Annotated in this window: 50 protein-coding genes (1 of these 50 cut by a window edge); 24 read left to right on the top strand and 26 right to left on the bottom strand. The window is 71.6% G+C overall.

All coding sequences use genetic code 11. The features are described 5' to 3' along the window. Positions 1-165: 165 nt before the first annotated feature. From ACIGWZ_RS32485 to ACIGWZ_RS32460, 6 genes are all read left to right on the top strand, one after another. A complete protein-coding gene (locus tag ACIGWZ_RS32485; protein ID WP_400070319.1) occupies positions 166-528 on the top strand; it encodes a hypothetical protein in 363 nt (120 codons plus the stop codon). Positions 529-700: 172 nt separating this feature from the next. After that, complete coding sequence (locus ACIGWZ_RS32480) at positions 701-1471, top strand: SDR family oxidoreductase (protein WP_400070317.1); 771 nt, start codon at positions 701-703, stop codon at positions 1469-1471. Positions 1472-1525: 54 nt separating this feature from the next. Continuing rightward, positions 1526-4423, top strand: coding sequence for a BTAD domain-containing putative transcriptional regulator (locus tag ACIGWZ_RS32475; protein WP_400070315.1), 2898 nt, complete (start codon positions 1526-1528; stop codon positions 4421-4423). A 34-nt stretch (positions 4424-4457) separates the two neighbouring features. Further along, positions 4458-5681, top strand: a complete 1224-nt coding sequence (locus ACIGWZ_RS32470) for an FAD-dependent monooxygenase (protein ID WP_400070313.1) — start codon at positions 4458-4460, stop codon at positions 5679-5681. Between the two features lie 31 nt (positions 5682-5712). After that, entirely contained in the window at positions 5713-6492 is a 780-nt protein-coding gene (locus tag ACIGWZ_RS32465) for an SDR family NAD(P)-dependent oxidoreductase (protein WP_400070311.1), read from the top strand. 236 nt (positions 6493-6728) lie between these two features. Next, entirely contained in the window at positions 6729-7862 is a 1134-nt protein-coding gene (locus tag ACIGWZ_RS32460; protein ID WP_400070476.1) for a DUF418 domain-containing protein, read from the top strand. Positions 7863-7926: 64 nt separating this feature from the next. Here ACIGWZ_RS32460 and helR read toward each other — a convergent pair whose 3' ends face one another. Then, complete coding sequence (gene helR, locus ACIGWZ_RS32455; RefSeq protein ID WP_400070474.1) at positions 7927-10116, bottom strand: RNA polymerase recycling motor ATPase HelR; 2190 nt, start codon at positions 10114-10116, stop codon at positions 7927-7929. A gap of 195 nt (positions 10117-10311) precedes the next feature. After that, positions 10312-11547: a glycosyltransferase gene (locus ACIGWZ_RS32450; protein ID WP_400070309.1), complete on the bottom strand. Its 1236-nt coding sequence runs from the start codon at positions 11545-11547 to the stop codon at positions 10312-10314. Between the two features lie 353 nt (positions 11548-11900). On the opposite strand from ACIGWZ_RS32450, the gene ACIGWZ_RS32445 reads away from it, so the two are divergent. After that, complete coding sequence (locus ACIGWZ_RS32445) at positions 11901-12683, top strand: alpha/beta fold hydrolase (protein WP_400070307.1); 783 nt, start codon at positions 11901-11903, stop codon at positions 12681-12683. An 81-nt stretch (positions 12684-12764) separates the two neighbouring features. Here ACIGWZ_RS32445 and ACIGWZ_RS32440 read toward each other — a convergent pair whose 3' ends face one another. Further along, positions 12765-14462, bottom strand: coding sequence for an alpha/beta fold hydrolase (locus ACIGWZ_RS32440; protein WP_400070305.1), 1698 nt, complete (start codon positions 14460-14462; stop codon positions 12765-12767). A gap of 97 nt (positions 14463-14559) precedes the next feature. Further along, a complete protein-coding gene (locus ACIGWZ_RS32435; protein ID WP_400070303.1) occupies positions 14560-15117 on the bottom strand; it encodes a TetR/AcrR family transcriptional regulator in 558 nt (185 codons plus the stop codon). A gap of 392 nt (positions 15118-15509) precedes the next feature. On the opposite strand from ACIGWZ_RS32435, the gene ACIGWZ_RS32430 reads away from it, so the two are divergent. The 3 genes from ACIGWZ_RS32430 (at position 15510) to ACIGWZ_RS32420 (ending at position 18290) form a co-directional block, all read left to right on the top strand. After that, positions 15510-16799 (top strand): molybdopterin-dependent oxidoreductase, encoded by a 1290-nt coding sequence (locus ACIGWZ_RS32430; RefSeq protein WP_400070472.1) that lies wholly within the window; start codon positions 15510-15512, stop codon positions 16797-16799. Beyond that, entirely contained in the window at positions 16796-17329 is a 534-nt protein-coding gene (locus ACIGWZ_RS32425) for a hypothetical protein (RefSeq protein ID WP_400070301.1), read from the top strand. Before ACIGWZ_RS32430 ends, ACIGWZ_RS32425 begins: the two co-directional genes overlap by 4 nt. 232 nt (positions 17330-17561) lie before the next feature. Continuing rightward, positions 17562-18290, top strand: coding sequence for a methyltransferase domain-containing protein (locus tag ACIGWZ_RS32420; protein WP_400070300.1), 729 nt, complete (start codon positions 17562-17564; stop codon positions 18288-18290). A gap of 74 nt (positions 18291-18364) precedes the next feature. Here the strand turns inward: ACIGWZ_RS32420 and ACIGWZ_RS32415 are convergent, their stop codons facing one another. Further along, complete coding sequence (locus ACIGWZ_RS32415; protein ID WP_400070298.1) at positions 18365-19738, bottom strand: hypothetical protein; 1374 nt, start codon at positions 19736-19738, stop codon at positions 18365-18367. Positions 19739-20033: 295 nt separating this feature from the next. Here ACIGWZ_RS32415 and ACIGWZ_RS32410 point away from each other — a divergent pair, with 295 nt between their 5' ends. From ACIGWZ_RS32410 to ACIGWZ_RS32395, 4 genes are all read left to right on the top strand, one after another. Then, entirely contained in the window at positions 20034-20930 is an 897-nt protein-coding gene (locus ACIGWZ_RS32410; RefSeq protein ID WP_400070297.1) for a DUF1963 domain-containing protein, read from the top strand. 79 nt (positions 20931-21009) lie between these two features. After that, positions 21010-22695 carry an amino acid adenylation domain-containing protein gene (locus ACIGWZ_RS32405; RefSeq protein ID WP_400070295.1) on the top strand — a complete coding sequence of 562 codons (1686 nt, stop codon included), beginning with the start codon at positions 21010-21012 and terminating at the stop codon, positions 22693-22695. A gap of 327 nt (positions 22696-23022) precedes the next feature. Beyond that, positions 23023-23259 carry a DUF397 domain-containing protein gene (locus tag ACIGWZ_RS32400; RefSeq protein ID WP_400070293.1) on the top strand — a complete coding sequence of 79 codons (237 nt, stop codon included), beginning with the start codon at positions 23023-23025 and terminating at the stop codon, positions 23257-23259. Between the two features lie 90 nt (positions 23260-23349). Continuing rightward, on the top strand, positions 23350-24291 hold the full coding sequence (locus tag ACIGWZ_RS32395; RefSeq protein ID WP_400070291.1) for a helix-turn-helix domain-containing protein: 942 nt from the start codon (positions 23350-23352) through the stop codon (positions 24289-24291). 71 nt (positions 24292-24362) lie between these two features. On the opposite strand, the gene ACIGWZ_RS32390 is transcribed toward ACIGWZ_RS32395, so the two are convergent. From ACIGWZ_RS32390 to ACIGWZ_RS32355, 8 genes are all read right to left on the bottom strand, one after another. Then, positions 24363-25151, bottom strand: coding sequence for an SAM-dependent methyltransferase (locus ACIGWZ_RS32390; RefSeq protein WP_400070470.1), 789 nt, complete (start codon positions 25149-25151; stop codon positions 24363-24365). Positions 25152-25364: 213 nt separating this feature from the next. Then, a complete protein-coding gene (locus ACIGWZ_RS32385) occupies positions 25365-25931 on the bottom strand; it encodes a hypothetical protein (RefSeq protein ID WP_400070289.1) in 567 nt (188 codons plus the stop codon). A gap of 274 nt (positions 25932-26205) precedes the next feature. Then, positions 26206-26469, bottom strand: coding sequence for a hypothetical protein (locus tag ACIGWZ_RS32380; RefSeq protein WP_400070287.1), 264 nt, complete (start codon positions 26467-26469; stop codon positions 26206-26208). Positions 26470-27102: 633 nt separating this feature from the next. Beyond that, complete coding sequence (locus ACIGWZ_RS32375) at positions 27103-27957, bottom strand: arylamine N-acetyltransferase (protein WP_400070286.1); 855 nt, start codon at positions 27955-27957, stop codon at positions 27103-27105. A 303-nt stretch (positions 27958-28260) separates the two neighbouring features. Beyond that, complete coding sequence (locus ACIGWZ_RS32370) at positions 28261-28959, bottom strand: response regulator (RefSeq protein WP_400070285.1); 699 nt, start codon at positions 28957-28959, stop codon at positions 28261-28263. Continuing rightward, a complete protein-coding gene (locus tag ACIGWZ_RS32365; RefSeq protein ID WP_400070284.1) occupies positions 28956-30293 on the bottom strand; it encodes a sensor histidine kinase in 1338 nt (445 codons plus the stop codon). The genes ACIGWZ_RS32370 and ACIGWZ_RS32365 overlap by 4 nt, the downstream gene beginning before the upstream one ends. Before the next feature lie 10 nt (positions 30294-30303). After that, entirely contained in the window at positions 30304-31467 is a 1164-nt protein-coding gene (locus tag ACIGWZ_RS32360; RefSeq protein WP_400070283.1) for an acyltransferase, read from the bottom strand. Then, entirely contained in the window at positions 31460-32431 is a 972-nt protein-coding gene (locus tag ACIGWZ_RS32355) for an alpha/beta hydrolase (protein ID WP_400070282.1), read from the bottom strand. The genes ACIGWZ_RS32360 and ACIGWZ_RS32355 overlap by 8 nt, the downstream gene beginning before the upstream one ends. Positions 32432-32735: 304 nt before the next feature. Here ACIGWZ_RS32355 and ACIGWZ_RS32350 point away from each other — a divergent pair, with 304 nt between their 5' ends. Continuing rightward, entirely contained in the window at positions 32736-33353 is a 618-nt protein-coding gene (locus ACIGWZ_RS32350) for a hypothetical protein (protein ID WP_400070281.1), read from the top strand. A gap of 71 nt (positions 33354-33424) precedes the next feature. Here the strand turns inward: ACIGWZ_RS32350 and ACIGWZ_RS32345 are convergent, their stop codons facing one another. Genes ACIGWZ_RS32345 through ACIGWZ_RS32335 form a run of 3 tightly spaced genes read right to left on the bottom strand, consistent with a single transcriptional unit; the run spans position 33425 to position 38079 of the window. After that, positions 33425-34987 carry a GMC family oxidoreductase gene (locus ACIGWZ_RS32345; protein WP_400070280.1) on the bottom strand — a complete coding sequence of 521 codons (1563 nt, stop codon included), beginning with the start codon at positions 34985-34987 and terminating at the stop codon, positions 33425-33427. A 39-nt stretch (positions 34988-35026) separates the two neighbouring features. Then, positions 35027-36613 carry an APC family permease gene (locus tag ACIGWZ_RS32340; RefSeq protein ID WP_400070279.1) on the bottom strand — a complete coding sequence of 529 codons (1587 nt, stop codon included), beginning with the start codon at positions 36611-36613 and terminating at the stop codon, positions 35027-35029. Then, the gene (locus ACIGWZ_RS32335) at positions 36610-38079 is read right to left on the bottom strand and encodes an aldehyde dehydrogenase family protein (RefSeq protein ID WP_400070278.1); all 1470 of its coding nucleotides are present in this window, start codon (positions 38077-38079) and stop codon (positions 36610-36612) included. The genes ACIGWZ_RS32340 and ACIGWZ_RS32335 overlap by 4 nt, the downstream gene beginning before the upstream one ends. 176 nt (positions 38080-38255) lie before the next feature. Between ACIGWZ_RS32335 and ACIGWZ_RS32330 the strand changes: the two genes are divergently transcribed. After that, a complete protein-coding gene (locus tag ACIGWZ_RS32330) occupies positions 38256-38735 on the top strand; it encodes a DUF6314 family protein (protein ID WP_400070277.1) in 480 nt (159 codons plus the stop codon). A 6-nt stretch (positions 38736-38741) separates the two neighbouring features. Here ACIGWZ_RS32330 and ACIGWZ_RS32325 read toward each other — a convergent pair whose 3' ends face one another. Next, positions 38742-39638, bottom strand: a complete 897-nt coding sequence (locus ACIGWZ_RS32325; RefSeq protein WP_400070276.1) for a class I SAM-dependent methyltransferase — start codon at positions 39636-39638, stop codon at positions 38742-38744. A 92-nt stretch (positions 39639-39730) separates the two neighbouring features. Between ACIGWZ_RS32325 and ACIGWZ_RS32320 the strand changes: the two genes are divergently transcribed. The 4 genes from ACIGWZ_RS32320 to ACIGWZ_RS32305 all read left to right on the top strand — a co-directional run bounded on the left by ACIGWZ_RS32320 (position 39731) and on the right by ACIGWZ_RS32305 (position 43240). Beyond that, positions 39731-41248 (top strand): DNA-3-methyladenine glycosylase 2 family protein, encoded by a 1518-nt coding sequence (locus tag ACIGWZ_RS32320; protein ID WP_400070275.1) that lies wholly within the window; start codon positions 39731-39733, stop codon positions 41246-41248. 129 nt (positions 41249-41377) lie between these two features. Then, positions 41378-41884 (top strand): methylated-DNA--[protein]-cysteine S-methyltransferase, encoded by a 507-nt coding sequence (locus ACIGWZ_RS32315; RefSeq protein WP_400070274.1) that lies wholly within the window; start codon positions 41378-41380, stop codon positions 41882-41884. A 25-nt stretch (positions 41885-41909) separates the two neighbouring features. After that, entirely contained in the window at positions 41910-42638 is a 729-nt protein-coding gene (locus ACIGWZ_RS32310; RefSeq protein ID WP_400070273.1) for a 2OG-Fe(II) oxygenase, read from the top strand. Beyond that, the gene (locus tag ACIGWZ_RS32305) at positions 42638-43240 is read left to right on the top strand and encodes an ABC transporter substrate-binding protein (RefSeq protein WP_400070272.1); all 603 of its coding nucleotides are present in this window, start codon (positions 42638-42640) and stop codon (positions 43238-43240) included. The genes ACIGWZ_RS32310 and ACIGWZ_RS32305 overlap by 1 nt, the downstream gene beginning before the upstream one ends. On the opposite strand, the gene ACIGWZ_RS32300 is transcribed toward ACIGWZ_RS32305, so the two are convergent. Next, positions 43213-43911, bottom strand: a complete 699-nt coding sequence (locus tag ACIGWZ_RS32300; protein ID WP_400070271.1) for an ABC transporter ATP-binding protein — start codon at positions 43909-43911, stop codon at positions 43213-43215. The two genes, ACIGWZ_RS32305 and ACIGWZ_RS32300, sit on opposite strands and share 28 nt — an antisense overlap. A gap of 325 nt (positions 43912-44236) precedes the next feature. On the opposite strand from ACIGWZ_RS32300, the gene ACIGWZ_RS32295 reads away from it, so the two are divergent. Then, on the top strand, positions 44237-45052 hold the full coding sequence (locus ACIGWZ_RS32295; RefSeq protein WP_400070270.1) for an SAM-dependent methyltransferase: 816 nt from the start codon (positions 44237-44239) through the stop codon (positions 45050-45052). An 83-nt stretch (positions 45053-45135) separates the two neighbouring features. Here ACIGWZ_RS32295 and ACIGWZ_RS32290 read toward each other — a convergent pair whose 3' ends face one another. Continuing rightward, the gene (locus tag ACIGWZ_RS32290) at positions 45136-46044 is read right to left on the bottom strand and encodes a helix-turn-helix domain-containing protein (RefSeq protein ID WP_400070269.1); all 909 of its coding nucleotides are present in this window, start codon (positions 46042-46044) and stop codon (positions 45136-45138) included. 100 nt (positions 46045-46144) lie between these two features. Next, positions 46145-46387 carry a DUF397 domain-containing protein gene (locus ACIGWZ_RS32285; RefSeq protein WP_400070268.1) on the bottom strand — a complete coding sequence of 81 codons (243 nt, stop codon included), beginning with the start codon at positions 46385-46387 and terminating at the stop codon, positions 46145-46147. A 196-nt stretch (positions 46388-46583) separates the two neighbouring features. Here ACIGWZ_RS32285 and ACIGWZ_RS32280 point away from each other — a divergent pair, with 196 nt between their 5' ends. Then, on the top strand, positions 46584-47069 hold the full coding sequence (locus ACIGWZ_RS32280; protein ID WP_400070267.1) for an ATP-binding protein: 486 nt from the start codon (positions 46584-46586) through the stop codon (positions 47067-47069). A 212-nt stretch (positions 47070-47281) separates the two neighbouring features. Here ACIGWZ_RS32280 and ACIGWZ_RS32275 read toward each other — a convergent pair whose 3' ends face one another. Beyond that, positions 47282-47902 carry a hypothetical protein gene (locus tag ACIGWZ_RS32275; protein WP_400070266.1) on the bottom strand — a complete coding sequence of 207 codons (621 nt, stop codon included), beginning with the start codon at positions 47900-47902 and terminating at the stop codon, positions 47282-47284. Positions 47903-48334: 432 nt separating this feature from the next. Here ACIGWZ_RS32275 and ACIGWZ_RS32270 point away from each other — a divergent pair, with 432 nt between their 5' ends. After that, positions 48335-49039, top strand: a complete 705-nt coding sequence (locus ACIGWZ_RS32270; RefSeq protein WP_400070265.1) for a hypothetical protein — start codon at positions 48335-48337, stop codon at positions 49037-49039. Positions 49040-49224: 185 nt separating this feature from the next. On the opposite strand, the gene ACIGWZ_RS32265 is transcribed toward ACIGWZ_RS32270, so the two are convergent. From ACIGWZ_RS32265 to ACIGWZ_RS32245, 5 genes are all read right to left on the bottom strand, one after another. After that, the gene (locus ACIGWZ_RS32265; RefSeq protein WP_400070264.1) at positions 49225-49506 is read right to left on the bottom strand and encodes a DUF6355 family natural product biosynthesis protein; all 282 of its coding nucleotides are present in this window, start codon (positions 49504-49506) and stop codon (positions 49225-49227) included. 427 nt (positions 49507-49933) lie between these two features. Continuing rightward, a complete protein-coding gene (locus ACIGWZ_RS32260) occupies positions 49934-50404 on the bottom strand; it encodes a hypothetical protein (RefSeq protein ID WP_400070263.1) in 471 nt (156 codons plus the stop codon). Positions 50405-50566: 162 nt separating this feature from the next. Then, positions 50567-51592, bottom strand: coding sequence for a methylmalonyl Co-A mutase-associated GTPase MeaB (meaB, locus tag ACIGWZ_RS32255; protein WP_400070262.1), 1026 nt, complete (start codon positions 51590-51592; stop codon positions 50567-50569). 10 nt (positions 51593-51602) lie between these two features. Beyond that, complete coding sequence (gene scpA / locus ACIGWZ_RS32250; protein ID WP_400070261.1) at positions 51603-53825, bottom strand: methylmalonyl-CoA mutase; 2223 nt, start codon at positions 53823-53825, stop codon at positions 51603-51605. Next, entirely contained in the window at positions 53825-55705 is a 1881-nt protein-coding gene (locus ACIGWZ_RS32245) for a methylmalonyl-CoA mutase family protein (protein WP_400070260.1), read from the bottom strand. The genes scpA and ACIGWZ_RS32245 overlap by 1 nt, the downstream gene beginning before the upstream one ends. 236 nt (positions 55706-55941) lie before the next feature. On the opposite strand from ACIGWZ_RS32245, the gene ACIGWZ_RS32240 reads away from it, so the two are divergent. Beyond that, positions 55942-56085, top strand: the beginning of a protein-coding gene (locus tag ACIGWZ_RS32240; protein WP_400070259.1) for a DUF4185 domain-containing protein. It continues 1128 nt past the right edge of the window; the window shows 144 of its 1272 coding nt (coding positions 1-144); it begins with the start codon at positions 55942-55944; the stop codon falls past the right edge of the window.

The following is a 56085-nucleotide window of genomic DNA, read 5'->3' as shown; positions in this document are numbered from 1 at the left end:
CCCGCGCCGCCGGACGGCACCGGGACTTCGGGGCTTGCGCAGGCGGACCGGCATCCCCGTGGCGGCCAACTGAGCCGCGGTAGGTGGCGGGCGCGGTGCGCACCATGGCGTGGAAGCGACGGCGGAGGTCGGCAGCCGAGGACGGGCCGACCCTGGCGGCGCCCGATGTGGTGGACGCGCCTGTGCTCCGTCTCGCTCTTCGCCGGGCTCGCGTCCTGGATCCGGGGACTCTTCAGCGGCGGTCTCGACGTCCGCAAAGCATGCCTGTTCGTCCATCACGAGAGCTACGACCACGCCTACCGGACCTCCCATGTCGAGGAGATCGGAAGGCTCTTCCCCCTGCACAACAAGTGCAATGCGGGCTACGACATGGTTCCGGCATGGGTCAACACGACCGTCGTGGCCTGCGCCGTCATCTCCTTGGCCGCGCTCGCCGTCCTCCTGTGGTTCGGCGCCACACAGCTGGTTCGGCGCCACACAGCTCACCGGCCTGCCCAGAAAGGGGAATCCGTCCTGAGCCCGTCCTGAAAACCCGCCCTGAACCGTCCGGACCGCGCCCCAGGAAGCGCCGGTACGGCCCCGGTCAGGACCGCCCCGGCAGCCGGTGAGCGGACGGTGAGCGCGGGGTGAGCCGTCGCCGCCACTGTTGCTCCATCGCCGGATCCGCCGAGGACCGGCCACCGAGAACGAGGAGCAGGAAATGGACACGCTGACCGGCAAGACGGCACTGGTGACGGGCGGATCGCGTGGCATCGGCCGGGCGGTCGCCCTGCGGCTCGCGGCCGAGGGCGCGCTGGTCGCCGTCCACTACGGCGGCAACGACGCCGCGGCCAAGGAGACCGTGGCGATGATCGAGGAGGCGGGCGGCCGGGCGTTCGCCGTCCAGGCCCGGTTCGGCGAGGACGGGGCCGTGGACCGACTGTTCGAGGGCCTGACCGCAGGGCTGGCGGGGCGCGGGCTGGACATCCTGGTCAACAACGCGGGCATCTACTCGGGCAATTCGATCGGGCAGGTGACACCGGAGGAGTTCGACAGGCTGTTCACCATCAACGTCAGCACGCCGTTCTTCGTGGTCCAGCGCGCGCTGGCGCTGCTCAACGACGGCGGCCGCATCATCAACATGGGCTCGACGGCCAGCCGGTTCGCCGTCTCCACGCAGATCGGCTACGTCATCAGCAAGGCGGCGCTGGAGTCGATGTCCCCGTCGCTGGCCAATGAGCTCGGCAGCCGGGGCATCACGGTGAACACGGTCGCACCCGGTGCGGTGCGGACCGACATGACCGCCGGCTACACCTCCATCCCCGAGGTGGTCGCCGGTCTCGAAGCGATCACCGCGCTCGGGCGGATCGGCGAGCCCGAGGACGTCGCCGACGTCGTGGGCTTCCTGGCGGGCCCGCAGGGCCGGTGGGTGACCGGCCAGACCGTGGACGTCTCGGGCGGGCTCTACCTGGGCCCGCTGGCTCACGCGTGATCTACCGGGGCCCGATGGCCCACGCGTGATCGGCTCCGGTGGATAATCACCGGCATGCTGTTCGGAATCCTCGGTGAGACCCGGGCGTGGCACCACGACGGGACCGAGGTTCCGTTGGGCGGACCGGCCCGCCGCGCGCTGCTGGCCCTGTTGCTGATACGCCCCGGAGAGGTCGTATCGGCGGACCGGCTCGCCGACGCCGTCGACCCGGACGGGGCGGTATCGGCGCACGCCCTGCAGTCCCAGGTGTCCAGGCTGCGCAAGGCCCTCGGCTCCGGGGCCGTGCTCGAAGCGGCCGGGGCGGGCTACCGGGTCGTGGTTCCGCAGGACGACGTGGACGCCTGCCGGTTCGAGCGCCTGGCCCAGGAAGGGCGGGCCGCTTTGCACGCCGGCGACGCGGCGGGCGCGGTCACCCTGCTGCGCGAGGCGCTGGAACTGTGGCGCGGGCCGGCGCTGGCCGGCGTCGCCGAGAGCGAGACGGCCCGACCCGCCGCCGTACGGCTGGAGGAGTATCGGCTCGGGGCCCTCGAGGACCGGATCGAGGCGGAGTGCCGGATCGGCGAACCGCACGCCGTCGTACCGGAGTTGCGCGAGCTGGTCGGCCGCCATCCGCTCCGGGAACGGCTGGCGGGCCTGCTGATGCGGGCGCTGTTCGCCGAGGGCGGCCAGGCCGCGGCGCTTGTGGTGTTCGAGGAGACCAGGCGGCACCTGGCCGACGAGCTGGGCGCGGATCCCTCCGCCGAACTCATGGCGCTGCACCGGGAGTTGCTGAACGCCGATCCGTCGCCCGCGCCCGCCGCGCCGCCCGCCCAGCTGACCGCGTTCGTCGGCCGCGCCGACGAGGTGACCGAGGTCGCCGGTCTGCTGCGGGTGGCCCGGCTGGTCACACTGATCGGCCCCGGCGGCGTCGGCAAGACCCGGCTGTCCGTCGAGGTCGCGGGTGTCGCGGCCGACGACGTCTGCTTCGTGGAGCTGGCTCCGCTGCGCGACGGCGCCGGACTGCCGCAGACGCTGCTGCGTGCGTTCGGCCTGCGCGAGAACGGGCTCGGCATGGGGGAGCGCCGCCAGCCGCCGGTCGATCGCCTGATCGCGGCGCTGTCGGACCGGATGCTCCTGCTGGTCCTGGACAACTGCGAGCACCTCGTCGACGAGGTCGCGGCGCTGGCAGCGCGGCTCCTGGCGGTCTGCCCACGGCTGCGGGTCCTGGCGACGAGCCGCGAGCCCCTCGGTATCACCGGAGAACACCTCTGGCAGGTCAAGCCGCTCGACGGCGACGCGGCCGAACGGCTCTTCACCGACCGGGCCGGCGCCGTGCGACGCGGTTTCGCCGCCGACTCCCAGGTCGTGCACCGGATCTGCGCGGCCCTCGACAACCTGCCGCTGGCCATCGAACTCGCGGCGGCGCGCATCCGCACGCTCGACATCGACGACCTCGCGGGACGGCTGGACGACCGGCTCGGGGTCGCGGCCCGCGGCAGCCGCACGGCCGACGAGCGGCACCGGACCCTGCGCGCGGTGGTCGCGTGGAGCTGGGACCTGCTCTCCGATTCCGAGCAGCAGGCCGGGCGCCGGTTCACGGTCTTCGCCGGCGGCGCGACGGCCGAGTCCGCGCGGCGGGTGTGCGGAACCGACGGCGAGACGCTGGAGTCGCTGGTCGACAAGTCGCTCCTGGAGGTGGCGGACGGCCGCTACCGGATGCTGGAGACGATCGGCGCGTACGGCGGCGAACGGCTCGACGCGGCCGGCGAACGCGAGTCGGTGCAGCGCGCCCATGCCCAGCGGTTCCTGGATCTGGTGCGGACCGCCGACCCTCATCTGCGGCGGGCCGAGCAGCTGGAGTGGCTGCCCGTCCTGACGGCCGAGCACGGCAACTTCCTGGCGGCCCTGCGCTGGGCGGTCGAGGCGCCGGACGTGGAGACGGGCCTGAAGCTGCTGGCCTCGGCCTCGAACTACCTGTGGATCCGGGGCGTGTCCGCCTCGGTCGCGCCCCAGGCGATCGCGCTCCTCGACGCGGTGGGCGACGCACCGCCGGCCGGCCTCGGCGAGGAGTACGTGGCGTGCGTGCTGCTGGCGGCGTCCGGCGTCGCCGGCCGGCCGGTGTGGCAGCGCCACCGTGCGACCGCCGAGAAGGTCCTGGCCGCCGCATGGTCGGGCGGACGGCCCGGCCGCTACCCCGTCGGCCTCTTCCTGTGGATGATGCGCAGCGCGACCGAGACCGACCCGCAGAGCGCCTTCGCCCTCGTCTCGTCCCAGCGCGACTGCGCCGAGCCGTGGGCGCGGGCAGCCGCCCGGTACGTCTCGGGCTTCGGCCCCCTCGGCGAGGGGGACACCGCACGGGCCGAACGTGACTTCGCCGCGGCCGTCGAGGGCTTCCGCGCGCTCGGCGACCGCTGGGGCACCGCGCTGGCCCTGGACGCGCTCGCCGGCCTGGCGGGCGGACGCGGCGACCGCGCGCAGGCCATCGCGCTGACCGACGAGGCCCTCACGCTCACCGAGCAGCTCGGCGCCCTGGAGGACAGCGTCGATCTGCTGGTCAACCGGGGCGATCACCGCATCGGCGAGGAAGCGGCGGCGGCCCGCGACGACTACGACAAGGCCGCCGGCCTCGCCCGCCGCGCCGGCAGCCCCACCTGCCTGGCGGCCGCCCTGCGCGGGCTCGGTGACATGGCCCTGCTCGACGGGGACCTGGCCGAGGCGGAGCGGTTGTACGGGGAGGCCCTGGAACGCGTCGACCCGCACTGGGTCAAGAGCGTCGGCACCCGGGTACGTACCCTTGCCGGACTCGGCCGCATCGCCGACGCGCGCGGCGACCGTGCCGCGGCCCGGACGCGTTACCGGGAGGCCGCCCGGTCGGTGGCCGACATGGGGGCCGACATCCTGGACGTACTCCGCCTGCTGGGCCTGCCCGAGGGCGTCATCGAGAGCGTGGCGGGGGCGGTGAGCACGCCGTGAGCACGCGGTGAGCGCCCCCGTAGAAGCTCACCACATGAAGAACACCAACGTACTGATCTCCGGTTCCTCCGTCGCCGGCCCCGCGCTCGCCCACTGGCTCCACCAGTACGGCTTCCACCCGACGATCGTGGAGCGCGCCCCGGCGCTCCGCGACGGCGGCTACGCCGTCGACTTCCGGGGCGAGGCCCACCTGTCGGTCCTGCGACGCATGGGCCTCCTGGGCGACATCGAAAGCGCCCGGACGGGCATGGGCTCCCTGTCGTACGTCAACAGCGCGGGCAAGCCGCAGGCCGAGCTGCCCGCCGATCTGTTCGCCGGAGACCTCGAGATCCTCCGGGGCGACCTGGCCCGGATCCTCTACGACGCGACCGAGAAGCACACGGAGTACCTCTTCGGAGACTCCATCACCTCGCTCACCGAGGACGCCGAGGGCGTGACCGTCACCTTCGAACGCAGCGCGCCACGCAGATTCGACCTGGTGATCGGCGCCGACGGGCTGCACTCCGCCACCCGCCGCCTGACGTTCGGGCCGGAGGAGCAGTTCGTGAAGCACCTCGGCGTCCACTGCGCGATCTTCACCACGGCCAACCACCTCGGACTCGACCACACCGGGCACGCCTACCGCACCGCGGGCAAGCTCGCCGCGATGTACAGCGCCCGCCACAACTCCGAGGCCAAGGCCGTCTTCTACTTCGCCTCCCCGCTCCTGGACCTCGACCGGCGGGATGTGGCACGACAGCAGGCGATCCTGGCCGAGCAGTTCGCCGGAACCGGCTGGGAGTGCGACCGGCTGCTCCAGGACATGCGATACGCGCCCGACTTCTACTTCGATTCCGTCGGCCAGGTCCGCATGGACTCCTGGTCCCGCGGCCGGGTGGCCCTGGTCGGCGACGCCGCCTACTGCCCGTCCTCCCTGTCGGGCATGGGCACGGGACTCGCCCTGGTCGGCGCGTACATCCTGGCCGGAGAGCTGGCCGCCGCGCACGGCGACCACCGGGTCGCGTTCGCCCGCTACGAGGACGAGCTGCGGGAGTACGCCGAGGGCTGCCAGAAGATGGGCGACGGCGTCGCGAAGCTGATGGTCCCCGGAAGCCGCCTGATGGCCACGCTCCTCAACCGCTACTACAAGGTCATGCCCTACCTGCCGGGCAAGAACATGGCCGCCAAGATCGCCCGCAAGACCGCCGAGAACATCACGCTGCGGGACTACCAGGACCTGGTCCGGCACCAGCCGGAAAGCGCCAACCCCTCCCGGTAGGACGCGTGAACGCCCCGTCTAGGGTGCGGACATGAACCCACACCCCTACCTCTCCGAACTGTTCTCGCTGGACGGCCGGGTCGCCGTCGTGACGGGCGGCAGTTCCGGCATCGGCCGGGCCATCGCCGGAGCTCTTGCGCGAGCGGGGGCGAGCGTGGTGATCGTGGCGCGCAAGGAGTCGGAACTGGCCGCCACGGTCGACGAGCTGGCGGCGGACGGCTGCCGGGCGGCCTGGGTGAGCGCCGACCTGAGCACCCGCGACGGGGTGCGCGCGGCGGCGGAGCAGGCAGCCGAGGTGTTCGGCGAGCCCGACATTCTCGTCAACAGCGCCGGGATCAACCTGCGGCCGCCGATGGGTGAGCTGGGCGAGGAGGTGTGGGACGCCACGATGGCGGTGAACCTGGAGGCGCCCTACCTGTTGGGCCAGCGGTTCGGGCCCGGCATGGCCGAGCGCGGCTTCGGGCGGATCATCCACATCACCTCCCAGCAGGCGCACCGGGCGTTCGTCCAGAGCGGCGCCTACGGGGTCTCCAAGGGGGCGCTGGAGTCGCTGGCCCGCTCTCAGGCCGAGGCCTGGTCGCCGCACGGCGTCACCTGCAACACCCTGGTGCCCGGCTTCGTCATGACCCCGCTCAATACGCGGTTGTCGTCGGACCCGGAGAAGGTGGCGGAGCTGGCCGCGCGCACGATGGTCAAGCGCAACGGCCTGGCCGAGGACTTCGCCGGAGCGGCGGTGTTCCTGGCCGGCCGCGCATCCGGCTACGTCACCGGGCAAGCGCTCTTCGTCGACGGTGGGTTGTCCGTTCACTGAGCCCCAGCGCGTCTCGCCCGTCTCCGTCTCACGGTCTCCTGATGCACGTCCCACTGCGTCCAACGATGTAGTGGGCGTTCGTCGCTGCGGAGGAGGAACCCGGCACAAAGGGCCTCGACCATGGTGGAAAGCGAACATCGTGGACGGGAGTTGGGGTGGCCGAGGCAGTGGGGACACAGACAGCCGTGGTGGCGGAGGGGGCCATCGGGGGCGCGGGCGGTGGGGCACGGGCGCGCATGCCGTTGCTGGACGTGCTGCGCGGGGTGGCGATTCTCGGGACGTTGATGAGCAACGTCTGGATCTTCGCCGGGCCGGGCGCCGAATGGGGACTCCTCGGCGGGAACGCCGGATCCTCGGCGGGAGCCGACCCGTCATCCCTGGCCGGGGTGGCGGAGACGGTCTTCCGGTCCCTGGCGAACGGCAAGTTCCTGTCGATGCTGACGATTCTCTTCGGCGTCGGGCTGGCCATCCAGTTCCGGTCGGCGGCCCAGCGCGGGAATCCGTGGCCGGGACGGTACAAGTGGCGGGCGCTCTTCCTCTTCGCGGAGGGGACTGTGCACTTCGTACTCGTCTTCGCCTGGGACGTGCTGATGGGGTACGCGGTGGTCGCGATGCTGGTGGCCTGGCTGCTCACGCGTTCCGCGCGGGCCCAGCGCGTCACATGGATCGCCATGGGCGCACTCCACCTGATGGTGATGAGCCTGATCACGGCTGCCCTGCTGCTCGCCCCGGGCGGCGGGACGAACGGCGGCGCCGACGCCGATGCCGTGGCCCTGTACGCCGAGGGGGGTTACGTGGAGCAGATCGCCTTCCGGCTGTCGCATGCCGCGGTGCTGCGCATGGAACCGGTGCTGTCCTTCGCGCTGCTGGTGTTCCTGTTCCTGCTCGGCGTACGGCTCTTCAGGGCCGGGGCCTTCCAGGGCGACGCGGCGGGGCGGCGCATCCGGCGCCGGCTCGCCGGGTGGGGATTGGGGATCGGCCTGCCCCTCAACGCCCTTGCCGTGCTGGGCGGCTCGGACTTCTTCTTCCTGGACCGGTACGCGGCGGCGCCGGTCCTGGCGATCGGCTACCTCGGCCTGATCGGCACGGCGATGGACCGCGTCCGTCACCCGGGTCCACTGACCTCCGCCCTGACCTCCGTGGGCCGTACCGCCCTGTCCTGCTATGTCCTGCAGAACGTCCTCGCCATGCTGGCCTGCTACGGCATCGGCCTGGGCCTGGCGTCCCGTTGGGCGGACAGCGGCCCGTGGTGGGTGATGGGCCTGTGGGCGGCGATCTGCCTGGCGCTGGTGGTGGGGGCGAGCCTGTGGCTGCGGCGCTTTGAACACGGGCCACTGGAATCGGTGCAGAAGCGACTGCTACGGCGCTGATGCGGGCGGCCCACGCCCGGCCCAGGCAAGGGCCGGGCGTGGGCGAGAACGCCCTTGGCCGACGTCAGGAGCTCGTGAGGACGACGAGTTGCCGGGTCGCCCGGGTCATCGCGACATAGCGGTCGACCGCTCCTTCGATGCCGTTGCCGAACGCCTCCGGGTCGACGAGGACGACCAGGTCGAACTCGAGCCCCTTTGACAGTTCCGGGGTCAGCGAGCGGACGCGGGGCGTCGCCCGGAACGTGGGGTCGCCGATGACGCAGGCGATCCCGTCGTCGTGGGCGGCGAGCCAGGTGTCGAGGGTCGAGTTCAGGTCCGCAACCGATCCGTGGACGACAGGGATGCCGCTGCTGCGGATGGACGTCGGTACGTTGGCGTCGGGCAGCTCGGTCCGGATGACCGGCTCGGCTTCCGCCATGACCTCTTCCGGAGTGCGGTAGTTGATGCTCAGGGAGGCCATCGTGATCCGGTCGAGCCCGGCCCGTTCCAGGCGTTCCTCCCATGATTCGGTGAAGCCGTGCCTCGCCTGGGCGCGGTCACCGACGATCGTGAAGCTGCGGGACGGGCAGCGCAGCAGCAGCATCTGCCACTCCGCGTCGGTCAGTTCCTGGGCCTCGTCGACGACGACATGCGCGAACGGTCCCGCGAGCCGGTCCGGGTCGGCGGTGGGCAGGGCGCTCTCGTCGATCAGGCTGTCCTGGAGGTCCTTGCCGCGCAGCATCCTCACCGCGCCTTCGCTGTCGTCGCCGGCCGAGGAGAAGTCGGCGGCCGAGAGGATGTCGTCGATGACGTGGGACATGCGCTCGCGCTCGGCGGCGACAGCGGCCTTGTGCTGCCGCTTGCGCCGGTCCGCCTCCGGGTCGCCGAGGCGCTGCCGTGCCGCGTCCAGGAGCGGCAGGTCGGACACCGTCCAGGCCTGGGGGGCGTCCTTGCGCTGCAGCTTCATCACGTCGTCGCGGTCGAGCCAGGGGGCGCACATCCGCAGGTAGGCGGGGACCGTCCACAGGTCGGAGACGAGGTCGTCGGCTTCGAGCAGCGGCCATGCACGGTGGAGGGTCGTGACGAGCTCCCGGTCCTGCCGCAGCGACCGCAGGAACAGGTCGGGCGAGATGCCGTCCTCCTCCTCGTCCATGCCCTGCTTGTCCATCAGGATCGTGGCCAGTTCCTCCCAGATCTGCTCGCGCGCCTCGTTGTGCGGAGTACCGGGGTCCGGTGCTCGGAACGCCTCGGCCCAGTCGGCGGCGCTCAGCCGGATGTCGGACCAGGGGGTCGAGACCGTCATGCTCTCGGTGGGTGGCTCCTCGTAGAACCGGACGGCCTTCTCGATCGCCTTCACCATGTCCGCAGACGACTTCAGGCGGGCCACGTCCGGGTCGGTCTCGAGCGCCGCCGTGGCGCCCTCGGCGACGAGGTCCCGCAGGGTGCAGGTCTGCACGCCCTCCTCTCCGAGGCTGGGCAGGACGTCGGCGACGTAGCCCAGGTAGGGCTCGTGCGGGCCGACGAACAGGACACCGCCGCCGCGACGGTGGTGGCCGAGGCGGGGGTCGGAGTAGAGCAGGTAGGCGGAGCGGTGCAGGGCGACGACGGTCTTCCCCGTACCCGGGCCGCCGTCGACGACGAGGGCGCCGCGGGAACCCGCGCGGATGATGGCGTCCTGGTCGGCCTGGATGGTGCCGAGGACGTCGCGCATCCGGGCGGACCGGTTGCTGCCCAGGCTGGCGATGAACGCGGACTGGTCGTCGAGCGCGGCGTGCCGTTCGAGGCCGTCGGCGGTGAACACCTCGTCCCAGTAGTCGCTGATCCGGCCGCCGGTCCAGCGGTACCTGCGGCGGCTTGCCAGACCCATCGGGTTGGCGTGGGTCGCGGCGAAGAACGGCTCGGCGGCGGGGGAGCGCCAGTCGATCAGCAGCCGACGACCGGTGCTGTCGGTGAGGCCGAGCCGTCCTATGTACATGGGCTCGGGGTCGTCCGCGCCGACGACATGCCCGAGGCACAGGTCCAGACCGAAGCGGCGCAGGGCGCGCAGGCGAGCGGTCAGCCGGTGGATCTCCGCGTCCCGGTCCATCGCCTGCCGGCCGATGCCGCCGGGCGCCCTGCGCTCGGCATCGAGGCGGTCGGACAGTTCGGCGATCGCCTGCTCGAGGCTCTCCGCGAGGGCCGCGAAGTGCTGCTCGTCACCGGCGATCAGCGTCGGGTCGGCCTTGGGGGAGAGGCGGTCGGGAAGGTCGAACACACTGGTGGTCAGGGGGTTCATATGCATCGGTTCCGATCTGAGGTCGCCCGTCACAGCGGGCGCAGCACGGCGCCTGGACGGCGTGACGAACCTGGTGGCCATGACGGGCAATGCTCCGTCCGACGTCGATTTCGTCTTCGTGGCCGGTGTCGGTTCAGGTCACCAGGGTTTGCGGGTTCTTGTGTTCCGGGTCCTTGCTCGACGATCCCGCGTGGTTCACGCGGGCATCGGCGGCCTCTCGCGGCGGACCTCGTCGAGCAGCAGCTTCGCCGCCATCTCCGCCCCGTCGGTACGGATCCGGCCGGCCACGGCCTCGGCCCGGCCGCCGGTCTCGGGGGTCAGGGCCGTCTCGAGCGCGGCCGACAGGGACTCGACGGTCGGTGTCGGACCGTCGTGTGCCGCGCCGATGCCCAGGTCGGCCACCCGGCGTGCCCAGTACGGCTGGTCGGTCGCCTGGGGCACGACGACCTGCGGTGTGCCGGCCCGGGTGGCCGTTGTCGTGGTGCCCGCGCCGCCGTGGTGGACGACGGCGGCCATCCGGGGAAACAGCGCCTGCTGGTTGACCTCGCCGATGACGAAGCAGTCGTCGCCGCCGTCGACACGGTCCAGGTCCGCCCAGCCGCGGGCCAGGACCACGCGGTGGCCCTGCGCGCGGACCGCGTCGATGGCCACCTGGGCGATGTCGGCCGAGGCGCGCAGGGGCATGCTGCCGAAGCCCACGTGGACCGGTGGTGTACCGGCGTCCAGGAACGCCAGCAGATCGGCGGGGAGCGGGTTGTGGTCGGGCACGATCCACGCGCCGGTCTGCACGACGTCGAAGTCCGGCGTCGGCTGCCAGGGGTCCAGGACCGGATCGGTGGCCAGCCACGGCCGGTCGCCGATGACGTAGTCGCGGACGTCGTCCACCGGCGGCAGGCCGATCGAGGCCCGGTTGGTGTTGAGCGCCGCACCGAACAGCGCGTTGATGCTCTGGGCGTCCAGCTCCCACAGCACCCGGTTGTCGGTCACCTCCGGCGGGAACGGCCGGCCCGGATACGCCAACGGCAGGTGGTGCGGCGACGGAAGGGTCAGCTGCTGAAAGGTCACGGACACCGAGCGCATGCCCAGTTTCTCGGCCACCGACAGCGCGCCGGCCGCGGCCGGCAGCATCCCGGTCGCCACCAACACATCGCATCCCTCGGCCGCCGAGATGAGCGCGTCGAACTGGCCGGCGATCAACTCGGCCGCGCGGCTGGGCAGATCCGACGCCGGCGGAGCCGCCTTCGTCAGCGCGCGCGCCGACCGGCCGACCGGCACCAGCGGCACGCCGACACCCGCCAGCCGCTGCGCGAAGTCCTCGTCCGGCGGCGCGCACACCCGCACCTCCGCGCCGAGTGCCCGCAATTGCACCGCGAGACCCACCATCGGTTCGATGTCCCCACGCGACCCGTAGGTCGACAACAACACACGCATGTGGCAATTCCCGCTTTTCTTTGATTCTGGCCTCGGCCGGCGATTCTGCACCACGACCGGGGCCTTGCCACAAGCCCCCCGGTGCGCTATAAGTTGAGAGTGGCAAGGAGTGGGTAACCTCCTTGCCTTTGTTTTTGTCGTCCGCCGTGGACGGACAACCTCCTCCCGAAACCGCGCCGCGTGCGCCGTCCCATGGACCGCAGCTGTGGAGCTGGTCCCGACATCCTCCCCGCTGCGGTGACTTCCCCGTCCGGTGGGGACCGTTCGCGGCGGCCTGCGATACTCCGCAGGCGGCCGCGGTCTCCGTTGTCTCGTCTGCCGCCGCGCCGGGCACCACAGGAGGGGGCGAAGCCGTGAGGAGGACGGGTTCCGCAGGGCCGACGGGTCCCGGCGGCGAGGTCGGCCGGCGCGACGCGCACCGTCCGCTGGAGGTCTTCGCCGCCCCGGACGCCCCGCGGGCGGCGGTGCTGCTCCTGCACGGCGGGCGCGCCGACGGGCTCGGACCGCCGTCCGTCCTCAATCTGCCCGGCCTCCGCATGCATCCCTTCGGCTTCGCCGTCACGCGCGCGCTGCGCGGCCGGCCTCCGCTGCTGGCCACCGTGCGCTACCGCTGCCGCGGGTGGAACGGCGCGCGGGCCGATGCCGCCCAGGACGCCGCGCGGGCGCTCGATGAGCTGGCCGCCCGGGAACCCGGTGTGCCGGTCGTCCTCGTCGGCCACTCGATGGGAGGCCGGGCGGCCCTGCGCGTCGGCGGACACCCGGCGGTCCGCGGGGTCGTCGCGCTCGCCCCGTGGTGCCCGCCGGACGAGCGCGTCGACCAGCTGCGGGGCAGAACCGTCGCGCTGCTGCACGACCCGCGCGACGGCGTCACCTCGGCCGAGGACACCTGGGCGTTCGGCAACCGCGCCCGGCAGGCGGGAGCCAGGGTCGGCGGCTACGCCATGCCCCGCGGCGGACACCCGATGCTCCACGGCGCCCGCCTCTGGCACCGCCTGACCGCCGACCTGGTCATCGCCCTCCTCGACGCCCCCGGCAATCCGGCCACGGCAGGCGGCACCGAACCCGACGGCACCACCGGCGCGGCGACCGCCGCCGCCTTGCCCCTCATCCCTCGGCCGGGAACTCGCTTTCTCTGAACGGCACTTGGTGCCGCCTCCCTCCTGGCTCGACCGGGTCCGCGGGCCGGCCTGTCGGTGTCGGGCAGCCCCTTCCCGGCGTCATCCGCCGAGCGGGGCGGAGGCTGCGCCGAGGTGGTGGGCGACCTCGGCCGGATGGGTGAGCTGTGGGTAGTGCCCGGCCCCGGCGATCTCGGTCACCTGGTGGTCGCCGGCCGCGGCCGGCGGGTCGGCCGAGCCCACGACGATCTGCACCGGGACGTCGACCCGGTCCAGCAGCGCCCGGTACTGCTCGCGCTCGGCGGAGGCCGTGCGCAGAGCCGTGATCACCCGGTGCGCCACGCCGGGGCGGCGCAGGTCCGCCGCGGCGCTCGCCACCTCCGGCCCCTCCGGGAGGCCCAGCAGCCCGGCCAGCCGAGCGGCGGACATGCGGCGCAATGTCGGCACGGCCAGGACCGAGCGGGTGGCCCGGGGGCCGGGGGCCTGCAGAAATGCCGGGGAGACGAGTACGAGCCCGCTGATGCGCTCCGGATGCTCGACGGCGAACCGCAGCGCGGGTCCGCAGGCCAGCGAGTGCGCGACCAGCGCGGGGCGGGTCCGTACCGGGCTCAGCAGCTCGGCCAGCCAGGTGTCCAACTGCGCGGCGGAGGCGGCCGAGCGGCCGAGGCCGGGCAGGTCGGGCGCCAGGACCGGGCCGGCGAGGCGGGCCGCGAGCGGCGCCCAGAGGTCGGCGTTCATCGGCAGCCCGTGCAGCAGGACGTGAGCCGGGCGGTATCGTTCTCCGTTCACCCAGGTACGGCTGCCCGCCACGGTGTGGAAGCCGTACGGGCGCAGCCAGGGCGAGGCGGCGCCGAAGCGGGTGGCCACCAGGTCGTCGGCCCACGCACGCAGGGCGTCCGCGGCGGGGGGCATCTCCAGGCCTGCGGCCGCGGCGACGGCACGGGCGGAGGCCGTCGGATAGCGGTCGGCCGACAGGAACGACAGCGTCTCGGGGTCGGCACGGGTCACCTTGCGCGGCAGGCGCCGCAGCAGGCCGACGGGAAGGGTCCGGGTGGGCGCCCGCACGCCCGTGTGGTCGGCGATCGTGCGGATCAGCTCGGGGAGGAGGGGAGTGGTGTCGTCGAGCACCCAGTGGTGTTCGCCCGCGGGCGATGCCGGGATCTCCGCCAGAAAGCGCGCGAAGTAGTCGAGGGTGACGATCGGCAGGAAGGTGTCGGGGCCGCCGGGCAGCGCGCGGAGCCGCCCGTTCCACAGCCCTTCGACTAGGGCAGCCAGGCCGATGTACTGCCCCGGCCCGATCACGGTGCTGGGATTGGCGATCGTCAGCGGGACGTCCAGTGCGCGGGCCCGGGCGCGTACCGCGAGATCGGCCTCGATCTTCGATGCCTCGTACGCCCCCAACTCGCCGTAGTCGGGACGGCCGTCGGAGGCGCTCACCCGGTATCCGCTGAGGTGCACCAACCGCCGCAGCGCGGGCAGCGAGGCGGCCCATTCGAGCACATGGAGCGCCCCGGTGACGTTGGTCGCCCGCGCCTCCTCCACCCCGAGGCCGAAGGCGAAGCGCGCGGCGGTGTTGTAGACGTCGCGCACCTCGGGCAGGCCGGAGAGCGGTTGGGTGATGTCGGCGGCGACGACGGTCAGCCCGCCGGTATCGACGCCCTGGGAGGTCAGCCAGGGGGTGAGGGCGTCGTCGTTCCGTACGGCTGCCGCCACCCTCTGTCCCCTGCCGAGCAGTTCGGCGACGAGGGCCCGGCCGATGAATCCGGTCGCGCCGAAGACGAGCGCGTCGCTCGCGTCCATGAGACTCCTTGAGGATCGATTCAATGGGCCGATTTAATGGATCGGTCTACATATTTTTTGCCCGGAAAAAGGGCCCGCCGATCTTCGGCGGGCCGGGTCAGCGCAGCAGTGCGGCGATCTGGCGGGCGACGCGATGCAGCGGCTCCCTGCTGCGGTGCGCCTTGGCCAGCAGGAGCGCCCCCTCCACCAGGGCCAGGATCGTGACCGCGAGATCGTCGGCGTCCGGATGGCCGTCCAGCCGCGCGCGGAGGGCCGCTTCCCATGCGCTGTAGACCCCCGAGCAGGCTTCCTGCAGCGGGTCGCTGGTGGCGGCCGTTTCGAGCGCCACGGTGGCCACCGGACATCCTCGGCGCCAGCCCGACTCCTCCAGTCGGTCGCCCAGATGTCGCAGCACCCCTTCGGCGAACTCCGCCACCGACGGGCTGGAGGCGGCCAGGCCTGCGAAGGCGTCGCCGATCGCCTGGCCGGCCCGCCGAACGGACTCGCCGACCAGCTGGTCCTTCCCGGCGGGGAAGTGGAAGTAGAGCGAGCCGCGGGGTGCGCCGCTGAGCGCGATCACCTGGTTGAGTCCGGCGCCGGAATACCCCCCCGTCTCGATCAGGTCCTGCGTCGCATCCAGCAGCCGGTCACGCGTCTCGGTGCCTTTCTGTCCCATGGCTTCAAACTAGACCGATCTACATATTCTTTCAACTCGGCGCCAGCCCGACTCACTTCGTGGAGGCCGTCGGTGGCGGCGGGACCGGCGCGACGTACGGTCGTCGCCGTGGGAAAAATTGCACCGTTTGAAACGGATGACCGGAAATGCCCGTACTGGCGCATACCGTAGCTGTGCTGCGGCGGACCGAACGCCGCGGACACTGCGAAGGGACCGGGATGGAGTCCAGCGACACCGGCAACGAGCCCCACCGCCCCGCCGCCCGGCCCGACGCGGCGAAAGCTGCCGGGCCGCCGCGAGGAGGGGACCCGAAGAAAGAATCCACGGACAGAAAACCCGGGCCCCATGGTGCGTCGGCGCTCCCGGAGGGCGGCCGCAGGCGCCGAACGGGACTGCCGAGCGGCCCGCCGCCGGGCCCGGCACGCCCCGCGTTCTGGCGCAGTCCGCTGCGCGGGCCCTGGCTCACGTCGGTGTTCGGGCTCGTTCTGCTGGTCGGCATCACCGTGCTGTTCGTGACCGGGCTGCTGTCCTACGCCGCCTACAACCCCGATCTGGCGCCGGGCAACGACCACACGCCGAACAAGGGCTGGTTGGGCTTCTACCTCTTCTCCTGGCCGACCAGCCCTTCCTGGCTCTACCGCCTGACCCAGGGAGTTCATGTCACGCTCGGCGTGGTGCTGATCCCGGTCCTGCTGGCGAAGCTGTGGTCGGTCATCCCGAAACTGTTCTCGTGGCCGCCACTGCGTTCGCCGAGCCAGGCGCTGGAGCGGCTCTCCTTGCTGCTTCTCGTGGGCGGGGCGCTGTTCGAGTTCGTCACCGGCGTGCTGAACATCCAGCTGCACTACATTTTCCCCGGCTCCTTCTACACCCTGCATTTCTACGGTGCCTGGGTGTTCATCGGCGCCTTCATCGTGCACATCGCCTTCCGCATCCGCACCATGTCCAGGGCCCTGCGCAGCCGCCGATGGCGCACCGAGCTGCGTACCCCGGCCGCGCGTACCCGGACCGAACCCGCCGACGACACCGGGCTGGTGACCCCGAACCCGGCGCCGCCCACCATGTCGCGCCGCGGTGCGCTCGGCCTGGTCGGGGCCGGCTCGCTCGGACTGCTCGTCGTGACGGCAGGCCAGAGCATCGGCGGGTCCCTGCGCAGGACCGCGCTGCTCGCTCCGCACGGACGGGAGCCCGGCCAGGGACCCAACGGCTTCCAGATCAACAAGACCGCCGCCGCCGTCGGCATCCGCGCCCGCGACATCGGCCCCGACTGGAGGCTCGTCGTACGCGGGGGCGGCCGGGAGCTGACCCTCACCCGCGAACAGGTGCTGGCCCTGCCGCAGCACACGGCCGCGCTGCCCATCGCCTGCGTGGAGGGCTGGTCCACCGACGACCAGCACTGGAGCGGCGTACGGCTGTCCGAACTCGCGGCCCGGGTCGGACTGGCGCGGCGCCCGCCGGGCGTGTTCGTGGAGTCCGCGCAACGCGGCGGCGCCTTCAGCTCGACCCATCTGCGCGACAACCAGGTGCGCAATTCCCGCTCGCTGCTCGCGCTGCGGGTCAATGGCGCGGATCTGTCCGAGGACCACGGCTATCCGGCCCGGATCATCGTTCCGGCCAACCCCGGCGTGCACAACACCAAATGGGTCACCCGACTCACCTTCGGAGCGGTCGGAGAAGCGTCATGAAAGGGCTGCGGGAGCGCTACGGGGCATCCCCGCTCCACCTCCTGCTCGTGCTGTGCTCCTTCGCTCTGGCCGCTTATGCGGGCGTCCGGTTGCTGACGGGCGACACGCTCGGCGTCGTCGTCTGGTTCGTCGGCGCCGCGCTCCTGCACGACCTGGTCCTCCTGCCGCTCTACACCGTCACCGACCGTGCCGTGCAAGGGATTCTCGGGCGTCGCAGGACGACGGGGGAACGGTCTCTGCCGGCGGCAGGCCGGATCAACTACGTTCGGGTTCCCGCCTTCGTGGCTCTGCTGCTGCTTCTGGTCTGGTACCCGCTCATCCTGGACCGGGTCCCGGGTTATCCGTCGTACACCGCCCTGTCGGCCGACGTGTTCTGGGGCCGCTGGCTGCTGATCACCGCCGCCCTCTTCGCGGCCTCCGCGCTCTGCCTGATGGCCGCCCTGTGGCGTACGCACGCGCCTCGGACGGGTCCCGGACGGACCCGGCGGTTGCGCCGCCGAAGGGCCCCGGCCGCCGGCCGGAAGAGGTGAGGCGGCCGGTTCCCTGCGACAACCGAACGGAATGCACGCCTTCCCCGAATGCTTCTGCACCCGAGTGCCCCGAACGTGACAGCGGAGACACGATGCCCCGTGCACTTGAACGGCCCACACCGATCGTCCCGGCGGCGGGGAGACCCGTGCCCGGCCGGGCCGGAACCCGCCCCACCCCCCGCGGTGAACGCACCGCGGCGGCGTCGCGCCGTCCTGCGAAGGCGCCCTCCCGGTGAGCACCGAAGAGCACGCGCCGGGACAGCCGTCGGGCGCCGACCCCGGGCATGAGGACCCGTATGCGCACGCGCTGAAGGACGGTCATGGCCCCCTCCACATGCGCCGTACGGACGGTGGAGTCCTGTCCTCGGAGGTGGACCGCTGGTGCGCCGCGCCGGACCCCGCCGACATGAGCGTCCTGCGGCGCTGCGAGGGGGCGGTCCTCGACATCGGCTGCGGACCGGGGCGCCTGGTCACCGCGCTCGGCGCGCTCGGCCATGTCGCGCTCGGTATCGACATCAGCCGCACCGCGGTCGCGCGGACCGCCGACACCGGGGGAGCTGCGCTGTGCCGGTCCGTCTTCGAACGCCTTCCCGGCGAAGGGCTCTGGAACACCGCGCTGCTCATGGACGGCAACATCGGGATCGGCGGTGACCCGCCGGCCCTCCTGGAGCGAATCGGAGGCCTCGTGGCGCCCGGCGCAAGCCTGCTGCTGGTCGAAGCGGCCGCCCGTGACGTCGACGAACATCTGCATGTGCGGTTCGACGACGGCCGCGGCCATCTCGGCCCGCCCTTCCCCTGGGCCCGTGTCGGCGTTGCCGCGCTGCGCCGCAAGGCAGCGGCCACCGGCTGGCATCCGGGCGACCACTGGGCGGTCGGCGACCGGCACTTCCTCGAACTGCGGCGGCGCTCCGGCGCTCGTCCGGCACGCGGGCGCGGACAAGGCTCGGCGAGGCCGCGGTAGAGGCGTCGTGCGCGCGGGCGCGGCCCCCGTCCGGTCCCCGGGCCGTCCGGCGCCCGGCCGCTCGGCGACAGAGGTCACCAGCCGGTCAGCAGCAGATGGTTGACCAGCAGCGCGAGCGCGCCCTGCCCGGCCAGCCACCAGCACTGCGCCCGCCGGGGCAGCAGCGCGCAGGCAGGCAGCAGCCAGACCGCGAAGGGCAGCCAGATCCGCTCGGTCTCCGCCTTGCTCATGCCGGACACATTCGCGAGCAGCATCGTGCACAACGCCGCGCCGACCAGCACGGACAGCGCGCCACGCCCGGTCGGCGACGCGCGCCGCATCCCCCGCACGGCCGGCCGCAGCGGGCCGGCGGCGCGGCGCAGCCCCGCGACCGTGGCCAGGCCCACCGTCAGCACCTGGGCGGCAAGATTGGCCCAGACGAAATAGCCGTACGGGCGTACCTTCGCGGCCCCCTGGTAGTAGCGCTCGACGAGGGTCGTATAGCCGTCGAGCCACCAGAAACCTGCGGCGGTGAAGGCCACCACCCACGGCAGCACCCCCACAACCAGGTACGGAAGCGGGCGGGCCGACCGGGCGAGGAGCAGCACGCAGGCGCCGAGCACGACGAGGACGGTCAGACCGTAGGAGAGGTACCAGGCGAGTCCCACCAGCAGGCCGGCGCCCAGAGCGGCGAGCCGCGGAACCCGCGTGCCGCGGGTGGCCGCCAGCGCGAGCAGCGCGATCGCCCAGGCCGAGACACCGGCGAAGTAGCCGTCGGCACTGACGCCGATCCACACCGCCGCCGGAGCCGGCACCAGGAACGGGGCCGCCCGCCGGGCCAGTTGCTCACCGCACAGCGCCCGGACGGTCACCACGACCGCGGCGGCGAAGGACGACCCGACGGTGATGCACCAGGCCGCCGCCCAAGCGCCGCCACGCAAGCCGATACGGTCCAGGCCCACGAATGTCAGCAGCGCGCCCGGCGGATGACCGGCCACATGCGCCGGCCAGATGTGCGGCGAGCCGACCAGGATGTGATGGGTGAAGTCCCGGAGAAAGGCGGGCACATCGCGTACGGCGTCCACGGACTGCAGGTACTCCAGGCTGGTGGTCAGCCGCTCGGCGACCCCGCGCCCCCAGCCGTCCACGAGCGCCAGCGACCACGTCCAGGCCATCGCCGCGCCCCACACGGCCGGCACCAGCACCCGCCACGACAGGCGCCGGGCGGCCAACGGGCCGTAGACGGCCACCAGCGCGGCGACCGCAAGCGCCGCCGGCGTCCCGGGCCCCACATGCGGCAGCCACCACGCGTACAGCGGAGGCCACCCCAGCCGCAGAATGCCCTCCGAACCGTAGACGGTCCTGTTGAGGACTCTCCCGATGACCACCGCCAGGACGAACAGCACGACCGCGGCCCCCACCGCCCACAGATCGCGGCGCCACTCCCGCTTCCGCGCACCGACCGTCACCGGCCCACCGTAGGTCAGGACGACGGGCCGTTCGCCGACCTATGGGTCGACACCACGTAGCGGTGCTCGGGGTTCTCGTGGTCGTGGCGGCAGCCGGCCGTCCCACGCGGTGCGCCGGTTCCCGTAGGCGGGAATGCCGCCGGTGTCCTTGAGGGTCCTGCCGGGCCCGTACGGAGACCGGCGGGGATGACGGGCCGCCGGACCGGCCCGGGTCGGACTGTCACACCGGGCGGTTACGCTGCCGTTCGCCGCGGCATCGGCCGCTGCGCCTCCCGGTCCGTCAGGAGTTCCCGCCATGGCTCGTACGACCCCGCCGCGTCCCGTCGACGTGGAGGTGTTGTTCCCCGAAGTCGCCGCCTATCGCAAGGACGCCGTCCGGTTGCATCCGCGGGCCGGGCAGCCGGGGGTGCGGGACAGCTCGTTGGGCGGGCCGCTGCTGTGGCCGCAGGCAACGCCCTGGCCGCACTGCGACGACGATCACCCGCGCACGGCCTTCGCCCCGCCCGAGACGGGCGGCGCCCTGCCCCTCGTGCCCGTGCTTCAGCTGTTCTCGGCCGACGTGCCCGAGCTGCCCTTCCCCGCCGGCACGGACGTCCTGCAGATGCTGTGGTGCCCCTTCGACCACGAGCACGGCTACGTCCCGCGTCCGGAGCTCTACTGGCGGGACAGCGCCGCGTGCGACGAGGAACCCGCCGAGCCGCCCCGGCCGGCCGGCGCCGCCGACGACTACCTCCCCGACCCGTGCGTACTGCATCCGGAGCGGGTCACCGAGTACCCGAACTGGGATCTGCCCGAGGAGCTCGCCGAAGCACTGGAGGAGCGATTCGAACGCCTTGAGGAGGAGACCGGCTGGTCCTACTGGTCGCATCTGTCGGTGGCCGACGGAGTCAAGGTCGGCGGATACCCCACGTGGACCCAGGAACCGTTCTGGCCCGACTGCCCGAACTGCGGTCGGCGCATGGACCACTTGCTCACGGTGAACAGCGCGGAGTTCGACGGCGAGAGCTGGCGAACCTGGCTGCCCCTGGAGGACACACCCGCCGTCGGCACCGTCCTCGACCTTCCGTACGAGTCACGCACCCGGATCCAGTGCCCGCCCCAGCTGATGCTCGGCGACATGGGCGGCATCTACCTCTTCGACTGCCGGCGATGCCCCGACCGGCCCTACGCCTACCACTCCGACTGCTCGTAAGGCATGGCGCGGCCGGCGGCGTCCCCCGACCGCAGCCCGCCAACAGGCGCCGGGCGCCCGCGGTCGGCAGGGTGGAGGCATGAGCGACGCACCGTGGCCCCGCATCGTGGTACACCCCCCGGCCCCCGGAGGCCGCCGCCACGTCGTGCGACGCCTGGGCGCCGGACTCCTGCACCATGCGCAGGCCCTGCCCGACCACATTGCGCTGACCATCGGGCGGCGCGAGTACACCTACCAGGAGGTCGCGCACACCGCCCGGCGGTGGGCGGCGCTGCTCGTCGAGGCAGCCGGGCCCCGGCCGCGGCGGGTCGGTGTGCTGGCCTCTCGCAGCGAGGCCGCGTATCTGGGGGTGGCCGCCGCGCTGTTCGCCGGAGCGGCCTTCGTCCCGCTCAACCGGGAGCTCCCCCTGCGGCGGACCCGGACCATGCTGGAGCAGTCCGAGGTCGACGCGCTGATCGTCGACGAGGCGTCGCTGCCCCAACTGCCCGACCTGCTGCGAGGCCTGCCGCGGCGGCCGGCCGTGCTGCTGCCCGACAGCCTGCGCGCCGACGTCCCCGGTCTCGTCGGCGTCCCGGATCCTGGCGCCGGCCCGGTCCTGGACGCGGCCGATGTCGCGGCTGCCGCCCCGCTGAAGCGGCTGCCCGACGTCGGCCACGACGACCCGGCGTATCTGCTCTTCACCTCGGGCAGCACCGGTGAGCCCAAGGGAGTCCCGGTCACCCACTCCAACGTCCGGTCCTTTCTCGACACGAACCAGGACCGCTATCGGCTGACACCCGACGACCGGCTCACGCAGATCGGCGACCAGACCTTCGACCTGTCGGTCTTCGACCTCTTCATGGCCTGGGAGAACGGGGCGCGGGTCTGCGTGCTGGACCCCGCTGAGGTGCTGGCGCCCTTTTCCTACCTGGAGCGCAATGGGATCACCGTCTGGTTCTCGGTGCCCTCGGTCGCCGCGGCGCTGCGCCGGCGGGGCGTGCTCACGCCCGGGTCGATGCCCACCCTGCGCTGGAGCCTGTTCTGCGGCGAGGCGCTGCCCAGGGCCTCCGCCGAGGCCTGGCAGGCGGCCGCGCCCGGATCGACCGTGGAGAACCTGTACGGCCCGACCGAGCTGACCATCGCCTGCACGGTCCACCGCTGGGACCCGCGGACGAGTCCGGCGCAGTGCGTGCACGACAACGTGCCGATCGGGCAGCCGTACCCCGGCCTCCATACGCTGATCGTGGACGAGGGCCTGGCTCCGGTCGCGGACGGGGCCACCGGCGAACTGTGCGTGGCCGGCCCCCAGACCACGCCCGGCTACTGGCGGGCGCCCGGGCCGACCGCCGAGCGCTTCTTCGCACGCGAGGGCAGGACGTACTACCGCACGGGGGACCTGGTGCGGCTGCACCACGGCCAGTTGGTCTGCATCGGTCGCAACGACCAGCAGGTCAAGGTCGACGGTTACCGGATCGAACTGGGTGAGATCGAAGCGGTCCTGCGCCGGTCCGGAGCGGTGGAGGCCGTGTGCCTGATGTGGCCGGACCCGGGGACGATCACCGCCGTGATGTCCGGGGTGGCGGATCCGGCCGCGGTGGCCGCGGCGTCTGCGGCGAGCCTGCCGCCGTACATGGTGCCCACGTCGGTGCACGCCGTCGCGACCATGCCGGTGAACGCGAACGGCAAGGTGGACCGCAACGCGCTGCGCCGCTGGCTGGACGACCGGGCCGCCGGTCCGCAACCCCTGGAGCCGACGGGAACGGCAACTCCTGCGGACGGCGCATGACCTCAAGGTGGCAGTCAAGGCCCACCATGGTGTGAGCCGTTGTCAGCCACCCCGCGCTACCGCAACCACTCCGGCCATTCTGGGCGGTACGGTCCACGGACCTCGGGCGACATGCATTCGAATGGCGCTGCACTTATTTTCATGCTGCAAGAACGCTCTTTCGAGGGACGGTAAAGCCCTGGTCACGGGGCTAGGATCGACGACACCCCATGACCCCGTGCAATTTCACGAATGCGTGCAAGCGCGTGCCGGGTTCAGCGGGTTCCGTGTACGGATGGCCGGCGCTACGGCCACTGGCGCCGGTCGGGAACGAAAGGGCGGATGCACATGGCGGAGTACGGAAATGGCGTGTCGGCGAGCGCAATCGAGGCCGTCACATGGGTGAAGGCAAAGGCGAGCGACCCGTACCACGACTGCGTTGAAATTGCACGGCTGGATGACGGCGAGGTGGCCGTTCGGAACTCCCGATTCCCGGATGGTCCGGCCCTGGTGTTCACGCGTTCGGAGGTGGCTGCTTTTCTCGACGGCGCGCGGAAGGGCGAGTTCGACGGCCTCGCTGTCTGAAATTCGTCATACAAGGGTGGTTGTGCCCACCCTGTCTCCTCATGCTGCGATGCTGTGTAGTGATTCGCTGGCATAAGAGGAGCAAGAGTGATGGACGGGGTCCTGGGCGTTGTTGCGGACGGCGGCGAAGGGCCGGCTCATCCACCGGCTGCCGCAGGAATGGTGCTTGGCAACCACCTGCGGCAGCTGCGGGAAGACCGCGGACACCGCATGACGGATGTGGTGGCCGCCGGTGTTATCGGATCCGTGTCCACGCTGAGCCGATATGAGACCGCGAAGACGCCCTTCCAGGAAGAGGCCGTCGTCGCCCTCCTCAAGTTCTACGGAATCACGGATGCCGGTGAGCTGGCGGACCTCTGCGAACTGGTACGCCAGTCCCAGGCCAAGCAGTGGTGGGCCGGGTTCCGTGATGTCGTGCCCGGTTGCTTGGACCGTCTGTTCAGCATGGAGACCTCGGCGGAAGAAATCCGCACCTACCAGGGATTCTTCGTCCCGGGGCTGCTGCAGACCGCGGACTACGCGCGTGCGGTGATGAAGGCGCCCTTTCGGAAGCCGGCCAATGAGCGCGCCGTCAGGGAGAGCGAACGGCGCATCGGACGAAGGCTGGCGGTACGTCTCCGGCGTCAGCATTTGCTCGATCAGCCTGACGCTCCCCACTATTACGCGCTGCTGGACGAGAGCATCCTGAACAAGCCGACGGGTGGCAGAGCCGTCATGCGTGGACAGCTCCGCCAGCTGTACAACCTCGCGGAGAACAAGGAGCGGATCAGTATCCGCATTCTCCCGTTCGCCGCCGCCGAACACGCCGCCGCCCCGACGTCTTCCATCACCCTGCTGAAACACCCGCCGGCACACGGAGGCGACATGGTCTACGTGGAGGCGACGGTCCAAGGCGTCACGTACATCAACGACGTCGATGAGATGGAGGCGCACCGGGCGGCCCTCGACGACCTGTGGACGCTGGCCGTCGGCAAGAAGCAGACCCTGGAACTGCTCCAGCAGTACATCGACCGGCTCGCCGACACCGACTGAGGCATACGGACCCAAGGCGTACGGACTCAAGGGGGACGCACTCACGAGGCGCGCACTCACGGGGCACGCACTCACGGGATGCGGGCCACGCCGCCGTACTCGATCCATTCGTGGCTGGCCTGCCGCGGAGACAGGTCGGTGTCCGGGTACCACTGCGACACTTCCACGGGATTGTCGGCCTTCTCCAGCTTCAGTCCGTCGAAATAGCGGTCCACCTCGTCGAAGGAACGGACCCGCCCCCATGCGCCACCGGTCGTCTCGAGCATGAAGTCGGTGGCCCTCTCCCGCAACGTCGGGTCGTCGCTGGCGAGTTGGGAAATCACCAGATAACTGCCGGCCGGCAGGCGGTCCGCCACATCCCGGATGAGCCGCCAGGGATCACTGCTGTCGGGAATGCAGTGCAGCACGGACACGAACAGCGCCGCGACCGGTTCGTCGGGTCGGATGAGCCGGCCCACTTCCTCGCTCGCGAAGATGGCGGCGGTGTTCCGCATATCCGCCTCTATGACGGAGGTCGTGGTGAGGTTTTCCTCGAGCATCATGCGGCCGTGGGCGAGGACGATGGGGTCGTTGTCGACGTAGACGACCCGCGCCGCCGCGTCGACTTCCTGCGCGACCTGGTGGACGTTGGGGTGGGTGGGCAGGCCGGAGCCGTGGTCGATGAATTGCCGAATCCCGCACTCGGCCGCGAGATAGCGCACCGAACGAATGAGGAACGCCCTGTTGTTCAGCGCGAGTTCCCGTGTGCTCGGCGCGATCCGGAGGAGTTCCGCGCACGCCTCCCGATCGGAGGCGTAATTGTCCGTCCCGCCGAGCAGATAATCGTACATTCTAGCTACGCTGGGTTCGCTGACGTCGATGGAAATGTGGTTCTCCCCGCGTCGTATTTCCGCGCCGCATTTCCCTGTGGAAGGCGCAGGTTCCCTGGTGGAGTAAGTGGCCCATGCTAGGGCTGAGGCTCTCGCATGGGCCAGCCTCCCGACTACTCACCGTCACCTGTCGTGAGGTGCGTCGACTGCTTTGGGCCAGGGAAACACGCGGACAAGCGCACTGGCGCAGGCATTGCTCCTGGTTTATGTGCGCGCATATGACAGGGGAAAGGGTGCCGGATGCGCCATGCGCCGCATTGCCGACCGCAGGACTCCCGCCATTTCCCTGTCGCCGATCCCCATGAGATCTGCCGCTTGATCCATCGACAGGCCCAGGCGATAACGCAGGACCAGGGCATCGGCCTGACGCCTGGGCAGGATCCGATGGAGCCCGCCGCCGCCCTGGTCCCGCGTCCCGGCGGCGGTCCGATGGGCGAGCAGCCCCCACGAGACGGCGGCGGGCGAAGCGCTCTGCAAAGCCTGCAACCACACCGTCGCCAGGTCCCTCAGGGCGGCTTGGACCAGCTCCTGGCCTACTCTGCGGCATCCCGCTCGGGCCGAGGCGTAGCGGATGTAAACGTCCCGTCGAAGGGTGCAGAACGCGGTGTAGGAGAGCGGCATGTCGGCCAAGGGCCGGGCGTCCGGTGCCCGGCTCGCCGCAAGGCGGCTCGGCGTGGCCAGGCCGCTGACGGGCGGCGCCGCAAGGGTGGGGCCCGGATCTTGGGGCCGTGATGCGCGGACGGCGGGGTTCTCACTGCTCTCGGGCAGCATCAAGAGCTCCCTCGGGGAGGCGGGCCCGTGTGCGGTCCGTAAGGCCCACCGGAGTTCTTTTCACGATGGCCGAAACCTGACTACACGTTTGCCCATCCGGTCGATGGCCCGGCGGCGTCCAACAGCGGTGAACGAGGTACCCCTTCGTACGCTCATCGTTCCCTGTGGTCCCGGGCCTGGAGGTGTTGTCCGCGCATGGCGCGGAGAGGGGCCGGCGGCCGCGAGCGGGGCACTGCTGTCGGCGCACCGCGGTGCGCCGACAGCAGTGACGGTGTTACATGCGCCGGATCCGCAGATACGTGATTCCGGACCGGTCCAGCCACGCCATGGGCGGCACCGCCAGGAAGACCTCCGCCGGCAGCGCGAAGCCCCGCCATGCGACGGTGGCCGCAATCGCGGTGAGCAGCACGGAAACCCATCGCACGGTGAAGGCAAAAATGCTCACCACGGCCGTTTGCGCCAGGGCATAAAGCGGAATGCTAGGGTCGGAAAACGCCGGAAGCCGACGAGTCCGCTTCCGGTGTGCGTGTTCGGTCAACTCGGTCTCCTTCAAGGTTGGTTGAACGGACGCGTAAAGGGCTTCGAGTCAGGCGACCAACCACTCGAAGCCCTTCTTGCTGTCCGGACTCGCAACGTAACCAGTGGCCCCTCCTTCCCGCCACCAGCACAAGCCCCGTGAAAACGGAATGATCTTGTTCCGTGAGGTGAGGTGTTGACGTGCAACTAGCCATATTTAATGGCCCACTGTTGCGTCACTTCGATCAAGGTCGTTCAATGGCGATAATTCTGAGGCGAGATGGGTGCCGCGGCGTTGCATGCCGTCCAAGGAATGGCCCCGCTGCCGTCACTCGAAAGGACTAGTTTCACGCCGCGGATCTCCGGCACGTGTGCAAATGCACCGGCTGGTGCCGGGGGAGGGGGCCGTAAAGGGTCCCGGTGCCGTATGCCGTCGATCGGCTGCCGAGGTGTCCACGACGGCGATCGGCCCGGCTTCCCGGCCGCTGGTGACAGCGGCTGAAGCCGGGCCCACATGCTCTGTCTTCGCCTTCCGGTCGTCATCCCGGATGATGCACCGTCCCCGCCCGGCCGAACGCCCAGCGGCTACTCCGAAGCGCGGCCGGGGACGGCCGGCATGCGAGGGTGAACGGGCGGTCGGCGGGCCCGGACCCGTTCAGACCAGCTTGGGGAGCAACAGCTCGACATCCTCCGGCGACAGCTCGATGCCGAAGACGTCGGCCAGCACCTTCGGCACCTCGTTCGGTTCCAGCTCACGGGTCTCCGGCGGTCCCGGCACCCCCGGCCTGACGGTGGTGAGCAGACGGTTGTCCAGGAGGTGCAGCCGGTCCGCATGCACGCGCTGCACGAAGACGCGGTCGCTGAAGGGCGAGTGCGGGCTGCTGGCACCGAAGTGGTTCGACACCCGGAGGTCGACGGGGTACTGCGGGTTGAGCGTGAAGGTGTACCGGATCATCCAGCCGTCGCCGGTGTTGTCGACCTGGCCGGTGCCTTCCCGCGTGGGCTGGTAGAGGGCCCAGCCGTCGACGCCGGGGGTGACTTCCTGCCGCCGCAGCCGGTACGCCCATACGCCGTCCGCCGCATCCGTCGCCTCGGTCAACTCGATGGGCTCCAGCGGACCGGCCCCGAACCCTATGTCGCTCAGCCAGCGGCTTCCTTCCAGCTCCACGACCACCATGGCGTGCGACTCGGCCCTGACCTTGGTCTCGCCCATCTGCACCCGCCCCTGGACCACGAAGAACCGGAAGCCGAGGCGCTCCAGGGCCGCCGCGTAGAGGGTGACGTGCTCGTAGCAGGTCCCGCCGCGCGGGTTGCCGATCAGCTTGGCCTGGAGCGAGGCGAGGTCGAGCGGGCGGTACTTGCGCAGCACCGCCTCCAGATTTTCCCAGCGCACGGAGAGTGCATGCGCCCGGTGCAGCGCACGCAGCGTCGCAAGGGAGGGGGAGCGGTCCCCCTCATATCCGAGGTGCGCCAGATAGGCGTCGAGGTCGAGTGCGTCGCCGTGCCACATGCGGAAGGTCTCCTCGCGTCATCACGTCAATTGTCGAAATACGTACGACGTTTGGAGCGATCTCTTCCGCGGCGCTATTCCGTCCCGGCCCTCGGCCATTGGTCCTCGGACTTCGGTCCTAAGCCGTAGCCCGTAGCCCGCAACCCGGGGCCCGAAGGCGCGCCCGGCTCTGATCGCCCGAGGCGGTCGGGGCGGCGGAACGCACCGGGGGGATGGCGGCCGCAGGGGGCGCTCATGCCGACGCCGCACGAGGCGCGGCAGCTGCTCTTCGGGCAACTGGTGGAATTCCGGCCCGCCGCCGGCTCAGTACCCCACCGGCCGCACCACACCCGTTTCATAGGCGAAGACCGCGGCCTGGGTGCGGTCGCGCAGCCCCAGCTTGACCAGGATGCGGCTCACATGGGTCTTCACGGTCTGTTCGGCCACCACCAGGCGTTCCGCGATCTCGGCGTTCGACAGGCCCTGGGCGATCAGGGACAGCACCTCGGTCTCGCGTTCCGTCAGGTGGGCGACGCGGTCCTTGAGCGGGGTGCGGGGCGAGCCGGACAGCCGGGAGAACTCGGTGATGAGGCGTCTGGTGATGTTGGGGGCGAGGAGGGCGTCGCCCGCCGCCACCACCCGTACCGCATGGGCCAGTTCGGCGGCCGAGGCGTCTTTGAGGAGGAAACCGGAGGCTCCGGCGCGGAGCGCCTCGTAGACATACTCGTCGAGGTCGAAGGTGGTCAGGACGAGGACCTTGACGGTGGTGCCGGCGGCGCCGGTGGAGCCGACGGGCCCGGTGATGCGGCGGGTGGCCTCGATGCCGCCCAGCTCGGGCATGCGGATGTCCATCAGGACGACGTCGGGGCCGAGTTCGGCGACCTTGGCGACGGCGTCGTTGCCGTCCACGGCCTGGCCGACGACCTGGATACCGGGTTCGGCGTTGAGCAGCACCGTGAAGCCCTGCCGGACCATCATCTGGTCGTCGGCGATCAGCACGCGGATGGGAGGGGCGGTCGTCATCGGGTGTCCTCAACCGGATCGGCGGGGAAGGAGGGGGCGAGGGGTGCGGCGGAGGGCCGGGTGGGAAGCGCGGCGGTCACCTCGTAACCGCCCTCCGGGGTGGGGCCGGTGGCCAGTTCACCGCCCAGCATGGCGGCGCGTTCGCGCATGCCGAGCAGGCCGTGGCCGGCGCCCGGGGAGGGCGGGGCCGGGCGGTCCGGGGCGGTATTGGTGACGCGGACCGTGAGGCTGGTGGCGCGGTGGCCGATTTCCACCCGTACCTGCGCTCCGGGTGCGTGGCGTATGGCGTTGCTGAGGGCCTCTTGGACGATGCGGAAGGCGGACAGTTCGATCCCCGGGGCGAGGGGGACCGGGTCTCCGGTGGTCTCGGTGGTCACCGTGAGACCGGCCGCGCGGACGTTGGCGACCAGCTCTTCCAACTGGCCGAGGGTGGGTTGCGGGGCGTGCCGCGCGCTCTCCGGAAGGGCGTCCTCGGAGCGCAGGACGCCGAGGACGCGGCGGAGTTCGGTCAGCGCGTCGACCGCGTTCTGCCGGATCCCGGTGAGGTTCTCCTTGAGCTCGTCCGAGGGGTTGTCGGCCAGGTGGGGGGCCACCTGCGCCTGGATGGAGATGACCGACATGTGGTGGGCGACCACATCGTGCAGCTCGCGGGCGATCCGGTTGCGCTCCTCGAGGAGGGTGCGCCGGGCCCGTTCCTCGGCGGTGAGTTCCTCCTGCGCGACCAGCTCCGTACGGGCCACCTGCCGACCGCGGAGCAGGGCCCCGACGAGGACCGAGAGCGCGAGGACGGCGACGGGGACGAGCGGGTCCTGGGGGACACCGGAGATGACCGCGCCGCAGAACAGCCCCAACAGCACGGTGATCACGAGTGCTTCGAACGCGATCCGGGGGCGGACTCGCAGCGCCAGCAGGAACAGCACCCCGGCCTGGAGGGCGAGTCCGCTGCCGGTCCAGGGGAAGAGCGTGGGGACGGACGGGGGCGTCGGCGTCGCCGCTGTGACCACGACCGTGACCAGCATCGTTGCCCACCAGGCCGGTACCGGCCGGAACAACGCGGCCACGAGCGCCGCCGCACCGATCGTGGCGAGCAGCATGCTGAACGGGAGGCTCATCCCGAGGCGGACGGTGTAGTCGTTCGTATGGATGACGAGCAGGAACGCCGTGGGTATCAGCAGCGGCACCACGATCGCCGGTCGCCAGTCCAGCCAGCGCGGGCGCCGGGCCGTGCGCGGCGAGGGATCGCCGGTCGCGTTCGTCCACAGGTCCTCGCGCAGATTGCCCGGCACCGCTCGCAGCGCCCGCGCAAGCCGCGTCGCCCTGTCCCCCCGTTCCATGGCGGTCAGCCTAGACACGCCGCACCTCCGCCGTACGCGCGGGATGCCCCTCGCGTACGACCCGGCTCGTCGTCCGCGGCCGCCGCTGTTCGTACGTATGGAACGCGGCCCAGCAGATCAGCAGCGCCGTGGCGAACACCGGCAGCCACGCCAGCCGGGCGAGCAGCCAGACCGGACCGTCGGGGACGGTGTGCAGGCCGGGCAGCGGGTGGCCGGCGAGCAGCCCGAGTGCTGTCACGGCCATCATCGAGGTCTGGTGCCAGAGGAAGATGGTCATGGCGGAGAGGTTCGCCAGGGCCACCGCCGCCCAGATGGCGGGGCGTTGCAGGATCCGGCGGAGTGGGCCCAGGAGCAGCAGGGCCGCGCCGCACTGGGTCAGGCCGAAGGTGACGGCGGCCAGGGTCGGCGGGTTGAGGTTGGAGATCTGGGCGCCGGGCACTCCGACCATCGACGCGGGATAGCCGGCGAACAGGACCAGAAGGGCGGTGGCCGCCGCGCCGCCGAGCAGCAGTACCCATCCGGTGGTACGGCCTCCCAGCGTGCCCCGCGCCCAGGCCGCGCCCAGGCAGTACGGCACCAGCCAGCCCGCCGCCAGATTGATCCAGCCGAGCCAGGCCGGGCCGCCGAGGCCGAAGCGGAGGAGGTCGACGTGCAGGACGACGGCGAGTGGCCAGAGGGGATGCACGGCCCGGGCGAGCGGGGTTGCGGCCGTCAGCGCGGCGAAGACCAGCAGGAACCAGAGGGGGGACAGCACCAGTTTGAGGAGGGTGTACAGGCTCTCGAGGCCCACCCCGGAGGCGAGCATCGCGCCCGCCGCCACGGTCCACACCACCAGTACGGCGGCGACCGGCCGGAACAGCCGGTTCAGCCGGGTGCCGAGCCATCGCCGGTACGCCGTACCCCGGGCGCGGGCCGCCGCGTAGCTCTTCGCGGCCATCTGCCCGCCCACCAGGAAGAACACGGCCAGGGTTTGGAACACCCAGGTAACCGGGGCCAGTTGGGGCATGTCCTGGAGCGGGCTGGCGCCGTGCACCGTGCCGCTGTCGGAGATCAGGGCGGTCACCAGCCAGTGGCCGAGCACCACGCCGAGGATGGCCCATGCGCGCAGGGCGTCGACGGCGCGGTCGCGGCCGGGCGGGGTCGCGGCGTCGATCCGCCGGACGAACTCACGCATGACGGCCTCCGACGGTCGGCGATGCCGTTCCGGAGGCGATACGGGCGATGTTCTTCAGGGCGGTGGAGCCGGGGGCGAGGTAGTGGCTGTGGTCGGTGTCGCCCGCGTCGAAGGTGCGGGCACCGAATTCCTTCGCCGTCGGATCCGTGCCGAATCCCAGGGTGAAGAAGGGGAGTTGGATGCTGGCGTGGGGTACGTGGGCGATCCAGTCGCGGCCGCCCCGGCCCGCCCAAACGGTCGCACGGGTGCCCAGCGCCCGGACGCTGTCGGCGCCGATGCCGGGGCTGCCGTACAGGACGATGTCCGCGGCCCGCAGGCCCTCGGCGGCCCGGCCGCAGACCACGGAACCGTAGGAATGGCACAGGAGGGAGATTCCGGCGGTGGGCAGCGCGACGTTCAACTCGCCGATGAAGGAACGGAGTTGAGGGGCCGCGTCGTCGGCCAGGCCCGGTGTCAGCGCCTCGGGGCTCACCGTGCCCGGCGTCGGGTAGCCGAGCCAGGCGATGACGGCGGACCGCCCGCTCATCTCGTTCCGGAGCGCCACCGCGCCGGCCCGGAAGCGCTCGTAGGTATCGAGGTTGGTGTCCGAGCCCGGCACCAGAACGGCGATCCGCTCGGCGCCCGAGAGGTCGCCGAACACCTCGGCGGTGCGCCCGCCGTCGCGGCCGTCGAAGGTGAGGAAGTGGCGTGTCGGAGCCGCCATGGTGTGCAGCGCCGCGGCCCGCCGGTGGTCGCCGTGGCCGGCGGCCATCTGCTCGGCCGCCCGGATGCCGGCGCGGGTGGCGGCGTAACGGGCGTCCAGGGCGGCGGGGCTGGTGGCCCGCAGCGGGCCGAGGGAGGCCGGAACGGGCGCCGGGACGGCCGCGGGGCGGGCCGCACCCGACACCGGCACGGCCACCGAAGCGGCGACGAGCGCGGCGAGCAGGGTGCGGCGCAGGCGACTGCTGCGCTGGCGGGACGCCATGGCGGATGGTCCTTCCGTCCGTACGGGATGTCTTTCGTTCCTGCGGTACGGACGGTATGGACGGCGTCGTGTGGTCGGCGTCCCACCGGAGTGTGCACTTGCCGAGTAGTCCTGGAGTACTACGGGTAGGGGGTAGGGGCTTCCCTGCCGGAACTCGCGTACGAGGTCGCGCGTAGGCGAGGTCGCGCGTCCGGCGACGAGTGGTCAGCCGGGCGTCGGGCGTACCCGGCCGGGCGTCGGGTGTCCCGCCGGTGCGGAGCCGGGGCCCCGGCCCGTTGTCAGTGGGCCGGGGGATGATTGCGGCATGACCGAAAGCATCGAGGAAATGCTCGCCGACGACATCAGGACCGAGGAGCATGCGCGGGCCAATGTGGTGGCCTTGCTGTCCGAGCTCGCCGAACGCGGATGCGAGGAACCCTCCGCTTTTCTCGACGACGGATATGCGGACGGCTCACAGCCCGGAAGTTTCCACTTCCCCTTCGAGTGCCCGCAGGGGTACGAGGGGGATCTCGTGATGCCGGGCGTCCCTCTCGCGCTGGTGAAGGAAGCGGCCGCGGACGGCCGATGGGCACCGCTGCACAACGACATTCCCTACGCCTGGGCCGACCTCGTGGCGGAGCTCGCCTCGTTCGACGCGGCCCGACGCACGATCTGGTCGAACGTGGGCCTGCTGACGGACGAACTCATCCGGCGGGGGTTGGGGATCCGGCCCGATGACGTCGACGTCGACGTCGACGCGAGCGGCGACTCCTGGGTGACGCACATCGTCGCCGTGGACGGGCGCGGGATCCGCGTCTCCGTGCCGGACGTGGCGGTGGGCCCGGGGCTGTCCCAGGTGATGTACGTGGAAGGCTTTCCGCATGCCTGGGAGGCGGCGCTGGAGGCGATATTCGCCGCCGCCGGGCGGACGATGAAGGGCTGACGACGGCGGGCCCGGCGCCGGTCGTGCGTCACCGGCGGTGCGGCGGCGCAACCGGCGCACCGTCCCCGAGCTCAGGCCCCGCGGATCAGGTCCGCGCACTTCTCCCCGATCATCATCGTCGTGATGCAGGGATTCACCGTCGTCAGGAGCGGCATCACCGAACCGTCGGCCACGCGTAGCCCCGTGACGCCCTTGACGCGCAGCTGCGGGTCGAGCGGCGCGGCCGGGTCGTTGGCGGCGCCCATCTGGACCGTACAGGCGGGGTGGTAGACGGTGTTGTGGGTGGTGCGGATGTAGTCGAGGAGGTCGGCATCGGAGCGGGCCGCGGCGCCCGGGGCGAGTTCGGTGCCCGCCCAACTCGCCATGGGGGACTGCGAGATGATCTCGCGGGCGAGGCGCAGGCCATAGGTCATGACGCGTACGTCGTGTTCCTCGGTGAAATAGCGCGGGTCGACCTTCGGCTTGTCGCGGAAGTCGCGGGTGCGCAGCCGTACGGTGCCGCGGGAGCGGGCATGGGTGACGTTCGGGGTGAGGCAGAACGCGTTCTCGGAGGTGGGGTAGCCGCGGCGGTAGGTGTTCATGTCGAAGGGCACCGAACCGTAGTGGAACATCAGGTCGGGGCGGTCGAGGCCGGGCTCGGTGGCGGTGAAGATGCCGATCTCCCACCACTGGGTCGAGGTGGTGACCATGGGCTGCTTGGCCTCCCACATGATCACGCCCTCGGGGTGGTCCTGGAGGCCGCTCCCGACGCCGGGCGAATCGACGAGCGGGTCGATGCCGGTGGCGCGGAGGTGGGCGGCGGGCCCGATGCCCGAGAGCATCAGCAGCTTCGGGGTGTCGATGGCACCGCAGGAGACGACAACTTCGCGCCGCGCGGCGACGGTACGGGTGTGGATCAGGTCGGGGGAGAGGTAGTCGACGCCGGTGCAGCGCAGGGTGGGGTCGAAGACGAGGCGCTTGGCCTGGATGCCGGTACGGACGTCGAGGTTGCGGCGATGGCCCATGACGGGGTGGAGGTAGGAGACCGAGGCGGAGGAGCGGGTGCCGTCGGGGCGACAGTTGATCTGGAACCAGTGCGCGCCGCGGACGACGGTTTCGCCGGTGTTGAACGGGGTGGTGGGGAGGCCGGCCGCCGCGCAGGCCTCCAGCAGCGCGACGCCGCACGGGTCCCGGGGCGGGACGGTCCGCAGCGTCACCGGGCCGTTGCGGCCGTGGTGATCGCCGGGCGCGTCATTGCTCTCCAGACGCTGGTAGAGCGGGAAGCAGTCGGCCGCGCTCCAGCCCGTACAGCCCAGCGCGGCCCATTCGTCGAGATCCTCGGCGGGTGCCCAGAACGCGATGCAGGAGTTGTGGGACGAGCAGCCGCCCAGCACCTTGGCGCGGGCGTGGCGCATGAAGCTGTTGCCGTTCTCCTGCGGTTCGACGGGATAGTCCCAGTCGTAGCCCGATTCGAGCAGCGCCATCCACTGCTCCAGCCGGAGGACGTTGGGGTCGTCGACATCGGACGGTCCCGCCTCCAGTACGCAGACGCTGACGTCCGGGTCCTCGCTGAGCCGGGCCGCCACGACCGCGCCGGCCGTACCGCCGCCGACCACGACGTAGTCGAATTCGTCCACCTGGGCCTGTTGGGGCATGGCGCCGTCTCCAGATCGGGGTCGAAGGATCAGGAAGGATCAGGGGTTGGGGGTGGTGGGACCGGGCGCGTCGGCGGCGTGGCTGGCCAGGACGCCGGTGCGCTTGCGCTGGACGAACCAGTAGTAGGCGAAGCCGCCGAGCGCCACGACGCCGATGAACAGGAAGGCGCCCCAGCGCAGGTACCAGTGCTGCGGGCCGGTGGCGTTGTAGACCGCGGCGCGCGGCCAGGCGAGGTTGAGGGACATGGCGGCGCCCCACAGAACGGCACAGACGTTCACCGGCAGGCCGAACTTCCCCAGCGAGAACTTTCCCTCCGCCGGCTTCCATCTGCCGCGCAGCCGCTGGATCAGCATCGGCAGGGTGACCAGCAGATACGCCAGATAGATCATGATGATCGCGATGCTGGTGATCACCGAGAAGATCTGCGGCTGGTTGACGTTGATCAGGAGGATGCCGACCGCAACCAGACCGATGATGACGGCCGGCAGCACCGGCGTCTGGAAGCGCGGGCTGACCTTGGCGAGCCGCGCGGCGGCGGGCAGATTGTTGTCCCGGGCCATCGCATACGCCAGCCGGATGCTGGCGGTGTGCACCGCCAGCTCGCAGACCGTGATGGCGATGACCACACACCACAGCACGATCTGCCCGATGGTCGAGCCCAGCGTGGACAGCACCACGAACTGCAGCCCGTCCACCGCCAGCTCCTTGGAATGCAGATCGGGCACGGCCAGCAGCGCGAAGAGCAGGATCAGCCCGCCGATGAAGAACGACGCCACCAGGGCGCGCAGGATCGCCCGGGGCGCATTGCGGCCCGGGTCCTTGGACTCCTCGCCGAGCGATGAGGCCGTATCGAAGCCGTACATCACATACGCCGAGGCCAGAGAAGCGGTCAGGAACGCGCCGAAGTAGCCCCACTCCTGGTCGGCGCCCAGGCCGAAGGTCTCGGTCAGCGCATCGCTGGGAGCGCGGGTGATGTGGGCGGCGAGCAGAATGATCAGCACGATGGCGGCGATCAGCTCGATCGCCACACCGGCGGAGTTGATCCGGGCCATCAGCTTCACACCGAAGGCGTTGACCAGGGTGGTGAAGGCGACCAGTACGGTGCCGAGCAGTACGGCATTGGCCGCCGCATCGGTCTTGCCGGTGCCGTCGCCGATGAACTGGAACCACGACGAGATCTGCGGCAGCGTCACCTGATAGGCCAGCGCCACGGCGGACAGCGAGACCATGCTGGCCGTCAGCATCATCCAGCCGCCCAGCCAGCCGACATGGGGACCGCCCAGCTGCTTCGCCCAGTTGTAGATCGAGCCCGCCACCGGGTAGCGGGCGGCGAGCTCACAGAAACACAGCGCCACCATCAGCTGGCCGACGAAGACCATCGGCCACGACCACCAGTACGCGGGACCGCCGTGGCTGATGCCGAAGTAGAAGAGCTGGAAGGTGCCGGTGAGGATGGAGATATAGCTGATGCCGGCGGCGAAGGTGTGGAAGTTGCCCAGGGTGCGCTTGAGTTCGGGCTTGTATCCGAGTTCGGTGAGCGAGTCGTCGTCGTGCGCACCGTCGGCATCGGTGCCGGGCCGCACCGACTCGCGGCCGGGACCGGACTCTGCGCCGGGTCCGGTCACTCGAACCACCTCTGCGGACGCGGCGCCGTATTACGCCACACGTGCTTGGCCTCCTGATACTCGGACAACCCCGCCGGCCCCAGCTCCCGCCCCACACCGGACTGCTTCATCCCGCCCCACTCGGCCTGCGGCACATACGGATGGAAGTCATTGATCCAGACGGTTCCGGCGCGCAGCCGGGCCGCCACCCGGTGGGCACGCTCGCTGTTCTGCGTCCACACCGCCCCGGCCAGGCCGTACACGGTGTCATTGGCGAGCGAGACCGCCTCGTCCTCGTCCCGGAACCGCTCCACGGTCAGCACCGGGCCGAACGATTCATCGCGGATGACGGACATGTCCGGGGTGCATTCGTCCAGCACCGTCGGCAGGTAGTAGAAGCCGTCCGCCAGCGCCGGGTCGTCCGGTGCGGACCCGCCGCACAGCAGGACGGCGCCCTCGTCCAGCCCCGCCGCCACATACGCCGCCACCTTCGCGCGGTGCGCGGCGGAGATCAGCGGGCCGGTGCGGGCAGCCTCGTCGAACGGTCCGCCGAGCCGGATCCGCTGGGCGCGGGAGACCAGCTCGTCGACGAACGCATCATGCAGATCGTCCTGGACGAGCAGCCGGGCGCCCGCCGAACACACCTGCCCGGAGTGCAGAAAGACCGCCATCAGCGCGTAATCGACGGCGGCGTCGAAATCGGCGTCGGCGAAGACGATGTTCGGATTCTTGCCGCCCAGCTCCAGGGCGATCTTCTTCACGGTGGGCGCGGCCGCGGCCATGATGCGGCGGCCGGTGACCAGCCCGCCGGTGAACGACACCATGTCCACCCGCGGGTCCTCCGTCAGCGGCGCGCCGACCAGCGGACCGGTGCCCAGGACCAGATTGGCGGCGCCGGGCGGCAGCCCCGCCTCGGTCAGCAGCCGCATCAGATGAATGGCGGTGTGAGGGGTCAGCTCACTCGGCTTCAGGACGAACGTATTGCCGGTGACCAGCGCCGGAGCGACCTTCCAGGCCGTCTGAAGGAGGGGATAGTTCCACGGGGTGATCAGCGCGCAGACCCCGACCGGCTCGTGCCGCACGGTGCTGTCCGTCTCCGCCGCGCCCGTGTCGACGACCCGGTCCGTGCCGCCGGCCGCGCCCAGGTTGCCGAAGTAGCGGAAGCAGTTGGCGATGTCGTCCATGTCGTACGCGCTCTCCACCAGCCGCTTGCCGGTGTCCAGGGACTCCGCCCTGGCCAGCGCGTCCTTGTCGCGCTCCAGCAGCTCGGCGACGCGGAGCACCAGCCGGCCCCGCTCGGCCGCCGGCGTCCGCGGCCAGGGCCCGTCGTCGAAGGCCAACCGGGCGGCGCCGATGGCCGCGGCGGCGTCCTTCGGCCCGCCTTCGTCGACGGTCGCGACCAGCTTGCCGTCCGCCGGGCAGCGGATCTCCCGCACCTGCCCGTCGGCCGCTGCGGTCCACTGACCGCCGATGAACAGCTCCGGCATGGTCGTGCCTCCGGTCGGTGACGATCCTTGCGTGACGTATCCCTGCGTGATCTGGCCCTGCGCGATGTATCCGTACGTGATGATCTCTGTACCGAGGGTAGGACGGCCGGGGCGGGTCCGCACGGTACGCGGGGCCGGGGGCGTGTGGCCGGCGGCCGAGGCGGGACAATCGAGGTATGCCTGCCCAGGAACATCAGCGCCGCCGCATCGGCCCCGCCCGGTACCCGGTCCCCGATGCCGCGACCTATCTGGCGGGCGGCTGGCGCATCGACCGCTCCGTGTACGACCTGCGGTCCGATGTCGAGGGCAGGTTCCGCGGGACGGCCCACTTCCGGCCCGACGCGGCCGGAGCCGGACTCCTGCACATCGAGGAGGGCGAGCTGACCTGGGGCGGTGCCGTGCACCAGGCCCACCGGACGCTGCGCCTGACCCCGCTGCCGGACGGCACCGCCGCGATCTCCTTCGCCGACGGCCGCCCCTTCCACGACCTGGACCTGCGGACCGGCCGCTGGACCGCCGTACATCCCTGCGCACAGGACCGCTACGAGGGGATCTTCACCGTCGTCGCGGCCGACGAATGGCATCTGGAGTGGCGCGTCGGCGGCCCGGCGAAGACCCAGCTGCTGCGGTCGGTCTACCGGCGCCGGGACGCCTAGGGCGCTTCACTGTCCGTACGGCCTCACTGCCCGTACGGCGAACAGCAACGGCACGATCGGCTCCGACTCCGGCAGCCGCCACCAGCCGTTCTCGGCCGGCACCATCGCCTCGAACCGTTTCCAGGGCAGCAGCTCCGTCTCCCGTACCAGCTCGACCGTCAGACCGGCGGCGACGACCGCGGAGACGACCTCGCCGAGGCCGTGCCGCCACTCATAGCTGGTCGTCGCGCCGTGTACGGGCGGGCCGTCGGTGTAGGTGTGCGCGGTATCGCTGCGGAGCGGGCCGCGGCCCGCCAAGTAGTCGTGACGGAGCAGGAGGTGCTGCCCGTCGGGGCCGGGCGTCGGGCCGAGGGCGTTGAGCAGCGGGTGGAACTCCACGAGGTAGAACGTTCCGCCCGGCCGCAGCAGCGAGCGGACGGTTTCCGCCCAGGGGGTCAGGTCCGGCAGGTAGCACAGGGCTCCTTTGCCGGTGTAGACCACGTCGAAGCGGCGGTCGCCGACCGCCCGCACGGCGTCGTGGACGTCCGACTCGATGAACTCCACGTCCCGGCCCGCCCGCTGCGCGAGGTCGCGGGCGGCCGCGACGGATGCGGCGGAGAAGTCCAGGCCGACGGTGTGCGCGGCGCCCCGCTCCGCGAAGGCGGCCGTCTCGGTGCCCAGGTGACACTGCAGATGCAGGACATCCCGCCCCGCCAGATCGCCGAGATCCGCCCACTCGAACGGTGCGAACCAGTCCTCCGCGGTCCGCGAACCGTCCAGGCCGTAGAACGCGCTGGCCACATGGACCGGCGTGCGCGCGTCCCAGTTCGCCCGGTTGGCCAGCACCATCTCCGCCACGGTCGGCGGCGCGCCGCCCGCCGCCGACGCCGTTCCGTGCGTCGGCTCGCTCTGCTCTGTGGTCATCCACCCCTCCTACCCACGTGCGAACACCATCCGAACGCCGCGTCCGATTTCCGCCAGCACCGCTTCGTCGCCTGCCGCACAGTGGGAGGGTGATGAGCGATGGCAGCAAGTACGAGGCGGTGTGCAGCCGCGACGCGCGGTTCGACGGCGACTTCTTCTTCGCGGTCGCCACGACCGGGATCTACTGCCGGCCGAGCTGCCCGGCCACCACCCCCAAGCAGAAGAACGTCCGCTTCTTCCCGACCGCGGCCGCGGCGCAGGGCTCCGGCTTCCGGGCCTGCCGCCGCTGCCGTCCGGACGCGGTGCCCGGCTCCGCCGAATGGAACGTACGGGCCGATATGGTCGGCCGCGCCATGCGGCTGATCGGCGACGGCGTCGTCGACCGCGAGGGAGTGGCCGGACTCGCCCAGCGGCTCGGCTACAGCGCCCGCCAGGTCCAGCGCCAGCTGAACGCCGAACTCGGCGCCGGCCCGGTGGCCTTGGCCCGCGCCCAGCGCTCCCACACCGCGCGGATACTGCTCCAGACCACCCCCCTTCCGATCGCCGAGATCGCCTTCGCCGCCGGATTCGCCAGCGTGCGGCAGTTCAACGACACCATCCGGGAGATCTACGCCCTCACGCCCACTGCGCTGCGCGCCGCCCGGCCCGGCAAGGCCGCGCGGTTCGGGCCCGTGGCCCAGCAGGCCGGCGCCGGCGGCATACCGCTGCGCCTCGCCTTCCGCGGGCCCTACGCCGCCGCCGAGGTCTTCGACTACCTCGAACGCCGCGCGCTGACCGGCGTCGAGGAGATGCTCGGCGAGCGCGGCACCCGCACCTACCGCCGTACCCTGCGGCTGCCCAACGGCACCGGCATCGCCGAGGTCGACGAGCGGCCGGGCGGCGGCGCGCCGCTCCCCGAGACCGGCGGCGGCTGGCTGGAATGCCGGCTGCACCTGAGCGAACTGCGCGATCTGACCACCGCCACCCAGCGGATGCGCCGCCTCCTGGACCTGGACGCCGACCCGTACGCGGTCGCCGACCACCTCAGCCAGGACCCACTGCTCGGCACGCTCGTGGCGCAGCGCCGCGGGCTGCGCTCGCCGGGCACCTGCGACGGCCATGAGCTCGCCGTACGCGCCGTGCTCGGCCAGCAGGTGTCGGTGCCGGCCGGCCGCAAGCTCGGCAACGCCGCCGTCGCCGCCTACGGCGAACCCCTCACCGAGTCCAGCGGCGGCCTCACGCATCTCTTCCCCGCCTGCGCGGACCTCGCCGGGGCCGCCCTGACGGAGCTGGGGATGCCCGACTCCCGCCGCGCGACCCTGCGCACCCTCGCCGCCGCGCTCGCCGACGGCACCGTGCCGCTGGATGCCGGGGCCGACCGCGACCAGGCCGAGAAGGAGCTGCTGAACCTCCGCGGCATCGGTCCCTGGACGGCCGGGTACATCCGGATGCGCGCCCTCGGCGACCCGGACGTGCTGCTGGAGGGCGATGTCGCGGTGCTCGCCGGGATGCGTCACTCCGGTGCGCGGATGGCCGATGCCGACGCCTGGCGCCCCTGGCGCTCGTACGCCATGCACCACTTCTGGAACGCCGCGGCCCCGAACGGCACGTCCTCGGCGCGCACCGCCTGAAGCGGAAATGCGACGTCCGAAATCCGCCAGCAATGCACCGGGCGACGCACCAGGATGAGACGTACGGACGCGGAATTGCGTCGAGCACACCAACAGTCGAGCACATCGACAAGAGGAAGGAACGGACCGATGACGGTCTACACCACCATCGACAGCCCGCTGGGTGAACTGCTGCTGGTCGGCGAGAAGTCCGACACGGCCACCGGCGGCACGGCGCTCGCCTCGCTCTCCCTGCCCGGCCAGAAGGGCGGCGCCACAGTCCAGGACGGCTGGACCGAGGACACGCCCGCCTTCGCGGAGATCGCCGCCCAGCTCACCGCCTACTTCGCGGGGAAGCGCACCCGCTTCGACATCGAGTACGTCACCGGCGGCTCCGACTTCCAGCGGCGGGTCTGGACCGCCCTGGACGACATCCCCTACGGCAAGACCTTCAGCTACGGCGAGATCGCCGCGCAGATCGGCGCCTCGCGGGCGGCGGTGCGCGCGGTCGGCACGGCCATCGGGCGCAACCCGCTGCTGGTCGTACGCCCCTGCCACCGCGTGATCGGCGCCAACGGCTCGCTCACCGGCTACGCCGGCGGACTCGAGCGCAAGCAGCAGCTGCTCCAGCTCGAAGGCGTCACCCCGGCGGCCTGACCGCACCCCCTCCCGGAGACCCCATATGACCACCAAGAACGCCACCGCTCAGGCCGAGCGTCGGATCGCCGCCGCCGACTGGGATGCCCTGGCCGGTGAGCTGGACGCCTACGGCGGCGCGCTCACCCCGCAGCTCCTCACCCCCGCACAGTGCGCCGACATCGCCGCGCTCTACGAGAAGGAGGAGCTGTTCCGCACCACCATCGACATGGCCCGCTACCGCTTCGGCTCCGGCCAGTACCGCTACTTCCACCACGAGCTTCCGGAGCCGGTCGCCGCCCTGCGCGCCGCGTTCTACCCGCATCTGCTCACCATCGCCCGCGACTGGGCCGCCCGGCTCGGCCGCCCCGCGCCCTGGCCGGACACCCTGGAGGAATGGCTCGACAGATGCCACGAAGCGGGCCAGGACCGCTCCGCGCAGATCCTGCTGCGCTACGAGGCCGGCGACTGGAACGCCCTGCACCGCGACGTCTTCGGCGACATGCTCTTCCCGCTCCAGGTCGTCATCGGCCTGGACGAGCACGGCACCGACTACACCGGCGGCGAGTTCCTGCTCGTCGAACAGCGCCCGCGGGCGCAGTCACGCGGCACCACCCAGGTGCTCCAGCAGGGCCACGGCCTGATCTTCACCACCCGCGACCGCCCGGTGGCCACCAAGCGCGGCTGGTCGGCGGGCGCCATGCGACACGGCGTGAGCACCGTCCGCTCCGGCCGCCGGCACGCCCTCGGGCTGGTCTTCCACGACGCCGCCTGATGAGCATCCACGCACCGGACGACGGGCCGGCCGGCGACGGCCTGATATACGCGCCCGCTTCGCCGCTCATCGGCGCCGCCGACCTGGCCGAGTCCCTCGCCGAGTACGGTGACCTGCCCCGGCCCGCCCCGCACACCACCGCCGAACTCGCCGCCATCATCGGCCTGTTGGCCCGCCCCAAGGCCCGGATCGAGACCGTCACGATCGGCCACAGCCGCGATGCCGCCTCCCGTGCCGCCGCCGACGCCTTCACCGCCGCCTGGCAGGCCCGCGGCGGCACGGTCCTCGCCGCCGTCGACTGGCCCGAGTCCGCCGCCTCCTGGCTGCGCCCGGCCAAGCGGCTGACCGCCGAACAGCCGGACGCCTGGGTCATCGCCGCCGCCCCGATCGGCTTCGCCCAGCTCGCCCGCCGCCTGCGGCACAGCACCGACTGGGACCCGGCCCGCACCGTCGCCTTCGCCGCTCTCCAGGACTCCCGGCTGCCCGCCCTGACCGGCCCCGACACGCTCCACGGCCTGCGCGGCGCGACCGCCGGCGGCGGCACCTGGGAGGTGAGCCACCGCTGGGTCACCTCCTATCCGCCCGCGGCGGCGGACGGGTAGCGGGCCATCGCCGCCACCCTCCCCTCGGACAGGGTCGCCAGCCGCGGCGCCCGCCCCACGAGCGCCGCGTCCTCGGTGGCCACCACGCAGGTCAGCCGCCGCTCGCCCCATACCCGTACGAACAACTCCGCGATCTCCGCCCGCGCTGCCGCATCCAGTCCGGCCGTCGGCCGATCCGCGAGCAGTACGGTGGGCCGCTTCACCAGCGCCCGAGCCAGCGCCACCCGCTGCCGCGCCCCGGCAGCCAACTCCTCGGCCGCTACGTCCAGTTGCTTGTCCATGCCGACCTCGCGCAAGGCCTCGCCCGCCAGCTCCCAGCGGTCGGCGGGCCGCAGCCGCAGGGGGAGCAGGGCGCCCGCCACGTTCTGCCGCGCGGTGAAGCCGGGCGTGAGGCCGCCGCCGCTGGGCACCGTACCGATGGACTCCGTCCGGATGCGCGCGAGCCGGCACTCCGTCAGGGTCGCCAGGTCCGTGCCGTCGAGTTCGACGCTGCCCCGGGTGGGCCGCTCCAGCCCGCCCAGGATCCGCAGCAGCGTCGACTTGCCCGATCCCGCCGCCCCTTGGACGACCAGCGCGCCACCGTCCTCGACACAGAGCCCGATCCCGTCCAGCGCCCGCACCACGCCCCCGCCGCTTCGATAGCACTTGGTCACGCCGGTCAGGTGGTACACGCTGCACTCTCCTACGGTCCGCCGGCCGGGGTACGCGGCGGGGCGACGGTCCCCGGCGACGATAGGGAGGCGGGGTGACCGGGCGATAAGCGCGCGATGAGAGGGCCATGAGAAACCGGCCCGAAAGCGACGGCGGGGACCGGCCACGACGCCCCCGGCCATGGCGCGAAACGGCAGCTGAACGTCCTTTATTCGCACACCTGTTGCCTGCAACAACTGCCGTCCCGTAGGTATGTTGGTCGCCGCACGGCGTAGTCGTTCCGATACGGACCGGCGCGTCGATGCGGTATGGCCGGTGACTGTCGAAGCGACGGGAAAGTGTGGAATGAGCCAAGAAACGCAACCGCAGTCCAGCGCCGTCGATGCCAGTATCCCGAGCGTGGCGCGGATGTACGACTACTACCTCGGCGGCAAGGACAACTACGCCGTCGACCGCGAGGCGTGCGACGAACTGAGCAAGGTCGTGCCGAGCACGCAGGTGCTGGCGATCAACAACCGGCGCTTTCTGCAGCGCGTGGTCCGCTGGCTGGCCCGCGAACACGGCATCCGCCAGTTCGTGGACCACGGCTCAGGCCTGCCGACCCAGGACAACGTCCACCAGGTCGCGCAGCAAATCGACCCGGAGTCCCGGGTGGTGTACGTCGACAACGACCCCATCGTGCTGGCGCACGGTCGCGCGCTGCTGGAGGAGAACGCCAACACCGCCGTCATCCAGGCGGACATGCGCGATACCGACGGCATTTTCAACAGCCCCGAGGTCAAGCGACTGATCGACTTCGACCAGCCGGTGGCCGCGCTGTTCGTCTCCGTGCTCCACTGCATCCCGGACTCCGACGACCCCGGCGGCCTGATCAAGCGGGTCGCCGACCGGCTGGTGCCCGGCAGCTTCCTGGTGGTGTGCCAGCTGGTCAGCGAGGACGCCGCGACCCGCGACTTCGTCACGAAGTTCATGGACGAGAGCACCCAGGGCCAGTGGGGCCGGGTACGGCAGGCGCATGAGCTGACGGCGTTCCTGGACGGGCTGGAGATCCAGGAGCCGGGCCTGGTGGAGGTCTCCACCTGGATGCCGGACGCGGACCTCGGTCCCAAGCAGCTCACCAAGGAATGGATCGAGTTCGGGGGAGTGGCCCGCAAGGTGTAGCGGGCGCCGCACCCCGGCGCAGCGGAGAGGCGGGACCCTGAAAGCCAAGGGTCCCGCCTCTCCGCGTCCTACCTAAGGGGCCGTCAGCTTCCCTGCTCCATCAGCCGGTCCAGCATCGCCAGCGAGTCCCGCGGCGACTCGGACTGTGCGCTGAGCCGGTCCATCACGGCGAGGTAGTGGTCGACGTCGTCGCGCTTGTCCAGGTAGAGCGCGCTGGTCAGCTGCTCCAGGTAGACGATGTCCGGCAGATCCGGCTCCAGGAACCGCAGGATCGTGATCGGACCCCCGGCCGCCGCCAGACCGCCCAGACTGAACGGCGCGACCTGCAGCGTCACGTTCGGCAGCTCCGCCACCGCCCGCAGATGCCGGAGCTGAGCCGCCATCACCTCCGGTCCGCCGAGCGGACGGCGCAGCGATGCCTCGTCGATCACCGCCCACAGCCGCGGCGCGTCCGGCAGGGTCAGCAGCTCCTGACGCTGCACGCGCAGCGCCACCCGCCGTTCGATCTCCTCCGCCGAGGCCCGCGGGTGCCCGAGCTTGGCCACCGCATGCGCGTAGTCCCTGGTCTGCAGCAGACCCGGCACGAACTGGACCTCGTACGTACGGATGACGGACGCGGCCTCCTCCAGCCCGATGTGCGTCTCGAACCAGTTGGGCAGCACATCGCCGTACTGATGCCACCAGCCCGGAGAGCTGGTCCGGCTTGCCAGCTTGAGGAAGTCGGAGCGGTCCGCCTCGTCCGTGACGCCGTAGAGCGTCAGCAGATCCGCGACGTCCCGCTCCTTGCAGCTCACCCGGCCGAGTTCCAGGCGGCTGATCTTCGCATGGGAGCCGCGAATGGCGTCCCCGGCGGCCTCCCGGGTGATGCCCGCCGCCTCACGCAGCCGCCGGAGCTGCGTGCCCAGCACGATCCGCAGGACGGTCGGACCGCCCCGCGGGTGCTCCAGATAGCGCCGCAGAGATGGTTGGCTGCTCGGCTGCGCGGCGATCATGTCGACTCCCCTGAGTGTTCGGGCGAGCGCCCAGTGTCCCATCGGCCGGTGCGGACGTACAGTCATGGCGACTATCCGGCCGACATATGCGCCAGTGACGTCAGCCGCGACCGATCAGATCGTCGAAGTCGCCGTCCTTGGCGCCCTGGACGAAGGCCGCCATCTCGTCGTGGGTGTAGATCAGCGCCGGGCCCGAGGCGAACCGGGAGTTGCGCACCGCGACCCCGCCGTCCGAAAGAACCGCCAGCTCAACGCAGTTGCCGCTGGGATTGCTGCGGCGACTCTTGCGCCACTGGGCGCCTTCGATACCGGTCGCCGGCATGCCATTGGTCACTGACTCCATAACAGCTGCTCCCTTGCTGGAGGCCGTGCCTCCTACCGTTCCGAGCTCGCGATCAGGTTGGCGTGAACGAGCTCCTGAGCGACCGTCCTTACCGATGTAATTGCAGATGCACTTGCAGCGGGGGTCGGACGACGAGGATATTAGCTCTCCAGAGGACTCCCCGCCCAGACCCGAAAAGCCCTCCGCGGAGATCGTGATGACCACACATCCGGCCGAGACCGTGCACCACACCCTGCGGGAGGAGACGTGTGACGACACTTGGTGGATGCCCGGCCCCAACGGCTTCGCCGCCTGCGCCCTCAGCCCCTCCGCGCGCACCGTGGCGGAGGCCCGTCGCTTCACCCGGACGACTCTCGAGGGCTGGCAGATGTGCCCCGGCATCGCCGAGGACGCCGCGACGGTCGTCTCCGAACTCGTCACCAACGCCCTGCGGTACGGCGCCGCCGACGGCGATCCCGACGACGTCTGCTCCGCCTGGCTCGCGCTGACCCGGCAGGAGACCACCGTGCTGTGTGCGGTCTCGGACGGCGCCAGCAGCGCGCCGGTCGTCCGCCCCCACGACGAGCTCGCCGAGTCCGGGCGTGGACTGCACATCGTCGACCTGCTGAGCGATTCCTGGGGCTGGACGCCGCCCGACCGGCTGGGCAAGACCGTCTGGGCGACGGTACCGAGGCGCGGCTGACGACCCGTCGGCAACCCGTGGATCCGATCTCCCTGCGCCGCTTCCGGGCGGCCGCGCGGGCGGCCGCGCGGGCGGCCGCGCGGGCGGCCGCGCTTCGACCAGCAGCGCCGTACCGTCCGGCCCGACGTTACGGCACCGCTCTTGCGTGCCAGGTGCCACGCGTCCTGGACGCACTCGGCGACGTCCGGCGGGAGAAGTCCGCACCACGCACGTCAGGCCTCGCCGCGGAGAAGATAGTGGTTCCTGATGGTCGACGTGTCGGCGAACGGGCCGGTGCCGTAGGCGTGCAGCGCGATGGCGATCTCGGCGGTCGAGGGGTCCTCCTCGACCGACTCGTCGAAGTCCCGGCCGGCAGCGGCGAGTTGGCGTAGCACGCCGTACTGGCAGGCCTTGGCCAGCCGGTCCGCCTTCACGGCCGACAACGTCACCCCGCGCCGCAGCTGGACATGGACGACCGGCCGGGCCTCCAGCTCACCGCCCGCGTCCAGTGCCAGACAGAACCCCTCGATCAGTCCGGCCAGCGGATTTCCTGCGTACAGTCCGTGTGCGACGTCCTGCGGATGGATGGTGGCCCCCAGAGAAGAGTTGGTCGGATCGGCCGTCCGTACCGGAACAGCCGCGACGAACGTGGTCAGCGTTCCCCCGCCGCTCCTGTCCCTACGGCGTGCCGCGGGAGCCGCGGAACTCACCGAGGGCGCTCCGGCGATCTCCGCGGGACGGTGGCGACGGGCCATCGGCCGCCGGGCCACGGCATGCACACCGGACGGGCCGCCGAGCGGATCGCGCGCGGCGGTGAAGGCGCGCGGCAACCCCTGTCGTGCGTGTCTGCCCATGACACGAGGTCCCCCAGACCCGATCGGCGGGTGCGTCACCGACATACTCGGGCCCGGACCCGGGGGCGTCATGAGTGCGGCTACTCACCTGTCCGGGTGAGTACCCCGGCCGAGCACCCTCCGTCGGATCACGGACGGAGCCGCCGCCGTACGTCATGGAGACCGCACCCCCGTACGGCCGTGTCCGAGGCTCCTCCAGACCGAGGCCTGGCTCATGGAGAACCTGGAGGACGTCGAGAACCAGTGACCTGAGCCGGAGACTCTTCGGCGGTGCGCCCCTCCATGACGGTGCTTCCTGAGCGGGCGTTAGTCGCGCGTGAACGAAACAACAGCGGGTCGGTAGCGGGGCACGTGAGGATGGGGACATCCGACAAAGGGGCGGTGGGCATGCGGCCCGGTCCCCGCTGTCCCTGAACGAAACGAGGAGCAACCGTGAACCGCACCCATATCGCTCGTATTCGACGCGCTGCGCTCACCGCGGCTGCCGGTGCGGCGCTCGCGGCGACCGTCACGGCCTGCGGCCCGGCCGACGGTAGTGGGTCGGCCTCCACCGACGACGCCGCGGCGTCCGCCAAGGCCACCGCCCCGTCGGCGAGCGATGCACCCCAGGGCGCCTCCGGCGGCGGCAAGTCGACCGGTTCGCCTTCGAACGGGAGCGCGCCGGCGAAGGGCGGTTCGTCCTCGTCGGGCGGCGGGTCGGCCCCGTCCGGCGACAAGAAGGGTTACGGGCAGGCCTGCGGGGCGAACGATCTGAAGTTCTCGGCGCGTTCCGAGAGCCAGGCGGGCGGCTACATCCTGCTCTCCGCCCGCGCCAAGCCCGGAATCACCTGCACGATTCCCAGCGGACTGCCCTCGGTCTCGTTCGGCTCCAAGGGCATCGAGGCGACCAACGCCGAGCAGGCGGTCGGCCCGGCGATCAAGCTCAGCGGCTCCACGACGGTCTACGCCGGGGTCAACCCCAAGACCACCAAGGACAACGGCGGCACCCAGTTCACGTTCCTCATCGCGGCCATCGGCACGTCCGACCCGAACCCGGCGAGCGTCTCCACCGGCCCCGTCACCGTCGACAAGCCCATCGTCACCAACTGGCACACCGCCCCCAGCGAAGCCGTCCCCGGCGACGGCACGGACAACTGAGATCGCGCAACGCCGGTTGGGCGCAAGGTGAGCGTGTGGACCCGGTGCAGGTCGCGGATGTCGGCCGTACGGCACCCAGCCGACCGCCCCGGGACCCCGCTGCGCCCCGGACTACGCGGGGCACCGGCCCGTCCGCTGTCCAAGGAGGTGGACCTCGCCGGGTCCGGCGCGGTCGGCGACGGCGATCAGCAGGTGCGGCCTACGTAGTGCGCGCCCTGAATCTTGCGTGCGGAGCCGAGCCACGACCTGCCGGGGCCGACGCACCGCTCGTAGTCGGCCTGCCAGGCCACTTTGACCTTGATGACGACGTGCGAGCCGTCGGAGGTGCAGTGGTTGTAGAAGGCGTCGGAGCCGGTTTCGTAGAAACCGCAGGGGGCGGCGGCCGCCGGTGTGGCGGTGGCGACTCCGGCGGTGGCGCTCATCAAGATGGTGGCCAGGACGGTCGGGATGAGGCGGCGGACACGCATGGGCAGCTCCTCCTGTGAAGGCTCCTTGGCCAACTGGCACTGGGGTACGGGGCGTTGGCCAGGGTCGTGGGTCTCGACGCGGATCACAGTAAAGGGCGACATTTCGCCGAAACGATTCTGCCGGCCATCGACCACTCACACGTGTTCCCCTTGCCCGGGGAGCACGGGCGCGCACATGATCCAGGGCACGGCGCATCGCGAGGGCGTCGGGCGGCCGTTCAGGTGTCGGGCCGACAGTGCAGGTGGCAGGCCGAGCGTGGTCCGGGCGCCGCCGGTCGGGTGGTTCCGTGAGCCACCCCGGCGCCGGGCCCTCGATGTGCGGCCGTTCGGGGCCGCCGCAGCCGCTGGTGCCCACGGCCGTCGGCGCCGACACGAGGGCGGCGGTCACGGCCGTGGACCCGTTCGCCGGGAATCGGCGGCTTGCGCTTCAGCCGGTGGCGAGCGGACGCCTGCCGTGCAGGTCCTGGGAAACGTACCGCCCGGGCTGCCCGGCGAGCTTCAGGGTGAAGGCGGAGAAGACCCTCTTGCCGTGCACGGTCCTGGGGGCCGAGAGGGTGACGGTCGCCTTCAGCGGCTTGTCGGCGCAGGTGTCCAGGCACCAGGTGCCGGTGACGGTTCCGGTACCGACCGCCCTCCTCGCGCTCCACTGCTTCCAGTGGACGCCATGGGCCGAGGTGAATTCGGAGAGCACCAGGTGCTGGGGGCTGCGCTCGGCGTGGCCCTTGTCGGCGTGCTCCTCGCCGTAGTGGTTCATGACGTAGGGGGTGGCGGCGGAGTGGGCGGGGACGGCGGCTGCCGCCTGCGCGGTGGCGAACGTGCCGAGGACGGCGGCGCCGGCCAGGGCGGCGGCTCCCGCGGCCGTCTTCCTGCGCCGGGTCGTGCTCGGGGTGCGGTTCATGGCTCTCGCTCCGGTTCGTGGGGGTCGGTCGTCGCTTCAGAAGCTACGGCCGACGCCGCTCCTCGGCCCGTCGGGCAGGTAACAGCCGCCCCTCGACGGTTGTTACCTGCCCTGCATACGGGCGTACGGACCGGGCGCGGGCGGCGGCCCGACGGATGAGCCCTACGGCTCGCGCGGGCCGGGCCCGGTGCCCTGCCGGCCGTCCGGGAGACCGAACGCGTCCAGCAGCCGCTCGGCGGCCAGCGTCGCGGTGATCGTGCCCTCGCGCACCTCGTGCTCGATGCCGGGCCCGAGGCGGCGCACCTCCGGGTGTTCCTGGAGGCGGTCGATGAGCCGTTCGCGCACCATCGACCAGGTCCAGTCGACCTGCTGGGCGCGGCGGCGCTCGGCCAGGGCACCGGTGGAGTCCAGCAGGGTGCGGTGCTGCTCGATCCGCTCCCAGACCGCCTTCAGGCCGGTGCCCTCGCGGGCGCTGCAGGTGAGTACGGGCGGGGTCCAGGCGGCGTCCGGTGGCTGCAGCAGCCGTAGCGCGCCGGCCAGTTCGCGGGCCGCGGAGCGGGCGTCCCGTTCGTGCGGACCGTCCGCCTTGTTGACGGACACCAGGTCCGCCAGCTCCAGAACGCCCTTCTTGATGCCCTGGAGCTGGTCGCCGGTGCGGGCCAGGGTCAGCAGCAGGAAGGTGTCGACCATATTGGCCACGGCGGTCTCGGACTGGCCGACGCCGACCGTCTCCACCAGCACGACGTCGTAGCCGGCCGCCTCCATGACGACGATGGACTCGCGGGTCGCCCGCGCCACCCCGCCCAGCGTGCCGGACGTGGGGGAGGGGCGGACGAATGCCGCGGGGTCCGTCGCCAGCCGCTCCATCCGGGTCTTGTCACCCAGGATGGAGCCGCCGGTGCGGCTGGAGGACGGGTCGACGGCGAGCACCGCCACCCGGTGTCCCAAACCGGTCAGCAGCGTGCCGAGGGCGTCGATGAAGGTCGACTTGCCGACGCCCGGCACCCCGCTGATGCCCACCCGCCGGGCCGCACCGGAGTACGGCAGCAGCCGGACGAGCAGCTGCTGGGCCGCCGTGCGGTGGTCGGCGCGGGTGGATTCGACCAGGGTGACGGCGCGGGCGATCCAGGCCCTGGAGCCCGCCCGTACCCCCTCGGCGTACCGTTCGACATCGATCGTCGCAGGCATGACCCCCCGATCAGAGCTCGTGGCCGAGGACCCGCGCCAGGTCCTTCACCAGGTCGTGGGCGGCATCGGGAATGACCGTGCCGGGCAGGAAGACCGCGGCCGCGCCCATGTCACGCAGCGGCTGGACGTCCTGCGGCGGGATCACCCCGCCCACCACGATCGTGATGTCCTCCCGGTCCTCGGCGGCCAGCGCCTCGCGCAGCGCGGGCACCAGCGTGAGGTGGCCCGCGGCCAGGGACGACACCCCGACGATGTGCACGTCCGCCTCCACCGCCTGGCGGGCGACCTCCCCCGGAGTCTGGAACAGCGGGCCGACATCGACGTCGAAGCCCAGGTCGGCAAAGCCCGTGGCGATCACCTTCTGGCCGCGGTCATGGCCGTCCTGGCCCATCTTGGCCACCAGGATGCGCGGCCGGCGTCCCTCGGCACGCTCGAATGCCGCCACCAGGTTTCGGGTCCGCTCGACACCGGAGGTCGGGCCCGCTTCGTCTCGGTACACACCGGAGATGGTACGGATCTGGCCCGAGTGGCGTCCGTAGACGGCCTCCAGGGCGTCGGAGATCTCGCCGACGGTCGCCATCGCGCGCGCCGCGTTCACCGCCAGCGCGAGGAGGTTGCCCTCAAGTCCCGCTCCGGGACCGGACTTTGCGGCCTCCGTCAGCGCCCGCAGGGCGTCCTGGCAAGCGGCCTCGTCGCGCTCCGCGCGCAGCCGCTTCAGCTTCTCGACCTGCTGGGCGCGCACCGAGGAGTTGTCGACCTTGAGGACCTCGATCTCCTCGTCCGTCTCGACGCGATACTTGTTGACGCCGATCAACGCCTGCCGCCCCGAGTCGATCCGCGCCTGCGTACGGGCCGCGGCCTCCTCCACGCGCAGCTTGGGGATGCCCGCGTCGATGGCCTTGGCCATGCCGCCGGCCGCCTCGACCTCCTCGATGTGCTGCCAGGCCCGCCGCGCCAGATCGTGCGTGAGCTTCTCCACGTACGCGCTGCCGCCCCAGGGGTCGATGACCCGGCAGGTGCCCGACTCCTGCTGGAGGAAGAGCTGGGTGTTGCGCGCGATCCGGGCGGAGAAGTCGGTGGGCAGGGCGAGCGCCTCGTCGAGGGCGTTGGTGTGCAGGGACTGGGTGTGGCCCTGCGTCGCCGCCATCGCCTCCACGCAGGTGCGAGTGACGTTGTTGAAGACGTCCTGCGCGGTCAGCGACCAGCCCGAGGTCTGCGAATGGGTGCGCAGCGAAAGGGACTTGGGGTTCTTCGGGTCGAACTTCTGGACCAGCCGCGCCCACAGCAGCCGGGCCGCACGGAGCTTGGCGATCTCCATGAAGAAGTTCATGCCGATCGCCCAGAAGAAGGAGAGGCGAGGAGCGAAGGTGTCCACGTCCATGCCGGCGGCCATGCCCGCGCGCAGATACTCCACCCCGTCGGCGAGGGTGTACGCCAGCTCCAGGTCGGCCGTCGCGCCCGCCTCCTGGATGTGGTAGCCGGAGATGGAGATGGAGTTGTAGCGCGGCATCTTCTGCGAGGTGTACGCGAAGATGTCGGAGATGATCCGCATCGAGGGCTGCGGCGGATAGATGTAGGTGTTGCGGACCATGAACTCCTTGAGGATGTCGTTCTGAATGGTCCCGGCCAGCTTCTCGGGCGGTACGCCCTGTTCCTCGGCGGCCACGATGTAGAGGGCGAGTACGGGCAGCACCGCGCCGTTCATCGTCATCGACACGGTCATCTTGTCCAGCGGGATGCCTTCGAAGAGCTGCCGCATGTCGTAGATCGAGTCGATGGCGACGCCCGCCATGCCGACGTCGCCGGTGACGCGGGGGTGGTCGCTGTCGTAGCCGCGGTGCGTGGGCAGGTCGAAGGCGACCGACAGGCCCTTCTGGCCGGCGGCGAGGTTGCGCCGGTAGAAGGCGTTGGACTCCTCGGCGGTGGAGAAACCGGCGTACTGGCGGATCGTCCAGGGCTGGTTGACGTACATGGTGGGGTACGGACCGCGCAGGTACGGCGTGATGCCCGGGTACGTGCCCAGGAAGTCCAGGCCGTCCAGGTCCGCCTCGGTGTACAGCGGCTTGACGTCGATGCCCTCCGGGGTCTCCCAGGTCAGGTCCTCGACGCCCTTGCCGGTGGCCTGCTGGACGGCGTCGGCCCACCCGGCGGCGTCGGCCGCGGCATCGGGCGTGCCCAGCTCGACGGTGCTGAAGTCCGGGATGGCGCCCAGGCGTTGCGTAGCGTCGTTCATCACGCCACCTCCATGACATCCAGGGCCGAGGACAGCACCTCGACCGCGTCGCAGCCCGTGAAGACGAAGGAGTCCACACCGGCCGTTACGAATTCTTCCCGGCGCTCGCCGGGCTTGCCCGCCAGGTGAGCCTGCCGCGCCCCGGCGGTCTTGAGGGCGGCCGCCACGGCCGCCGCCTGCTCGCCGTAGACCGCATCGCTCGCACACAGGCAGGCGATCCCCGCGCCGCTGCGGGCGAACGCCTCGGCGGCCGACTCCGCATCCACCGCCTCCTGGACGGTCTCGATGCCGCCCGCCTGGAAGAGGTTGGCGGCGAAGGTCACCCGCGCGGTGTGCGCCGCGACCGGGCCCAGCGCCGCCAGGAAGACCTTCGGCCGCTCCCCGGTGGCCGCCAGGTGCGCGTCGGAGCGCGACCGCAGCCGCTCGTACGCGTCATCCCTGCGGACCCGCGGCAGCCCTCCGCCGCCCAACGGCGCGGGGGCCGGCTCGCGATGCACGGGCGGCTCGGCCAGATGCGGGAACTCGCTGACGCCGGTGATCGGTTCGCGGCGGTGCGCCAGCTCGCGCGAGCGCCGCTCCCACGTCCCCGCCAGCCGCTCGGCGAGCATCCCGGAGCGCAGCGCCGCGGCCTGACCGCCTGCGGCCTCGATCTCCTGGAAGAACGCCCAGGCGGCCTGCGCCAGTTCGTCGGTGAGCCGCTCCACGTACCAGGAGCCGCCCGCGGGGTCGATCACCTTGGACAGGTGCGACTCCTCCAGCAGGACGGACTGGGTGTTGCGGGCGATCCGGCGGGCGAACGCATCGGGCAGGCCCAGCGCCGCGTCGAACGGCAGCACCGTCACCGCGTCCGCGCCGCCCACGCCGGCGGACAGCCCGGCGACCGTGGTGCGCAGCATGTTCACCCACGGATCGCGACGGGTCATCATCACCGTGGAGGTGACCGCGTGCTGGCGCTGCGCGGCCGCGTCCGGCGAGGCCCCGCAGACCTCGGCGACCCGCGCCCACAGGCGGCGGGCGGCGCGCAGCTTGGCGATGGTCAGGAACTGGTCGGCGGTCGCGGCGTAGCGGAACTCCAGCTGCCGGCAGGCGTCGTCGATGCCGAGACCGGCCGCCGTCAGCTCCCGCAGGTAGGCGACGCCGGTGGCCAGTGAGGCGCCCAGTTCCTCGGCGGTGGAGCCGCCCGCCTCGTGGTACGGCAGCGCGTCCACGGCCAGCGCCCGCAGCTTGGGCGTGTCGGCGGTGCAGCGCTCCGCCAGCCGGGCGGCCGCCGCCAACTGGACGCGCAGCGGGCCGTCGTCGCCCGTACGGGCCAGCAGGCCGAGCGGGTCGGCACCCAGGTTGCCGGACGCCTCGGACAGCGGCACCCCGGAGGCTTCGTACAGCCGCAGCAGTTCCTCGGCGGCACCGGTGAAGTCGGCGCCGGGGTCCAGGACCACGGCGGCCAGATCCAGATAGACGCCGTTGAGCGCCTGCGGCAGCCCGGCCACCGGGATCCCGCCGTCCCCGACGATCAGCCACAGCGAGGTGACACCGTTCTCGAGGTCGGCGAGGACGGATTCGTTGGCGCGCTCGGGATCGGTATAGGCATGGCGCTGGCGTACGTCCCACCCGGCGACGGCCGTGCCCTCGGGGCGGCCGGCCCGTACGAAGGGCGGGAAACCGGGGTGGCCGGCGGCGGCCGACGCGTCCTCGGCGGTGTACAGCGGGCGGATGCGGATGCCGTCCTGGAGGTCGGTGGCGAGCGCGTCCTCGGCGGCGGCACCGGCGGCTTCTGTGACGCCCGATTTGCGCAGCACGCCTTCGACGAGGCGCTGCCACTGCTCTCGGTCCACGTCCGGGAATGCGGCGGCCAGGGGGAGTTCGGGGGACTCGGCGGTCATGGCAGCAGGCTAGGCGAACGACCGTTAGCCGGAGCAGGGTCTCCCGCTGTGACCTTGCACTCTTTGGCCTGGCGTTTGTCCGTATTCGGGTCGACATCTCGCGGACGGCGGGCCGTCATCGCGTCGGGCGGGGCCGGTGGGGCGCAGGTGCCGGGCGGTGATCGTCCCGTTCTGTACCGTGGGCGCGGCACCCTCCCCAAGCTCTTGAGGAGCGGGGGGACCCCCAGAGGAGCGAGATGTCCAGGCTGCCGCTCACCCGCACCGCGATCGCCGCCGTGCTGCTCCTGACCGCCGCCCTGCTCCTGTGGCTCCTGCCGCGGCCCGCCGCCCCGGACGGCAGCGCCGCCTGCACCGGCCGCCGGATCGCCTCCTGGTCCGCC

The sequence above is a fragment of the Streptomyces sp. NPDC053427 genome, assembly GCF_044544985.1.
GTDB lineage: Bacteria > Actinomycetota > Actinomycetes > Streptomycetales > Streptomycetaceae > Streptomyces.
The sequence above is the reverse complement of the archived record's forward strand: the minus strand, read 5'-3'. Positions and strand labels throughout refer to the sequence as shown.

Excerpts from the sequence above, each read along its gene's own strand:
- ACIGWZ_RS32485 (WP_400070319.1), top strand. The coding sequence starts at position 166 with ATGTGGTGGACGCGCCTGTGCTCCGTCTCGCTCTTCGCCGGGCTCGCG.
- ACIGWZ_RS32480 (WP_400070317.1), top strand. The coding sequence starts at position 701 with ATGGACACGCTGACCGGCAAGACGGCACTGGTGACGGGCGGATCGCGT.
- ACIGWZ_RS32475 (WP_400070315.1), top strand. The coding sequence starts at position 1,526 with ATGCTGTTCGGAATCCTCGGTGAGACCCGGGCGTGGCACCACGACGGG.
- ACIGWZ_RS32470 (WP_400070313.1), top strand. The coding sequence starts at position 4,458 with ATGAAGAACACCAACGTACTGATCTCCGGTTCCTCCGTCGCCGGCCCC.
- ACIGWZ_RS32465 (WP_400070311.1), top strand. The coding sequence starts at position 5,713 with ATGAACCCACACCCCTACCTCTCCGAACTGTTCTCGCTGGACGGCCGG.
- ACIGWZ_RS32460 (WP_400070476.1), top strand. The coding sequence starts at position 6,729 with ATGCCGTTGCTGGACGTGCTGCGCGGGGTGGCGATTCTCGGGACGTTG.
- helR (WP_400070474.1), bottom strand. The coding sequence starts at position 10,116 with ATGAACCCCCTGACCACCAGTGTGTTCGACCTTCCCGACCGCCTCTCC.
- ACIGWZ_RS32450 (WP_400070309.1), bottom strand. The coding sequence starts at position 11,547 with ATGCGTGTGTTGTTGTCGACCTACGGGTCGCGTGGGGACATCGAACCG.
- ACIGWZ_RS32440 (WP_400070305.1), bottom strand. The coding sequence starts at position 14,462 with ATGGACGCGAGCGACGCGCTCGTCTTCGGCGCGACCGGATTCATCGGC.
- ACIGWZ_RS32435 (WP_400070303.1), bottom strand. The coding sequence starts at position 15,117 with ATGGGACAGAAAGGCACCGAGACGCGTGACCGGCTGCTGGATGCGACG.
- ACIGWZ_RS32425 (WP_400070301.1), top strand. The coding sequence starts at position 16,796 with ATGAAAGGGCTGCGGGAGCGCTACGGGGCATCCCCGCTCCACCTCCTG.
- ACIGWZ_RS32410 (WP_400070297.1), top strand. The coding sequence starts at position 20,034 with ATGGCTCGTACGACCCCGCCGCGTCCCGTCGACGTGGAGGTGTTGTTC.
- ACIGWZ_RS32405 (WP_400070295.1), top strand. The coding sequence starts at position 21,010 with ATGAGCGACGCACCGTGGCCCCGCATCGTGGTACACCCCCCGGCCCCC.
- ACIGWZ_RS32400 (WP_400070293.1), top strand. The coding sequence starts at position 23,023 with ATGGCGGAGTACGGAAATGGCGTGTCGGCGAGCGCAATCGAGGCCGTC.
- ACIGWZ_RS32395 (WP_400070291.1), top strand. The coding sequence starts at position 23,350 with ATGGACGGGGTCCTGGGCGTTGTTGCGGACGGCGGCGAAGGGCCGGCT.
- ACIGWZ_RS32385 (WP_400070289.1), bottom strand. The coding sequence starts at position 25,931 with ATGCTGCCCGAGAGCAGTGAGAACCCCGCCGTCCGCGCATCACGGCCC.
- ACIGWZ_RS32375 (WP_400070286.1), bottom strand. The coding sequence starts at position 27,957 with ATGTGGCACGGCGACGCACTCGACCTCGACGCCTATCTGGCGCACCTC.
- ACIGWZ_RS32370 (WP_400070285.1), bottom strand. The coding sequence starts at position 28,959 with ATGACGACCGCCCCTCCCATCCGCGTGCTGATCGCCGACGACCAGATG.
- ACIGWZ_RS32365 (WP_400070284.1), bottom strand. The coding sequence starts at position 30,293 with ATGGAACGGGGGGACAGGGCGACGCGGCTTGCGCGGGCGCTGCGAGCG.
- ACIGWZ_RS32360 (WP_400070283.1), bottom strand. The coding sequence starts at position 31,467 with ATGCGTGAGTTCGTCCGGCGGATCGACGCCGCGACCCCGCCCGGCCGC.
- ACIGWZ_RS32355 (WP_400070282.1), bottom strand. The coding sequence starts at position 32,431 with ATGGCGTCCCGCCAGCGCAGCAGTCGCCTGCGCCGCACCCTGCTCGCC.
- ACIGWZ_RS32350 (WP_400070281.1), top strand. The coding sequence starts at position 32,736 with ATGACCGAAAGCATCGAGGAAATGCTCGCCGACGACATCAGGACCGAG.
- ACIGWZ_RS32345 (WP_400070280.1), bottom strand. The coding sequence starts at position 34,987 with ATGCCCCAACAGGCCCAGGTGGACGAATTCGACTACGTCGTGGTCGGC.
- ACIGWZ_RS32335 (WP_400070278.1), bottom strand. The coding sequence starts at position 38,079 with ATGCCGGAGCTGTTCATCGGCGGTCAGTGGACCGCAGCGGCCGACGGG.
- ACIGWZ_RS32330 (WP_400070277.1), top strand. The coding sequence starts at position 38,256 with ATGCCTGCCCAGGAACATCAGCGCCGCCGCATCGGCCCCGCCCGGTAC.
- ACIGWZ_RS32325 (WP_400070276.1), bottom strand. The coding sequence starts at position 39,638 with ATGACCACAGAGCAGAGCGAGCCGACGCACGGAACGGCGTCGGCGGCG.
- ACIGWZ_RS32320 (WP_400070275.1), top strand. The coding sequence starts at position 39,731 with ATGAGCGATGGCAGCAAGTACGAGGCGGTGTGCAGCCGCGACGCGCGG.
- ACIGWZ_RS32315 (WP_400070274.1), top strand. The coding sequence starts at position 41,378 with ATGACGGTCTACACCACCATCGACAGCCCGCTGGGTGAACTGCTGCTG.
- ACIGWZ_RS32310 (WP_400070273.1), top strand. The coding sequence starts at position 41,910 with ATGACCACCAAGAACGCCACCGCTCAGGCCGAGCGTCGGATCGCCGCC.
- ACIGWZ_RS32305 (WP_400070272.1), top strand. The coding sequence starts at position 42,638 with ATGAGCATCCACGCACCGGACGACGGGCCGGCCGGCGACGGCCTGATA.
- ACIGWZ_RS32295 (WP_400070270.1), top strand. The coding sequence starts at position 44,237 with ATGAGCCAAGAAACGCAACCGCAGTCCAGCGCCGTCGATGCCAGTATC.
- ACIGWZ_RS32290 (WP_400070269.1), bottom strand. The coding sequence starts at position 46,044 with ATGATCGCCGCGCAGCCGAGCAGCCAACCATCTCTGCGGCGCTATCTG.
- ACIGWZ_RS32285 (WP_400070268.1), bottom strand. The coding sequence starts at position 46,387 with ATGGAGTCAGTGACCAATGGCATGCCGGCGACCGGTATCGAAGGCGCC.
- ACIGWZ_RS32280 (WP_400070267.1), top strand. The coding sequence starts at position 46,584 with ATGACCACACATCCGGCCGAGACCGTGCACCACACCCTGCGGGAGGAG.
- ACIGWZ_RS32275 (WP_400070266.1), bottom strand. The coding sequence starts at position 47,902 with ATGGGCAGACACGCACGACAGGGGTTGCCGCGCGCCTTCACCGCCGCG.
- ACIGWZ_RS32265 (WP_400070264.1), bottom strand. The coding sequence starts at position 49,506 with ATGCGTGTCCGCCGCCTCATCCCGACCGTCCTGGCCACCATCTTGATG.
- ACIGWZ_RS32260 (WP_400070263.1), bottom strand. The coding sequence starts at position 50,404 with ATGAACCGCACCCCGAGCACGACCCGGCGCAGGAAGACGGCCGCGGGA.
- meaB (WP_400070262.1), bottom strand. The coding sequence starts at position 51,592 with ATGCCTGCGACGATCGATGTCGAACGGTACGCCGAGGGGGTACGGGCG.
- scpA (WP_400070261.1), bottom strand. The coding sequence starts at position 53,825 with ATGAACGACGCTACGCAACGCCTGGGCGCCATCCCGGACTTCAGCACC.
- ACIGWZ_RS32245 (WP_400070260.1), bottom strand. The coding sequence starts at position 55,705 with ATGACCGCCGAGTCCCCCGAACTCCCCCTGGCCGCCGCATTCCCGGAC.